Source organism: Haloleucobacter albus (assembly GCF_052492075.1).
This window is the reverse complement of record NZ_JBQWAS010000020.1, coordinates 1-57,438: the sequence shown is the minus strand read 5'-3', so window position 1 is coordinate 57,438 and position 57,438 is coordinate 1. Positions and strand designations below refer to the sequence as shown.

Sequence of the window (57,438 nt, the reverse complement as noted above, 5' to 3'; positions counted from 1 at the left end):
GCGCAGGCAACGATTGTTGCCGTGAGCCGGGAAGGAAAAACCATCGTCCCCACAGCGCTGGAACAGTTGCAGGTTGGCGATATAGCCTACTTCGTCACCCAGGCGGATCAGGTTCAGCGCACGCTCTCCATCTTTGGCTATGATGAATTGCCGAGCCAGCGCATCCTCATCGCCGGGAGTGGCAATATTGGCTATTATGTTGCCAGAGAGCTGGAACGGCGCAATCCGCTCGCGCGTATCAAGCTGATTGAGAAAAACCGTGCGAAGGCGCAAGAGGCGGCAGAGCATCTGAATCGCACCGTGGTGCTGAATGGTGATGCGCTGGATCAGTCCATTCTGGATGAGGCTGGTGTGGGTGAAGCGGACATCATGGTGGCTCTCACCAATGATGACCGCATCAACATTCTCTCTTGTCTTCTGGCACGCCAGCTTGGGGCGCGGCGCATTCTGGCGCTGCTGAACGAGCAGGGCTATGCCGCCTTTGCGCGCGGGCTGGGTATTGATGCTCATGTCAATCCACGCCAGATCACGGTTTCACGCGTGTTGCAGCATGTGCGGCGCGGGCGTATCCGCGGGGTCCATGCGCTGCTGGATGGCTCAGGCGAACTGATTGAAGCTGAGGCGCTGGAAACCTCTCCGCTAGTTGGTAAGCAGTTGCGGGATCTTGATACGCTGGATGGATTGCGTATCGGGGCCATTCTGCGCGATGGCAAGGTGATGCAGCCGCGGGGCGATATGGTGGTGCGCGCCAATGACCGGGTGGTGTTGTTTGCCCTTGCAGAACGTATCAAGCGGGTGGAGCAATTGTTCCGCGTCGCGCTTGAGTTCTTCTGAATCGTACGGCGATGATTAATTCTGCTCGCCCTCTTTCCGGCGCTCTGGCTGCCATTGGTGCAATGGCTATTCTGCCGGCTATTGTTTCTGCGCGCACCGGGCAAGCCCATGCGCCGGTTTTTCTGGCCACGGCCGCTTTCTGTATTTTTCTGGCGGGCGCTTTGCGCTTTACGACAGAAGGCAGCACTTTTCGGTTTCGGCGCGCTGACGGGCTGGTTGGGCTGACGCTTCTGTGGCTGGTGCCCCCGCTGGCCGCAACACCGGCAATTGCCGTTGTTTCCGGTCTTCCGCCCCTCGCCGCATGGCTGGAGGCTGTCTCTGCCTTCACCGCAACGGGTCTGACGGCGGTGGATCGGGCCCCCGCCAGCCTTTATGTGTGGTTTGCCCTGCTGCAATGGGCAGGTGGGCTGCTGACATTGGCTTCCGTCGTCGCTGTTATCGCCCCAACCGGCTTGGGGGGTCTTCCAGATAGAGCCCCTCGTGGTGGCATGGCGCCGGATGTGGTGGATTTGCGCAGCGTGTTGCACGAGATTGTACCGCTTTATGTCGGCGGCACTGTGCTTGCCCTGCTGGCTCTGGTGGTGAGCGGGCAGAGTTTTTATGTCTCTTTCACGCTGGCCTCTGCGGTGTCTTCCGCCGGAGCGCATCTGCCACCGGAAGCCCGGCTCGCCTTGGCAATTGATAGCAGCCCGAAATGGCTTCTCATGCCATTTTTGCTCTGGAGTGCGACCAGCATTCTATGGCACCGGACCTTGTTTTCACGCCGTCTGAACAATTCGCCGGAGCAGAAGGAAAGCCTTGTTTTGCTTCTGTGGTGGGGTGGACTGGGGATACTCATCGGAGCCATTCTTGTTCGCACTCTTGATTTGCCACCATTTCTGGCCGTGCGGGATGGCTTTTTCAGTGCCGCTTCACTCATTGCCACGAGTGGTATCGGGCCGCATGATGGCAGCTATCGCAATCTGCCATTGTTGCTGGTGATCTTTGTGGTGTTGCTCGGCGGCGGTGCGCTTTCCGTTGCGGGCGGGCTGAAGATGATGCGCCTGCGCGCCATGCTGTTGCGTGCCAGGGGTGATCTGTTGCGTCTGGTTTATCCCAATCTGGTGCAGCCGGCAGCGTTGGAGCAAGGTGATATCAGTTCCTCCATGCGTGGAGTGTGGGTAGCGCTGGCAACATTGTTCACTACATTCGGCCTCTGCATCATTGCTCTCAGCCCAGGTCTGCCCAATCTGGATGCAGCCTTGGCTGCGGCTGCGGCTGTGGTTTCAAATACCGGCCCGGTCTATGATGCTGGCGGAGTTGATTGGCCCAGCCTTTCTACTTTGCCGACAGGCTCGGTGATTGTGGCCGGTCTGGCCATGGTGGCCGGGCGTTTGGAACTTGTGGGCTTGTTCGTCACCCTTCATTTCGCCTTCTGGCGCACTTGAAAACAAGAAAAGCTCGAAAGGGCTGAAAGTCTCATGTCGCGCATTGCCTATGTCAATGGCCGTTATGTTCCCCACGGTGCGGCTCAGGTTCATGTGGAAGACCGGGGCTATCAGTTTGCTGATGGCGTGTATGAGGTTTGCGAGGTGCGAAACGGGCACCTGATCGACATGCGCCTTCATCTCGACAGGCTGGATCGTTCGCTTGCAGCCTTGCGCATTCCATCTCCCATGAGCCGGGCCGCGCTTGAACGGGTGCTGAAGGAAACCGCGCGCCGCAACAGGGTGCGCAATGGTCTTGTCTATCTGCAAATCACACGAGGCGTGGCCCCTCGCGACCAGGTCTTTCCTCCGGCAGGCACTCCACCGGGTATTGTGGTGACAGCCCGCGCCCTTAACTCGGCCGCTCGCCAGAAGGCCGCCGCTGAAGGCATACGTGTTATCAGCCTGCCGGATAATCGCTGGGAGAGGGTCGATATCAAGACCGTCGGCCTTCTGCCCAATGTGCTGGCGAAACAGGCCGCCAGGGAGGCTGGCGCCCAGGAAGCCTGGTTAGTGGATGCAAACGGCTTTGTCACTGAAGGCGCTTCCAGTAATGCATGGATCGTGACCCTGGCCGGAACTTTGGTGACCCGACCGGCAGAGCATGGCATCTTGCGGGGCATAACCCGCACCGTGGTTATGGAAGAGGCTGCGGCACTGGGACTGGCTCTGGAAGAGCGCGCCTTTACTCTCAGGGAAGCTCACGAAGCTGCCGAGGCGTTTATTACCGCTGCTACAGCGCTGGTGATGCCCGTGGTTCAACTGGATGGCCGGCCAATAGGGCAGGGCGCGCCCGGTCCTGTTGCCTGTCAACTCAGGCAACAGTTTCATGACTTTGCCGAGATTTGTCCTTAATGTATAGCTTTGCACGCAGGGGAACAGGCTATGCCTTATGGCAAAAGACGGTTGCACTGCTTCTGGGCTGTGTCATTTTAGACCAATAAACTCCCGCAGGCGTGCCCAGCATTTCTGATGCTTCGCAAGCGGGTCTCACGCCGAAACAAATGGATACGAATATGGCGGCGGAACGGACACAGAATCTTCAGGACACGTTTCTCAATCATGTCCGCAAGAGCAAGACACCCCTCACCATCTTTCTGGTCAATGGGGTCAAACTCCAGGGCGTTGTGACCTGGTTCGATAATTTCTGCGTGCTGCTGCGTCGGGATGGGCATTCCCAACTCGTCTACAAGCATGCCATTTCTACCATCATGCCGGGACAGCCGGTTCAACTCTTTGACCCAACAGACGATCATTCCGAGAGGGCCTGAGCCCGTGGAGCCGCGCTCCGATACGCCATATGAAAATACACCGGACAGGGAGGAGCAGAGCGGTACTGCACCCGCTTCTTCCGAACGTGCTGTAGAGCCGCGCGCCGAGGCGCCAGTGCAAGGGGTGGACCATCGTGTTCACCCCACACGTTGTGCGGTCATCACGCCTTATCTGACAAAACGTGCCCGCAATGCAGGCGCTGAACGCCGGGCCCCGGAAGCCCGGCTGGATGAGGCCGTGGGGCTTGCCGCCGCGATTGAATTGCATGTGGTGCATTCTGCACTCGTCTCGCTGCCTGAAATCAAGCCTGCAACCTATCTGGGGGGCGGTAAGGTTGATGAGGTGGCGGAGATCGTGAAGACGGAGGAAATTGATCTCGTCTTCTTTGATGCGGCCCTCACGCCGGTTCAGCAGCGCAATCTTGAAAAGGCATGGTCCACCAAGGTGGTGGACCGGACAGCCTTGATTCTGGAGATCTTCGGCAAACGTGCCCGGACACGTGAAGGTGCGTTGCAAGTCGAGCTTGCCCACCTGAACTACCAACGCTCTCGCCTCGTCCGTTCCTGGACCCATCTGGAACGGCAGCGCGGTGGCTTTGGCTTTCTGGGTGGCCCCGGTGAAACGCAGATTGAGGCTGACCGCCGCATGATCGGCGAGCGCATTGTGCGCATCGAGAAGGATCTGGAGCAGGTCAAACGCACGCGCGGCCTTCATCGGGCCAGTCGCAAAAGAGTACCTTATCCTGTGGTGGCTCTGGTGGGCTACACCAATGCTGGCAAATCCACCCTTTTCAACCGGCTAACCCGTGCAGAGGTGATGGCGCAGGATCTTCTCTTCGCCACGCTGGACCCAACCCTGAGAGCCGTGGATCTGCCGCATGGCACCCGCATTATCCTGTCGGATACGGTGGGCTTCATCTCGGAGTTGCCAACACAGCTTGTTGCGGCTTTCCGGGCCACGCTGGAAGAGGTGCTGGAGGCGGATCTGGTATTGCATGTGCGCGACATTTCCCACCCGGATAGCGAAGCGCAGGCACATGATGTGGCAGATGTGCTGGAGGATCTGGGGGTTGATCCCGCTCCGGGCGGTCGCGTTGTTGAAGTCTGGAACAAGATTGACAGGTTGACGGCGGAACAGCTGGAACAGCTTGAAAATCAACGACAGAGACAGGATGGGGCCGGTGGTCCCGTTGCGGTTTCTGCTTTGACAGGTGAGGGGGCTGGTCAGCTTCTTGATCTGATCGAGCATCACATCACAGCTGGTCGCGCCATGCTGCATGTTGAACTGGATGCAGGAGATGGCGAAGGCTTGGGCTGGTTGTATCGCCATGGTGAGGTTCTGGAGCGCAACATAGATGATGGGGGCACCCTGCATGTTGTTCTGCGCATTTTGCCAGAGCGCGTACCGCTGGTGACACGCCGTTTCGGCACCGGGGCCGTTCGTGTCTCTCCAGAGGCACATAGTCAGACTTGAAAGCATATGAGAAAAGGGCAGGGCTTCCGCCCTGCCCTTTGGAAGACAAGCTCAGCTTTCCTGGCGCTTTGCCTGCTGCCACAGGGCTTCCATTTCTTCCAGAGATGCGACCTCTGGCGCGCGATTCTCGGCTTCAAGCATCTGCTCAATATAACGAAAGCGGCGTGTGAACTTCTCATTGGTGCCACGCAAGGCGCGCTCCGGCTCCACACCTGCGTGACGCGCCAGATTGACGACCGCGAACAGCAGATCTCCAATCTCTTCACGAATGGCCTCAGGCCCACCTTCGCTGAGGGCTTCTTCCACCTCATCCGTTTCTTCGCGGATTTTCGCGAGAACGGCATGAGCATCATTCCAGTCAAACCCCACGCTGCTGGCTTTTTCCTGCAATTTTAAAGCTCGGGTCATGGCCGGCAAGGGCAGGGCGATGCCTCCCAGTACACCCTTTTCTTCCTCTTTCGGAGGCAGGCCAGCAGCCGCGCGTTTATCGGCCTTCAATCGCTTTTCTTCGGCTTTGATGCGCGCCCATATGCCCTTCACCTCATTGGGAGACAGCTGACGCGCCTCTCCAAAGACGTGCGGGTGACGCCGTGTGAGCTTTTCCGAAATGCTACCCACCACATCATCAAATGAGAAATGTCCGACCTCTTCCGCCAGACGAGCATGAAAGACCACCTGAAATAGCAGGTCACCCAGCTCCTCTTGAAGATCCGCCATATCCCCGCGCGAGATGGCGTCAGCAACCTCATACGCCTCTTCCAGCGTATAAGGGGCTATGGTTTCGAAGGATTGCTCCAAATCCCACGGGCAGCCGGTTTGTGGGGTACGCAACGCCTCCATAATGGCAAGCAGATGGGCAATATCATTGGCGGACGCCATGGCTCTATCCCTGATGGCCGAATGTCAGGCGCTTATAGCATTTTAGATGCGCCGGGGTTCACAGTGACACTGTAGATCCGGGGCAGGGCGCGGCAGCAGGATACAGACTGCTGCTCTCCGATTTCCAGCTGTTCTGAAAGCGCGTCACATATCATGGCTCGGGAGCTGAAGGCCATCTGGTTGCTCAAAAGAAATTCGCAGAAGATATATTATGGAACATTCAATGAGGGGCGGGATCAGTTATTAACGAATATGGCAATTGCGGCAACCGGCACAATGTCAGCATTAACCATATGCGTCATGCCAAATAGCCCCACTTTTTCAATGGACTCGAGGCGCGACTTATCAAGCAGCTAAAACTTGAGAGGCGCACCAACAATTGACGCCTCTCAAGTGTAGTTAACGAGATTCCACTTTCATTCCATCATATGCTGGCACTACATGCTCTGGAAGGCGTTGGCTCAGGGCCTGAAAATCAAAATCAGTATGCATATTGGTCAGCACCGCCTGTCGTGGTGCAAACTGAGCAATGTGGTCCAGGCTAGCCTGGAGGCAGAAATGTGAAGGATGAGGACGCTCCCGCAGGGCGTCTACAATCCACACATCAAGCCCCTGCAAGGCATCATGACTCTGCTCCGGCACCGCATTAATATCGCTGGAATAGGCTATCCCTTCGAAGCGGAAACCGAATGAATCAATATCTCCGTGGTGCTGACGAAAAGGCAGCGCCTCTATTATCCCGCCTGCCCCATTCACGATAATGGTCTTACCGGCGCTGAAACGGTGGCTGGTGAGAATGGGCGGATAGGAACTGCCACTCGGCGTTTCGAAGCAATATCCAAAACGCTTCTTTAGGGCACGCAAAGTGCTTTCATCGGCATAAATGTCGATGCGCTTGTCATGCATGAGAGAGAGCGGTCGCAGATCGTCAATACCATGCATATGATCCGCATGGGCGTGGGTGAACAACACTGCATCCAGATTGGAGACATTTGCATCCAGAAGCTGCTCCCGCACATCTGGAGATGTATCAACCAGAACCGTGGTCGTGCCATGAGGCCCCGTCTTCTCGACCAGGATGGAACAGCGCCGCCGTCTATTGCGAGGATCAGCCGGATTGCAAGCCCCCCAGCCCTGCCCGACACGCGGCACACCGCCAGAAGAACCGCAGCCAAGAATGGTGACTGTGAGCGACATGGACACCTCAAAAATGGCATTTGATCATGAGCGCAGCGGGAATCGCGCCTTCTCACTCATCTATGCCGGTTAAGGCCTTCTGTCCAAGCATATGCTTGCCAACAACAAACACAAAAAGACCACCGCGGTGATAATTCGTGGCAGTCTATTCGATGTCTTGTTTTGCCCGACCCTCTGTAAAAGAGGGTGAATGGTCGGAGCGAGAGGATTTGAACCTCCGACCCCTAGTCCCCCAGACTAGTGCGCTAACCGGGCTGCGCTACGCTCCGACTTGATGGGCGAACGTGTAACGCATCATTCTGAAACGCACAAGCCCAGTTTGAGACATTGAAACGCCATCCGCCTGAGAATCTGTGGAAAAATGAAAGCGCATGACGGGATTGTGTCCCAGTCTTGGCAAAGATGGGCAGATTCCCCATATTCACCGCGGTATCGTGACATTGTAAACAAATTCAGCCGTCATTTCGACCGCCTCTTGTAACAACCGGAAGGTCGGGCGAATGAAAAAACCCGTGGTATTGTCTTGTGCTGCTCTGTGCCTTGTCGCGAGCGCTCTCGCAACAGGAACGGCGCGGGCGGACAGCTCCACCGGCATCGCCTCATATTACTGGCAGGGCCAGCGCACTGCGAATGGCGAGCGCTTCAATCCAGAAGCCATGACTGCGGCACATCGCTCACTGCCGTTTGGCACAAAGGTGCGCGTAACAAACAAGCGGAATGGACGCAGTGTTGTGGTACGGATCAATGATCGCGGCCCCTTCATTCGAGGGCGCGTTATTGATGTTTCGCGTGCAGCCGCGCGCCATCTCGGCTTCACTCAACAGGGGCTGACACATGTAACCCTGACTGTCGTGAAGTGAAGGCAGCTGCCACAGAAGTGGGCGGGCCAAGGCGCAATCTCAAGGTCCGCCTGCTATTATTTCACGTTTTTTTCTCTTCCAGAATATCCGCCATCAATCTCTGGCATTCGCTCAACTCATAGAGCGCAGCCTGAAGACGGTGGATGTCATCTCGAGATAAGACTGGCAGCACCCCCTGCCCGCTCATGCGCATATCCGTTCTGGGCGGTTGCAGAGAGTGAGCATAAGCATGGCTCTCTGCCTGAACTGTATCCAGGGGGTCTACACCGTAGCGCATGTGAGGTTGCGTAGGACGCGGCATAAGCTCCGGGCGCGCTTCCGCATCCCAATAGCCTCCTTGCCGAGGTGCCGGCCGGGGAGGCGAATCCTCACCCCAGCCCAGTGGACGCGCAGATCCCCGAACTTCAGCCAAACGAGCACTATCGAGAGAAGGAAGATCATACTCTTCCACAACCGGCTCAGTGAAGGGGCCAAAGCGGCGCGGCCGTGCAGACGTGTCCATATCCGGTCCCTCCTGCGGTTCAGATGATCGTTCAAAATGTGGGGGGCTCATGCCTTCTTGTGAAGGGTCAGAAGCGATATTGCTGTTGTAGTTTGCGGGCGCACTCTCAACTGCGCTCGGGCTCGTAAAATCAGACGGTGCCATGGCGGGAGACGTATCTTGTTCTCCAGTCATTTCATTATCTTCCTGCCGATCTCCATTCCAGATATCAGCAGGAGGCGTGTTCTCAAAAAGATGGCTTTGCTCTTCCAGAGAGCCGTCCTGCTTCGCCTCATGAACCGGAGAGACCGGCGCGTCTACCGGCCGCACGATAGCTGGAAAATCATCAGGCTCCATATCGCCGGAAGCAACACCGGTTGTTGAGCTCTCCTCGTGCGGAACATGCCGATAACGAAGAGGTACATATTCGTTCGGAGGGCCCGGCTCATTCGAACTCCCCGTCGCCTGATCCTGCGCTTTCAGCCGTCGAATCCGCTCTTCGAGAGATTCGGAAAACTCGTCTTCCGGCCCAGCCTCTTCCATGAAAGGCAACATGGGGTCTGACAATTCGGGATAAGGAACTGATGAAATATGCGCAGCGGGCCCGCGACTCGGCCGCTGGAGAGAAACATCAGAGCGTACAGGGCGCTTGAGCTCATCCCCCTGCTCTGCCCGCCCCTCATGCACCGTCGGCGCGAAAGAAGGATCTTTAAGACTCGGGGAAATGCTGTCTGAATGATGCTCTAGCTGAGAGTGATCCACTTCATTCTGCGGCACATTGGGAGCAGGCTTGTTTGGCGCAACACGATCATCGCCCACATTTTTCAGGGCCTTCAAATCCCCCTCAAAACGATGCTCCTCATAGATACGCTCTTCATACCGGCCATCCTCGAAACGGCGTTCCTCCACGCGCTGAGCCATTGCGCGTCCACGCATGGGCTCATTTCCGACATGCCCCTGGGATGAGGGAGGAGGGCTGCTGAGTTCTGGAAAAGGCAGGTGCGGCTCGTCTCCGGCAGAATCTGCTTCAAAGGAAGGTTCTGTATGGAGAGGGCTTGAGTCTTCGGCTTCTTTTGAGCGCCGACGGGGCAGCAAGCCACCCAACAAACCACTGAAACCAGATTCGTCTTGTTCTGGCGTAATATCCGCCACGTCATCAGCGCTGCGCATGGCGGCTGCATCCGCCTCCATGCCAAGATCCTGAACATGGCGAATGCCCTGCTCTTTCAGAACCTTCTGCGCACCCTTGATGGTGTAGCCTTCTTCATAGAGAAGGTAGCGAATACCACGCAGGAGATCGACATCCTCCGGCCTGTAAAAGCGCCGCCCCCCGCCGCGCTTGACCGGGCGGATCTGATGGAAACGGCTCTCCCAGAAGCGCAGAACATGCTGCGGCAATGAGAGGTCTTCAGCCACTTCACTGATCGTTCGAAAGGCGTCGGGATCCTTTTCGGTCTCGCGCACGTCAGTCACCTGTCTACATTTTCGAGTTTCGTGCGGGCCGCTCAACCCGGTCACTGCGACGACTCGCCGCGCAGCGATACAATCACAAGACTGTATCGCCTTTCACAAGACAGGTGAAGATCTTGCTCTAATACCCTGAAAACACACCTGAAACGGTAGCGACTTCAATCGGCGTCAGTCTCATCAGACTTGATGCCATTGATGCGGTTTTTCAGAATACTGGAAGGCTTGAAGACCATGACGCGCCTCGGTTCAATCGGCACTTCCTCACCCGTTTTGGGATTGCGGCCAATGCGTCGCCCCTTGTCGCGAACAACAAAAGACCCAAAGGATGAGAGCTTCACCGTCTCACCCTGAACCAGACAATCAGCGATCTCTTTCAGAACGAGTTCGACCAAGGCCGCAGATTCTGTCCGGGACAGGCCGACCTGCTGATAGACGGCCTCACACAAATCCGCGCGCGTCACTGTCCGACCAGCCATGTGCCCCCAACCCCTCAGAAATCTTGTTGCCGGCTTGAAGTGTTTTGATACTTCAAGCCCTGCAACTCTCTTCTTCCTGTGTGAGCGAAAACACCACCGTGGGCAAGAGTTTCCTCTGACCGATTACGATGGACCCCACCCACCAAGTTGCCATCAGACTATCCAAGGGCGGCAAGCCGGGTCAATGTTCTTCGCACGTCACCAGCGTAACAGAGCGGACCCCCAGGTAAAACCGCCGCCCATAGCCTCAATCAGAACCAGGTCACCTTTGCGCAAACGCCCGTCTTTATGGGCAACATCAAGCGCCAGAGGAATAGAGGCCGCAGAGGTGTTGCCGTGCTTGTCGACGGTGACCACCACCTTCTCAGGGGCGATTCCAAGTTTTTGAGCACTGGCATCAATGATGCGACGGTTCGCCTGATGGGGCACGAACCAGTCAATCGTCTCAGCGCTTTCGCCGGTGGCGGCAAAAGCGTCTTCAATCACGTCGGTAATCATGCCAACAGCATGCTTGAAGACCTCTCGGCCTTCCATCCGCAAATGCCCTGCCGTACCTGTGGTTGAAGGCCCACCATCGACATAAAGCTTGTGGCGGTGGCGTCCATCTGTGCGCAAGTGGGAGGTGAGAACCCCTGCCCCATTGGCTTCGCTCTCTGGAATGGCCTCCAAAACCATAGCGCCGGCTCCGTCGCCGAAGAGCACACAGGTGCCGCGGTCTTTCCAGTCAAGAATGCGGGAAAATGTTTCCGCACCAATCACCAGAGCGCGACGGAAGGCCCCCGTGCGCAAATGAGCATCCGCTGTGGTCAGGGCGAACACAAAACCGGAGCATACAGCCTGCACATCAAAGGCAGCGCCTTGCGTGATCCCCAACTCGGCCTGAATGGTGGCCGATGTGGCGGGAAAGGTCTGGTCCGGCGTGGACGTGGCCAGAATGATGAGATCAATATCTTGCGCGTCCATGCCGGCATCTTCAAGCGCCCTACGCGCTGCGACCAGCCCGAGATGAGAGGTGTACTCTCCCTCAGCCGCAATATGGCGCTGGCAGATGCCCGTACGCTGAACGATCCATTCATCAGACGTGTCGATACGTTCGGACAACGCTGCGTTTGTCAGAATGTGTTCCGGAAGATAAGACCCGATACCCCGGGTAACAGACCTGATACCGCTCACGATTGTCCTTCCGCACCGGCTGGCTGGAGCGCGTTCGCCACCTGTTCCGGCGGGCGACGGCTGACAAGACTGGCTTCGATGCGCGCAAGCAACTGATGGCGCACCATGTCATAGGCGAGATCCACGGCGGCTGCAAAACTCTCAGCATCCGCCCCACCGTGGCTTTTAATAACAATACCGTTAAGACCAAGGAAAACACCGCCATTGGAACGGCGGGGGTCCATTTTCTCTTTCAATATCCTGAACGCATCCCGCGCGAACAGATAGCCAATGCGTGAACGCATGGTGCGCCCCATGGCGGCACGCAGATAGGACGCGAGCTGTTTGGCTGTTCCCTCTGCGGTTTTCAGGGCGATATTCCCGGAGAAGCCCTCCGTCACCACCACATCGACAGTGCCGGCGCCGATATCATTGCCTTCCACAAAGCCATGATAATTCACGGGCAAGTGCTCTTCGCGCAAAATCCTGCCGGCTTCGCGCACTTCCTCCACACCCTTGATCTCCTCCACGCCGATATTCAGCAGGCCGACGGTCGGCGCTTCAATATCGAAGACCACATGCGCCATGGCCGAGCCCATGATCGCCATTTCGACCAGACTCTTGGAGGTGTAGCCAATGGATGCGCCCACATCCAGAACCACACTTTCCCCCCGCAGGGTGGGCCAGATGGCTGCAATTGCCGGCCGACTGATGCCCGCCATGGTGCGCAGGTTGAAATTTGCCATAGCCATGAGAGCGCCGGTATTACCGGCGGATACGGTCGCATCAGCCTTTTTGTGCTTCACAGCATCAATGCTGCACCACATGGAAGACTTATATCGCCCGCGGCGCAGAGCCTGGCTGGGCTTGTCATCCATACCCACCACAACATCGGTATGCACAACCGTAGAAACAGCCGCGAGTTTGGGATGAGCCGTCAGCACCTCGGCCAAACGCTCAGAATCGCCATACAGAAGGAATGACAGGTCAGGGTGCTGCCCAAGCGCAATTTCCGCTCCGGCAAGAACCGTCTCAGGGCCATGGTCTCCCCCCATGGCGTCGAGAGCGATACGGACGGATGCAGTCATTTGGGGCAGGCTTTCTTGTTCAGTAACACGATGAAATCATAAAAATATCGCCCGTGCGGAGAAAGCGCGTCCCCAGACGGGCGGAAGCTGGTGCGCAGGGCTGCAAAACTTTTACGGCCACGAAACGCATAGCCGCACAGCTGACGTATCGCACAGCTAGCCTTAAGGCAAAACTTCGCCGTTCCCTCATCGGTGGGCGGACAATAACGCCTCTCCGGCACATCGCAACCATAACCATCACGATCCGGCGCGGAGTTCAGGATGGGTCTTTCAGACGGGACAGGGCCGCAAAGGGCGAAAGCCCAGTTGCATCCATGTCAGGCTGCTGGAAAACAGCCCCCGGCTTGCGAGGGTAGGGCTCGATTCCCAAGGCCAGAAATTCCGTGGCGAGCGCGCCGACATCAATCTGGCCATTCAGAATTTCATCTGGCGGATCATATGTTTCATCGTCTTCCGATTCGGGAGGCCGAGGCGTGCCTTCGGGGACGAAATGCACATCAATTTCTTCCAGCAACGGGGCATCAAACTCATCCAGAGTGACGCCACAGGTTTGCCGAACGGTTGCCTTGATTTCACCCGTCACATGGAAACCGGCCTTGCCTTCGGGCTCCAGATGAATCTGGGCGAGAAAGGACGGGACAGCGAGCACATTCACATAGCGCGCCAGTTCGGCGCGCACAGCCTCGTCCGGCACCAAGCGAATGTTGAGGCCCGTAGGGCCAATATCGGTGATCGCAACCGGCTTGGACAGCGGCAGCGGAGCTTCATCCTGCGCCGGCTGTTCTGTGGGGTGTTCGGTTTCCGTCATGGCTCACCCTTGAAACTGATCCGGCGCAGGCCAGGGCAAATCCCCTTGCGCCAAGGTGGAAAAGGACGTTTCACGCAGCTTCATCGCAGCAGCGCGCACATAAACCGCCAGAGCTTCAACAGGCGCGCTGTCTTCACTATCCAGCATATTACGAGCCAAGGCCTGGGCCAAAATGGTATTATCCTGCGCCGCCAACCCGGCATCATAGGCCGCGGCACGTCCATAAAAGGCCGCACCAATTTTCTTCATCCGCTTGGGAACGGAAAGGTCTCCGACCCCCATCTCCCGCAAGGTGCGATCCATATCATCAGCAAATGCGTCGAAAATATCCTGAGACATGGATTTTTCGAGCTTGTCTCCACCCTTCAGGCGATGACAGAGGAGAACCGTGTGGAGAACCACCAACTCGAAACGCCCTTCGCGCGTATCGGGGATGGAGAATTCCGTATAGAATACGGGCTGTCGCGATTGTGCCACGATCGCGCCGTAGAGGCGCTCGATAATCGCGCGGTTTTTGGCTGAGCTGAAAAATTTAAACATCGCGCTTAAGAATCGGGCAGGGCTTATCCCCATATGAGGGCTTGCTCTGCGGGGTAGCGCCGCGGAAGCGGACTGGCAAGGCTTTTGGCGTCATCACGGTTGAAATGTTCGGCCTGTTGCGGACAAATGCGCCGGTTCGGCCAAAGGAAGAATGAGGAACGGCGTGGGTACACAGCACTTCGAGACATCGCGGCAGCCCGGCGGCAACCACGCTTCTGCTTGTGAATCTGTGGAAGGAAAACACCGCGTTTCCAGAACATGGCCCCTACTGGCTCTTGCGCTTCTGGCAACCTCCTCCACCCTTTCGGCCTGCGCAAACATCGAAAACAGCATCAATGGCTCAGGCACCAGCCTTTCCGGCGTAACGCGCACTTATCAGCGCGGCTATGTGCTGAGTGAAGGCGCTCTGGAACAGTTGCCGGTCGGCTCCAGCCAGGAAAAGGTTCTGCTCGTTCTGGGCACGCCCTCCACCGTCGCCACCGTGAATGGCGAGGTTTTCTATTATATTTCTCAGACAGAGAAGCGAGTCGCCTTCCTGAAGCCGGAAATCACCAAGCAGCGGGTCATCGCCGTTTATTTTGACAAGAACCGCAAGGTGGCCCGCGTCGCTGAATATGGTGAGAAGGACGGCAAGGTGTTCGATTTCGTATCGCAGACTACGCCCACCAGCGGCGAGGAGCTGAGCCTTGTGCAGCAGATGATCGGCCTCATCACTTTTTAAGGCTGAAACGGCTTGCTTTCATTATCAATGGGCGCGGCAGAAACCTGTCGCGCCCATTTTATTTGATGCAGGATTTCGGCATGTTTCCCATGCAAAAGGGCGCTTCCGATCATCACGGGAGCGCCCTTACTGATTCTTCTGAACCCGGCCAATTCTATGCCCGGTCGCTCAAACTCACAGAGCCGCGTGGGCAATGCCGAGGAAATCCTCAGCCTTCAGACTTGCGCCGCCCACCAATGCTCCATCAACATTGGCCACGGCCAGCAGCGTCTTTGCATTTTCCGGCTTCACCGAGCCGCCATAAAGAATGCGAATCTTTTCGCCCTCTTCGCCAAAGCGCTCATTCAGAACGTGGCGGATGCTGGCATGGACCTGCGCCACATCTTCCGGCGTCGGCGTCCGGCCCGTGCCGATGGCCCAGATCGGCTCATAAGCCACGACAAGATTCTCACCCGTCGCGCCTTCAGGAATAGACTGACGCACCTGCCTCGCCACTACGGCCGCAGCTTCATCAGCATCACGCTGTTCCAGCGTTTCACCCACGCATACAATGGGGAGCAGGCCAGCGCGCCAGGCGGCTTTTACCTTGGCATGGACAATTGCATCACCCTCGCCATGATCCGCACGACGCTCCGAGTGGCCGAGAATGACAGAATCAGCCCCGGATTCCTTGAGCATTTCCGCCGAAATATCGCCGGTATGAGCACCGCTGGCATTATGGTGACAATCCTGCCCGCCAAAGCGGATGGGGCTGACAGCCCCCCCCGCCAGCTCGGCCAGAAGAATGGCCGGCGGGCACACCATGATATCAGCCACGCTGGAAAAGGCCGGGTTCAGCCCTTTCACCATGGCTTCCAGCTCCTGCTTTGATTGGCGGGAGCCGTTCATCTTCCAGTTTCCAACAATCAGAACGCGGCGCGGCGCTGCCATGGCTATTCTTCTCCCAAAATAATGGGTGCCCTGAACGTGCAGGGCGAAACCCGCCTGAAATTCAGGCCCGGCCGGGATGTTCCGGCCTCTTTATGTGGGCCACCCAAGCCTTGGGATAGCCTTGATCGGGCTCTAGCAGAGGTGGCAGCGGGCTGCAAATGGAGACGGGAAAACATTGGCTGGCATCTGTGAGTCCCTGCCCCGCTCTGCCGGAAAGGGTTAATCGCCCCGTTGCCTGCCTAGCGCCCCCTCCCTATGATGCGCCGCTTCCGCACCGGCTTTGCGCCCGCAATATCAGACGACTGGACGATGGCACTTCAAAAACTCCGCAAGGGCACCTCCGGCTGGATCGCCAAGATCTTCCTCGTACTCCTCACCTTCAGCTTTCTGGTCTGGGGTATTGCCGACGTTTTTCGAGGCATGAGCGCGACAGATGTGGCCAGTGTCGGCAATACAGACATTTCTACCGCAGAATTCCGCCAGCGCTATCTGGATCAGGTACAGCAGCTGGGGCAGAGCATGGGCCGGGCGGTCACGCCCGATGAAGCGCGCGCTTTCGGGCTGGATCGGCGAGTGCTGAACCAGATGATCGCCGACGCCACACTGAATGAGCAGGCTGCCCGTATGGGGCTGGTCATTGGCGATGAACAGATTGCCGAAGAGGTTCGGAACAATCCCGGCTATCGCCCGCCGGGAGCGGAGGCTTTCGACCCGGACTATTTTGCCCGCCTGCTGCGTGCCAATGGCATGACCGAACAACGTTTCATCGCGGCCGAAAAACAGCGTGTGATGCGCCAGCAGCTCGTGCAATCCTTTGCCGAGGGTCTGAAGGCCCCCAAGGTGATGGTGGATGCCGTTGAGCGCTATGAGGGAGAGGCTCGCAATGTGTCCTACATCCTCATCTCGCCCAAAGCCGTGAAAGAACCGCCGGCACCGACGGATGAGCAGCTGAAGGCTTATTTCGAAGCCAACAAGATGACCTTCCGCGCGCCGGAATATCGCAAGATTGCCGTACTGGCTCTCACGCCTGAGGCCATCCTTGGCAATATCTCAATCAGCGATGATGAACTTCGCGCTGCTTATGAGGCAGACAAAACCCGCTTCGGACAGCCCGAGCGACGGGAAGTCCACCAGATCGTTTTCACCAAGCCTGAAGACGCCACAGCCGCAGCGCAGAAATTGGAGAACGGTGCGTCCTTCGCCGATATCGCGCAGGAGCAGGGACTTTCAGCAGCAGATACCAATTTGGGGTTGGTTGAGCGCTCAGCCATTCTTGACCCCAAGGTGGCGGAAACAGCCTTTTCTCTGGAGAAGGGCGGCGTGAGCGCGCCGGTGAAAGGCCGCTTTGGTTCGGTTCTGGTGCAGGTGACGCAGATTCAGCCGGAAAGCGTGCGCCCGTTTGAACAGGTTCGCGCACAGCTTGAACATGAAATTGCGATGCGTCAGGCTCAGGCACGCCTGCTTGATGAACATGATGCCGTAGAAGATGAGCGCGCTTCTGGTTCCACCCTCGCGGAGACCGCTCAGAAGCTGGGATTGAAGCTTCAAACATTTGCTGAAGTGGATCGCTCCGGGCGCACAGCCACCGGGGCTCCGGCCGATATTCCCGGCGGCAAGCAGGTGGTGGACACTGCCTTTGACACAGATCCCAATATCGAAGCGGAGACAGTGCAACTTCCCGACCAGGAAGGATTTGTCTGGCTCGAAACGCTTGAAATAACTCCGGCTCGGGACCGCACCTTCGAGGAAGCGAAAGCCGCAGTCATGGCGCGCTGGCAAGCTTCTGAAACAGCCAAGGCCGTGGAAGTACGTGCACAGGAGTTGCTGGCCCGCGCCCAGGCTGGAACACCTCTGGCCCAGGTAGCTGCGGAAGCCGACCTGCCTTTGCAAATTGCGGATGGTTTGATGCGTGGTCGTGCCAATGGCGCATTCACGGTTGATGCTCTTCAGCAAGTCTTCGATGCTCAGGATGGCGGGCTCAGTGAAGCTGCCGCTGCTACTGCGCCGGATCGAGTGGTTTTCCAGATCACCAAAATCATGTCGCCTCAGCTGTCCGCCGCTCAGGAAAGCCATATTGCGCAGCAAATCTCCCAACAGATGGAAAATGATATTCTGCTGCAATATCTTGCCACTGTGCAGGAACAGATCGGCGTGAAGATCAACCCTCAGGCGCTGGCACAGGCTGTCGGTTCCGGTGACGCGAATTAAGGTGGACTGACAGTGACGCAGTCTTTTGATTTCGAAGCCTTTGCCCGCGCGTATGAGGCGGGCAAAGTTCAGGTGGTCACAACCAGCCTGGTGGCGGATCTTGAAACGCCTGTTTCCGCCTTTTTGAAAATTGCCGGCAATACGCCCAACAGTTTCCTGTTGGAATCCGTCGAAGGCGGAGAGGCACGCGGGCGCTATTCCATGATCGGTCTTGCGCCGGATCTCATCTTTCGCGCTTCCGGCAATCTGGCTGAGGTGAACCGTATCCCGGATCAGGACAAGAACGCTTTTGAGCCTTGTGCAGAACCGCCCCTCAAGGCTTTGCGCAACCTGTTGGCAGAATCCGCGATTGATCTCCCGGAAGGCGCGCCCCCAATGGCTGCTGGGGTGTTTGGCTATCTGGGGTATGACATGGTGCGGCAGATGGAGCGGCTGGCTCCCGCCAAGCCCGACCCTATCAGTGTGCCGGAAGCCTTGCTGCTGCGCCCCACCATCATGGTTGTATTTGATGCCGTGAAGGATGAGCTGACGGTCGTAACGCCAGTGCGTCCGCATCAGGGCGTGAGCGCACGTGCCGCCTATGAGACAGCTCAGGAGCGACTTGAGCAGATTGTCACTTCTCTCGAAGGCGCCTTCGCCCACCCTGCCCCACAGCCTTTCCATGGGGATGTGGAAGCCGTTTCCAATACGAGCCCAGCCGAATATCGGGCGATGGTGGAAAAGGCGAAGGACTATATTCGCGCGGGCGATATTTTTCAGGTCGTGCTGTCACAACGGTTTGAAAGCCCGTTTTCACTGCCGCCCTTTTCTCTGTATCGGGCCCTGCGACGGGTGAACCCGGCTCCGTTCCTCGTTTATCTCAATTTTGAGGGCTTCTCGGTGGTGTGTTCCAGCCCCGAGATTCTGGTGCGTCTGCGCAATGGAACTGTCACCATCCGCCCCATTGCCGGCACCCGCAAGCGTGGCGCCACTCCGGCCGAGGATGAAGCGCTCGCTACAGAACTTCTGGCAGACCCGAAGGAGCGCGCTGAACATCTCATGCTGCTTGATCTGGGGCGAAATGATACCGGCCGCGTCTCTCAGATCGGCAGTGTGAAGGTGACCGACAGCTTCTTCATCGAGCGCTACAGTCAGGTGATGCACATCGTTTCCAATGTTGAGGGCCGGCTCGCCGAGGGTTGTGACGCTCTTGATGTGCTTTCGGCGGGCTTTCCGGCGGGCACGGTTTCCGGCTCTCCAAAAGTGCGCGCCATGGAAATCATTGATGAGCTGGAGAAAGACAAGCGCGGCATTTATGCTGGGGCAATTGGCTATTTTGGCGCTAATGGCGAAATGGATACCTGCATCGTTCTGCGCACAGCCGTGGTGAAAGACGGGCGCATGTATGTGCAGGCCGGTGCCGGCATTGTTTACGATTCCGTGCCCGAAAGTGAGCAGCAGGAATGTATCAATAAAGCCAGCGCACTCTTCCGGGCGGGTGAGGAAGCCGTGCGCTTCGCAGCCAAAGCCCGGAATGGACAGTGAGAGCATTTTTGATGCACCTATTCTGCAAACAGGCACTCTCATGAAGAGCCATGCGCCACTCACCCCTCACCACCGGGGCATCAGCTCATCCGGGCATGCGCCTCAGGGCGTGGTGAGGCCGCTGGCTGGCGTCGGGTTTATTGTTGGCGCGGTATTGGGATATAGTGCGGCTAAAGCCTATGCGCCTGGAGCCGAATTGATTGCCCTGTGCTATACGGGCCTTATCATGGCCCTTGCGACAACAGCTTTATGGTCCCTACTGGCACGCATGCCGGGCAAAGGCGGGAATTATCTCATCCTCAATGGCGCGTTGGCCATGGCATTTTCTGTTCCCATCGCCACCTTTTTCGGCACAATCGCGGTCATCTCCACTCTTGATCCCAACAGCCTCTACAATAGATTTGGGGCAATTGTGGAACTGGCGGGCTTCATGGTGAAATTCATAGTGTTGCACGCCGGGTTTATCTCATTGCCTACAGCTGCCGTCGCAGGAGCCGCCACCGTGCGATGGCGCACATATGCCCGCCCTTCTTGACCCCGCCCGAGGGTCTGCGCTTAAAAATACATGAATGACCCGCGAAGTCGGGGCTGGAGCACCAATGACCACCGTCACGCTGATCGATAATTACGACAGCTTCACCTACAATCTCGTGCACTATCTCGGTGAGTTGGGTGCGCGTGTGACAGTGCATCGCAATGATGCCCTGAGCGTAGATGAAGTACTGGCAGAAAAACCCGAAGCCATCGTGCTGTCACCCGGCCCATGCACGCCAAATGAGGCTGGAATCTGCTGTGATCTGATCGCCCGTGCCGGTGACAAGGTGCCAATCTTTGGGGTTTGTCTTGGCCACCAGTCCATTGGGCAGGTTTTCGGTGGGGAAGTGGTGCGCGCACCGGAACCCATGCATGGCAAGATGTCTGAAATCCTGCATCAGGGCAAAAGTGTCTTCCGGGGCATTAATGGCAGTTTTCAGGCCACGCGATATCACTCACTTATCGTGAAGCGGGAGACCTTCCCGGACTCTCTGGAAATTACAGCTGAAACAAGTGATGGCATTATTATGGGGCTTGCCCATAAAACCCTGCCTATCCACGGTGTTCAGTTCCATCCTGAAAGCATTGCTTCCGAGCACGGGCATACATTGCTGCGCAATTTTCTTGAGATTGCGGATTCTTTCAACGCCGCGCGGGCAAAGGCATAGACGCAGCATTCGCCTCAAAGGGCAGGCAGCCTGGACAGGGCAGAAATGACAGTCTGCGCACTAAATATCCTGCGCAAACGGAGTTTCCGCTCTAACCTCCCTCCCCGCCCCTTTGCCCAAGATCTGCCGAGGACGACATATGAGCGATAATTTCAAGCCGCTTCTTGCAAAAGTGGCAACCGGAGCAAGCCTTACCCGCGAAGAATCAGCTCTTGTCTTCAACAGGATGATGTCGGGCGAAGCTACCCCCTCGCAGATGGGCGCTTTGCTGATGGGGCTGCGCGTGCGCGGCGAAACGGTTGAGGAAATCGCTGGCGCTGTTTCTGTTATGCGCGCCAAGATGCTGCCGGTGAAAGCTCCGGCAGATGCCGTGGATATTGTGGGCACGGGCGGGGATGCATCCGGTTCTTATAATATTTCCACCTGTGCCTCTTTCATCACGGCCGGCGCCGGTGTGCCTGTGGCCAAGCATGGCAACCGGGCCTTGTCATCCCGCTCAGGTGCGGCAGATGTACTGGCCGCGCTGGGGGTGCATCTGGACCTTGGTCCCGAAGCTATTTCCCGCTGCATTGAGGAAGCGGGAATTGGCTTCATGTTTGCCCCTTCGCATCATAGCGCCATGAAGCATGTCGGGCCGACTCGCGTGGAAATGGGTACCCGCACGATCTTCAATCTACTGGGGCCGCTCTCAAACCCGGCAGGCGTCAAGCGGCAGCTGGTGGGGGTTTTTGCCAAGACCTGGATCGTTCCTCTGGCTGAAGTGCTGAAGACACTGGGAACCGAACGCGCCTATATCGTGCACGGTTCTGACGGATTGGATGAAATCACCATCACTGGCAGCACGGATGTGGCCATGCTGGATAATGGCCGCATTCGCACATTTGAAATTTCTCCTGAAGATGTGGGGCTGACCCGCGCGCCGGCAGAAGCCGTGAAGGGCGGGGACGCTGCCCATAATGCCCGCGCCCTGCGCGCCGTGCTGGAAGGGGAAAAGAACGCATATCGTGATGTCGCCGTATTCAATGCTGCGGCGGCGCTGGTGGTGGCCGCAAAGGCCGAAGATCTTCGGGAAGGCGTTCTCCTCGCCCAGGCTAGTCTGGATGATGGGGCTGCGCTGGCGAAGCTTGAAAAACTGGTCGAGGTCTCCACCAAATATTCCCCGGAGGCAGGGCAATGAGCAACATTCTCACACGGATCGAAGCCTATAAGCGCGAGGAAATCGCCGCAGCCAAGATTGCTCATCCGTGGGCCGAGATTGATGCTGCCGTTAAGGCTGCGCCGCGGGTGCGCCCCTTTGCCGGAGCCATTGAGAAAACTCTCAAGGATGGGCACACGGCCCTGATTGCCGAGATCAAGAAGGCCAGCCCCTCAAAAGGACTGATCCGTGAGGATTTCGACCCTCCAAGCCTGGCTCGGGCCTATCAGCGCGGCGGAGCGACCTGCCTTTCGATCCTGACTGATACCCCCTCCTTTCAGGGCTCCCCCGAATATCTGCGCGCCGCCCGCGCGGCTGTGAACCTGCCTGTTCTGCGCAAGGATTTCATGTACGATACCTATCAGGTCGCCGAAGCCCGGTCCTGGGGGGCAGATTGCATTCTCATCATCATGGCTGGTGTAGATGACGCACTGGCGCTTGATCTCGCGCAGGCGGCAGCCGCCCATGAGATGGATGCAATTGTCGAGGTCCATGATGAAGCTGAACTGGATCGCGCGCTTGCCCTACCCTGCCGTTTGATTGGCATAAACAATCGTGATTTGCGAACATTCCATACGGATCTGGCCAATAGTGAGCGCCTCGCTCCGCGTGTGCCGGAAGATCGCATCGTGATTGGTGAGAGCGGTATTTTCACCGCACAGGATGTGCAAAGGCTGGCAAAGGTTGGAATCGGCACCATTCTGGTGGGAGAAAGCCTGATGCGTCAGGAAGATGTGGCTTCTGCGACATCCCAGCTTCTGGCCGCCTGATCTTTCTCACCACTCTGGCAGAAATATGCTGCCTTAAGCTTCCTCTTTTCATTCGGTCTTCAATCCATGGTCGAGCTGACACATCTTGATGCGCAGGGTGCGGCACATATGGTGGATGTCTCTGAGAAGGCAGTCACCTCCCGCGAAGCCGTAGCTGAAGGGTGCGTGATTATGGCACCGGAGACATTGGCCCTTATTCGCAGTGGGAATGCCAAAAAGGGCGATGTGTTGGGGGTGGCGCGCATTGCGGGCATCATGGGAGCCAAGCGCACACATGAGCTTATCCCGCTTTGCCATCCCCTCATGCTCTCCAGAATTGACCTGGATTTAACGGAAGATGACAGCCTGCCAGGGCTTGTGGTGACAGCATGCGTCAAGACTTCAGGTCAGACCGGCGTGGAAATGGAAGCCCTTACGGCTGTTTCCATTGCCTGCCTGACCATCTACGACATGGCCAAGGCTGCCGACCGGGCCATGAGAATCGAAGGCATTCGGTTACTCGAAAAAACCGGCGGCAAAAGCGGCGATTGGCAGGCAGAACGCCCCTGAACCCATCTCCAACAATAAGGGAGGCTTCACCGTGGCATTGATGAGCGTCGAGGACGCCCTGAAGCTGATCCTGTCTTCCGCTCGGCTCTTGGAAGCCGAGCAAGTACCCGTTGGTTTGGCTGCGGGGCGTGTTCTGGCCGAAGACCTTCCTGCGCGCCGTTCGCAACCCCCTGCGGACATGTCTGCCATGGATGGCTATGCAGTCCGTGCGGAAGACGTCTCTCTTTCCCCCGTGGATTTGCAGATTATTGGCGAATCTGCTGCCGGGCGCCCTTTTGAAGGTATTCTGAAGACTGGAGAAGCTGTCCGCATTTTCACCGGAGGCGTCATGCCTGCCGGGGCGGACAGTGTCGTCATTCAGGAAGATACCCATCGGATTGATCGTTGCGTCACAATCAATAGCTTTCGCCAAAGCGGCCAGAATGTGCGCAAGATGGGGGCTGACTTTCAAGCCGGCATGCCGGGTTTAAGGGCCGGACGCAGATTGACCGCGCGGGATATCATGCTCGCCGCAGCGATGGACCATGCCACGGTCCCGGTCACGCGACGCCCCCGGGTCGCCCTGTTGCAGACAGGTGATGAATTGGTTTTGCCCGGAAAAGGGCGCGGCTCAGATGCCGAAATTGTTGTATCCAATGCTTTCGGCTTGGCCGCGCTCGCACATAAACTCGGGGCGGATGTCACCGATCTCGGCATCGTGCCTGATGATATGGAGCAGATTCGAGCGGCCGTTTCTCACGGTACAGGGGGAGGTTTCGATCTTTTCATCTCTTCCGGCGGCGCATCTGTTGGAGAGCATGATCTTGTCGCCCCGGCCATGCGTGCGGAAGGCGTGGAACTGCATCTGCACAAACTGGCTTTGAAACCCGGAAAGCCCCTGATGTTTGGTAGCCGCGGCCAAGTCTTGTGCCTGGGTTTGCCCGGCAACCCGGTCTCCTCTCATGTCTGCTCCATCTTGTTCATGGCGCCACTTCTGAGGGCCATGCAGGGCGAAGAGACAACAGGACCAGAAACCACTGTTGCCCGCCTTGCCGTAGACATGCCGCCCAATGGCCCGCGCCGCGATTTCATGCGTGCCACTTTCAGGGCCGATGCGGATGGCGCCCTCCAGGTCACACCGGCCAGCACGCAAGACAGCGCCATGCTAAGCCTTCTGGCCACATCAAACTGTCTTCTGGTGCGACCGCCCCATGCTTGCGCGGCACAGGCTGGTGATAGCTGCGAGATTCTCCCTTTCAGCGATTAGGTGCCTTTAACCCCATCTTCACCCTTGCGAAACAAATCTGGAACAGATAAGTCTTGTTCCCGATTTGTTTCGCTAACTCATGGCTGGAGATTCATATGATCAGCATATGTTCATGCTCCAGCCACTAGAGCGGGGGCCGAAGATGCTGACACGCAAGCAGTATGAATTGCTGCGCTTCATACATGAACGCGTGACGGAAACAGGTGTGCCACCTTCTTTTGATGAAATGAAGGATGCGCTGGATCTGCGCTCCAAATCCGGCATTCACCGTCTCATTACGGCTTTGGAAGAGAGAGGTTTCATTCGCCGCCTGCCCAACCGTGCGCGCGCACTTGAGGTTGTTCGGCTGCCGGAAACTGTGACGCCGAGCCTCGCAGGGCGCTCGCCGGCACGCGGCTTCTCCCCTTCTGTCATTGAGGGCAATCTTGGCCGTGTCCGCCCACCATCAGAGAATGCTGAAGAGGCATCTCCTGAAGGCGTTGCCGTGCCGCTTATGGGGCGGATTGCTGCCGGCACCCCAATTTCTGCAATCCAGAACCGTAGCAACACCCTCCATGTCCCGCCTGAAATGCTGGGCTCTGGTGAGCATTATGCTCTGGAAGTGCGCGGTGACAGCATGATTGAGGCTGGCATTCTGGATGGAGATACGGTTCTGATCCGCAAATGCCAGACGGCGGATACCGGAGATATTATCGTCGCACTGATTGATGATGAGGAAGCGACTCTGAAGCGTTTGCGCAAGAAAGGGGCCTCAATTGCTCTTGAGGCTGCAAATCCGGCTTATGAAACCCGTATCTTCGGACCAGACCGCGTACAGATACAAGGACGACTTGTCGGCTTGATGCGACGTTATTGATGATGAGCCCCCTCATCATTTCTATGGCACCCAAAGCTCTGCACTTAAAATATCCACTTCACTTTCCACGAAGGGAAGAACAGTGGTGGGTGGCAATGCATGGTAGGGTTGCCATGGGCGGCTTTGTGACATGGAACGACTGGCCCGCTCACGCCACCCTGTCTCAGCATCATGATACAGAGCGAGTGTACCTGTCTGTTCCAGATTCTGCGCAGTGATAACCCGCGCAGGGCAATCCCCTGGAGGCATGTGCTCCGTCACCACAATAGAGGCGAGCAGGCAGTCGGCTTCCAAGCTGACTGGATTGTGTGAAACAGCCAATACACCTCTATCTTTTAGTGTGGCGACGCAACCAAGGTGATCGCAAGAAAATGACGAGGCCAGTGCCGGATCATCAAGAGCGCGTCTGTCACCCTCACGGTTCAGCCATTGCTCTGCAAACATGCGAGCGCGCGGCGCATTCAGAATGGAAAGTTTTCCATCTTCTCCTCGCACCGCAATCGTGTGTGTATTCGGGGCAATCAGGATGTCCGGGTGCTCTGGTGAGGTTGTAGCAAATACAGCTACACACAAAAACGGCAAAGCACACAACTTCAGCAGCCCCTGAGGTATTGAGAGCAGCAGAAGAGCCAGTGTTATCAGCAACAAATTGGCTGTATTGATCCATGTAACAGGGATATCTGCTCCCGGCAAATTCGCGCACCACTCAGAAACGGCAATCATAACTTCGATGCCAAACCCCATGACGGGCCAGGCGATAGAATCCCAGCCAAAAGGAATGAGCAGCACGCCAATCAATCCGAAGGGCATGACCAACAGAGAAACAGCGGGCATCGCAGCCAGATTGGAGAGCAGACCATAAGTCGATGCGCGCTGAAAATGGAAGGCCCCATAAGGAGCTGTCGCCACCCCTGCAAGAATGGATGTGATTGCAAGGCCGCCCATAAAGGCCAGCATGAACCAGATGATCTGCGCCCCCCACCCTTCCGGGCGAGGATATGAGAGATAGGGACGCAGCCACTGATAACCGGCCACCAAGGCTAAAGTGGCTGAAAAGGACATTTGCGTGCCGGGTTCAAGCAAGGCTTCCGGCGTCAGCACCAATACACAGAAAAAGGCAACCGCAACGGTTCGTAATGTCAGCGCCTGTCGTCCAGCGATCACGCCGATCAAGACAAGCCCCGTCATGATGAAGGACCGCTGTGCCGGCACCTCATTTCCCGACAATGCCAGGTAGAAGGCCCCACCCGCAAGCGCCACGAGTGCCGCAACGGACTTGATCGGCCAGCCTAATGCCAGACTTGGGAACAACGCCAAACCGCCTCGTACCAGAGCAAACAATGTGCCGGCGACCATGGCCATGTGCAGGCCTGAGATGGAAAGTATATGTGTGAGACCTGATATTCTCATGCTTTCCTCAATCTGCGGAGGAATAGCGGCCCTGTCCCCGGTTACAAGCGCCACAGCAATTGCGGCAGGCGTTCCGTTCAAGCTTCCCTGAATCCGATCAGCCAGAGCAATCCGAACAGATTGAATAGCGGCGGCCACGTGCACAGAAAAAGGCGCACGCTCAGCGGAACCCCCGCTCATGATGACCGGAGAGCCCAACCCATAGCCGATACCCCCAATCCCATCGAACCAAAGTCCTCGGCCAAAATCTTGGGCACCTGGCATGGCAGGCTGCAAAGGAGGCATGAGCCGCACGAGCTGTTCAATATGAGCGCCGACAGGAGGGGCTACGCCCTTGCGCAAAGTCAGGCGCACACGTTCGGGCACCTTATGCAAACCTGGTACTGTGCGGGATGTGAGGCGCAGTACGATGCGATCACTCTTTGTGCGCCTCTCCAATTTTTCGACAAAACCTTGCAGGCGCAAGGGGAAATCTGGAGGCTGGGACATGGCGTAGTGGCTTACCCAGGCGGTCCGGCTTGTCGCCAGCGCAAAGCCGGATGCCACACAGGAGCAGAGCAGCAAAATGGCAAAAGCAACAGGATTTCTGCGTGCAAAAAATGAGGCCAGCCCCAGTCCCCCAGCCAACAAGCAGACTGCCGCCAGAGAAGGCTCATGCGCAGCGCCAAAGTAGAGCAGAATGCCAAGCGCCAGAAAAACAGGGAGCCAGAGAATGAGACGCCCGGAATCCACCTCTGAGCGCAGATCCAGATGGATTCGCTCAACCAATATTTTGATAATATTTGCTATTTTCTGATGCAGCACGTTATGGCCAGAATGGCGAGCAGCCTTTTCGCACTCCTGTTTCACGGAAGCAGAAGTCAAGAGCAAACCCAATAAAGCCATACATCAGGGCTCACGCCCTTCTGTGCACCCCTCATTTCATATGCCCCTACTGCTCCCACCTGCCCGCCTTCCGGTTTCTTGTGCCTGCTGCCTATGCTACACGGGCGCACATGATGTGCCAGTCGCGTTTGCGCCACGTTTCAAACCGAATGGCACACTTCGCCTAATTGCCCTTTCCGCCTCGCGCAAGCCAGGCTTCGTTTGAGTTCTCCATGTCTGAGATCATCACCCGCTTTGCCCCCTCCCCCACAGGCTTCCTTCACATTGGCGGCGCTCGCACGGCCCTTTTCAACTGGCTTTATGCCAAGGCCAAAGGCGGGCGAATGCTGCTCCGTATTGAAGATACGGATCGCCAGCGTTCCACCAAGGAAGCTATCGACGCCATTCTGGAAGGGTTGAGCTGGCTCGGCATCGATTGGGATGGTGACCCGATCTACCAGTTTGCGCGTGCAGACCGGCACCGCGCCGTGGTGGAAGATATGCTGGCGAGAGGTGTGGCCTATCGCTGCTACGCCTCACCGGAAGAGCTGGAGGAGATGCGTGATCTGGCCCGCAAGGAAGGCCGTCCGCCGCGCTATGATGGCCGCTGGCGCGACCGCGACCCTTCCGAGGCCCCCAAGGATCGCAACCCTGTCATCCGTCTGAAGACGCCGCGTGAGGGCGAGACGGTGATTGAAGATATGGTGCAGGGGAATGTCACTATTCCCAACAAGGATCTGGACGATCTGATTCTGCTGCGCTCTGATGGAACGCCAACTTACATGCTCGCTGTCGTGGTTGATGACCATGATATGGGGGTGACGCATATCATTCGCGGCGACGATCACCTCACCAATGCGGCCCGGCAAATTCAAATCTACAAGGCGATGGAATGGAATGTGCCCAATATGGCGCATATTCCGCTGATTCACGGGCCGGATGGCGCAAAGCTCTCCAAGCGTCACGGGGCCTTGGGTGTCGATGCCTATCGGGATATGGGGTACCTGCCAGCGGCGCTTCGCAATTATCTCGTGCGTCTGGGCTGGAGCCATGGCGATCAGGAAGTCTTTTCAACGGAAGAGATGGTTTCCTATTTCGATCTCGACAAGGTGGGGCGCTCTGCGGCCCGTTTCGATTTCCAGAAGCTGGAAAATCTCAATGGACAATATATTCGCGCCAGTCTCGATGATGCTCTACTTGCAGATGTAGAAGCGCTGTTGCCGCATTTGCCAGATGCGGAAAAACGCGTCGCCAGCCTGACACCCGCGCGCCGCACCCAGCTTCATGCGGCCATGCCCGGCCTGAAAGAACGTGCCAAAACTCTTCTTGAGCTTCTGGACAATGCCGCGTTCATTTTTGTGGAACGCCCGCTCCAATTGGAAGAGAAGGCGCAAAAGCTGCTTTCCCCGGAAGCCAAGTCCCACCTGTCCAGCTTGCTATCCAGGCTTGAGACTGTGGAGTGGAAGGCTGCGGCAATTGAAGAGATGGTTCGCACCTATGCCGCTGAGGCACAGATCAAGCTGGGCGCCGTGGCGCAACCCTTGCGCGCTGCTACCACCGGCAAAACCACCTCTCCGCCTATTTTTGACGTTCTTGAGATTCTCGGACGAGAAGAAAGTCTTGAGCGAATCAAGGATCAGGCAGTGTGACAGTGGACCAAAAGCAGCGCGGACCTTCTGTGGCGCTGGATTTGATGGGCTTGAAATGCCCCCTTCCGGCTCTTCACACCCGCAAGGCCCTTACCAGCTTGCCGGCTGGAGGGCGCCTTATCGTGACCTGCACAGACCCCATGGCGGTGATTGATATTCCCCATGTGGCACAGGAGGCGGGCGCTCTGCTCGAGGACAGAGAAATTTCTGAGGGCCTTCTGACCTTCATTCTGCTGAAACAGGACTGAAATGTGAGGCGGAAGCATGATCGTGCCGCCGCCTCTCCTTCAGCACGTCATGAAAAGGTATCCAAAGCTTTTTTAGCCAATGAAGGAGCTTCTTTCCCTCCTGACCTTGACCGCAAACATTCAAGCGCTTACTGACGCACATGAGTGAGCCCGTAGCTCAGTTGGTAGAGCACGTGACTTTTAATCATGGGGTCTTGGGTTCGAATCCCAACGGGCTCACCAAGGTTTATCAAGAACTTAGGTGAGCATCACAATCTGCAGTCTTCCCAGAAAATGAAATTGGGAAGAACATGGGAAGATCCGAGCCCTATGTCGGATCCTTTGGGTCTCCCGACTTTTTCCCATGATTTGGTGTGCCTTACTTTCCGCGGTAACTGCGTTATATGATCGGGGCATTCCATCTCGCCGCCTAAAGGCGTTTCCTCATCCCCGCGTCCTGCGCTGCACAAAGTCTCCGGTGTGACGAGACAGGTGGCATGCGCAAATGCCGCCGATCTGTCCTGCCAGGACGTCGGCGGGCCGTATTCAATCGTCTTCGTCGTCCTTGATGACCTTCAGCTCGTGCGTCGGAACTGGGCGGATGCTGGTGCCCTGGACCGCCATGATGAGCGCCCGCATGGGGTTGTCCTCCTGACCGCCATGGTTCAGGGCGACCTTGTCGCCGTAGCGGTGCGGTGCCAGCTTTGAGAGGATCCACTTGCGGGTATCGACACACAGGCGTGAGCGCTGGATATTCTCAGGGCAGAAGCGCCCTTCCTCGTCATGGTCCCCAGAGGCGTCGTCCGCGATATCGAGAAGCTCTTCGGCCAGAGCATGTACGCTCTCGGCCTTCGCGCGCGCGTACTGGTCCCGAAAGTCTTCATGCTCCCGCAGCCAGCGGAATACGGTTTCGCGTCCAGGCATGTCGGGAGAGGCGCAGATGGTTCGCACAGACTTGCCCATGGCCAGCTCCGAGCAAATCCGATCAGCGATCTTTTCATTATAGGTCGACGGGCGGCCCGTCTTCTTCGGCACAGCCATGTCAGTCTCCATTGTGATTGTGAGCGGATGCTGTCCGCCAGCATGAAACATGGAAGGTGTCGCCAACACCGGTCCGCAACGTCACCAGCCAGTCGGCCTTGCCGCAGATGGTACAGGCGGCCGGCTGCGTGGGCAGGCCGGGCCCATCGCCAAGATGAAGCACCACATTTTCTGATGCCGTCTGCGTCCTCGTCTTGTTCGGGTGTTTGGGGCTGTCCCTGCAAAAACAGGCGTCCTGCATGTCCCCGTGTCCCGGATCTTTTATCTCATTGTTTTTGCTCTTGTTATTTCCAGTCGAGCAGGACGCGCAGGCTTCATCCAGTGTGTCCCCGGTTGTGCTCTGCCTGTGTCCCCGGCCGGTTTCATACGGCCTGGGTGCAACAAAACCGGCCTGAACGGCCTGAGAGACCAGATGGGAGAGGCCATCAATCATGGTCGTTTCCATCGGGATCATCCTGCGGGACAAGGATGTAGCAGCGCTTGCGCCCAAGGCCTTACGGCAGGCGGACACGCTGCTGGGGCACGGGCTTGCCATGGCGCAGGACCGGTGCCCCATCCCGTCCGGTCTCAGATTGGAGGATGCCAGCCTCCATTCCGACCTCGATCATCAGTGCAGATGGCAGGTCGCCGCACAGTTCCGGCCATTGCGCGGCCGGAACGATATATTCGATGCGCCTGTTCTCGATGCGACGGAAACCCAGACGTCCGCCATAGGACTTCTCGGACGACAGGATCGTTCCGGAGCCATATTCGCGCTCGTCAGGCCACTCTCCCATGCGCTGGAAACGGTTGGTGCCGGAACCAGAGAGGATTTCATCGAACCGCTCGCGTGCCCGCATCTGTTCCAGAGATCCGGAGCCCCCACGCGCACCAAGCCAGGCTTCGAAGCACCTTGCTGTTGCGCTGATCGCCTCGCCATTCGGCCAGGGCAGGATGCCCAGCCTGATAGCCAGTTCACCGGCTGCTGCAGCAAGGCCGAAGCGCTTGGCCACACGGGTGACCTGACCGTCAGCATCCGCAGGGCAAGTCCGGGCAATGAAGTCATCCCGGATAAGGATCATCTGGCGGGCCAGATCGTCCCGGTTCATGCGGGTGATGGCATCCAGCAGCAATGCAGAGGCATGGCCATGGTGGGTCGCAAAGATGCGGTCGAGCGTCTCGGACAGTTCACCTCCATGGGAGCAGCCATGGAGATAGCCATAAACTCCGTGGGGGCCAACGATGGCGGTAATATCGGCGATGCGCACTTCCTGTCCTGCCGCCGCCTTGCGCCCCCGTCCATCAGCGCGCATCACATCCGCCAGACTGTGCTCACCTGAGGACAGGAAAGTGGATCGCCACCGCACCACGGCACGGGCCGATGCGGTGCGGGTGGCGCGCCGCTTTCCCTGTCCGTTCGCCAGTTCATAGGCGATACTACCCACGTCACGGCCCGCCTGACCGATCTCGTCCAGAATGAGCAACACGTCATTGTAAAGAGAGGATGCAACCTCAAGTCCACTGGCTGTGGTGTTCCAGCTTCCAACGAAAGATGGGCCGCCATAGACCGAGGCAGCTGCGCGCAGCAGGGTGGACTTGCCCTTTGAGGACTGGCCGCGCAGGTGGAAGCCGCCCCCATCACCGCCGACAACATGAGCGAGCGGGGCAGACAGGGCGACGCACAGGACAAAGGCGAGACGAGAATTGCCGATGGCAAGCTTTGCCCCTTCCTGCCAGCCATCCATCGTGCCGGACAGGGCAAAGGCATGGGCCTCATCGCCATTCCAGATGATGGTATCAGAGCCGGAACCGAACACACGGTGCGGCAGGATGAACTGGTCACGATCCCAGCCGACGCGGCAAGCCAGCAGACGTCGCTCCTTCGGCAATACCACGGACAGGTAGCGCAAGATCGCCTCGCGAACCTTGCGGCTGCTGACATCGTAGCGCAGCCCATGGTGCCGCAGGGTTTTGAGCACCTCAGACCCGTCACCGGCCAGCGCCGATGACGACACGACAATCTCATGGCGACGGAAGTCCGCATCGATGAGGCACAGCAATGTGCCATGGTTCTGGCCATCGGGCCCGCGAACCAATGCCACAATCTCCAGAGGTGAAGAAGTCCATATGCTGGAGACGTGGCCATCCCGATCCTGAACCGTGCGATAGAGCCCGTCCTGCTTGGAGAGGAACTCACCGGCCTGCAGCTTGACGTCCTGATCCAGATCAAAGGGGCGCAAGGCAGCATTGATCTCCGTGCGATGACGGGCAATGATCTCTGCGGTCCATCCTTCAGATGCTGCATCCCCCAGATCCCAGCCAACAGGGATCGGCCCGGTCCGCTCGACGCGCTGACCTTCCTTGACCACGTGCCGTCCAAGAGTTTCGGGCGGCAGGATGAGGATTTCCGCCGCTCCGGCCTCCTTGCACAGGCCACATACCTTGAGAGCAAAATCAGCGGATGCCCCGTCACGATCGGGGGCAATGATCACACGGCGTCCGCGCACCGGTGACCAGTCCGTCTGATGAGCACGACTTGCCCCACCCAGAGGTGACACCACCACCAGGTCAGGAAACAGTACCTGCCCTGCCTGAGCCTTTTTCTCACCCTCAACGACAAGGATGTTAGCATCTGGACGGGACAGAAGCTCCGGCAAGCGATAAAGCGGGAAAGGTGCGGACCAGCCCTTCAGCCGCCATTGGTGCCGTGAACCAACACGGCACCACGACAGCGGGCGGACAAGTTTTTCCGGATGCGCCTCGGTTCGTTCCCAGCGACCGACATAGCCGACAATGCGGCCCTCAGCATCGATATAGGGAAACAGCAGGTCAGGAGGTGTGCGGCGTTCATGGTGGAGATAGGAAAAGGGATCGCAGGTCTCCGGGGGAACCGGAGAAACAGCGACCACTTCTTTTCCGCCGATACCGCGCCCCAACATGCGGGCACGGGCGGCCTCGATCTCGGCAGTCATGGGGGAGGTTTGAAGCTCAACGAGCATGGCTGTTCTCCCCAGTATCCAGCAGCTGTGCAATATCGCGGGCGGCATCTATCTGGGATCGGCCCGTCAGATAGGCGTGCAGCGAGATCAAATCTCCGCCGCGATCATCCGTGGCAAAGTCCGCCCATACACCGGTGTGAAGGTTGATGCGGAAAGAGCCAGGGTGACGGTCTGCACGGGTCGGATTGCGGATGACATATTCCAATCCAACCACCCTGCCGCCGGGCAGCCAACGCTCCAGCAGCCACGGCAAGGCATAAAGAGACATGCGCCGGATGCGGGCGAAATCCACATTCCCAGCCTGCGCCCGGGAAAAATCATGAACGTGCAGCGGGCCGGGCAGCATGACCGCCATGGCGCTGATCCAAGGGAGAACGGGCAAATGCACCGAAGACGGCGAGTCGCTCAGCGCCTGCACGACCATCTCTCCAGCGAGAAGGGTCAGAAAGCCCAGAAGCAGGAGAATCTCGAATGCTGCGGCAGGAACAGCAAAACCAATCCCCGCGATACAGCGGGGATCGGCAGTTTTGAAAATCTTGTGAGGCGCGGAGCGTTTCATTGCACACCCCCATTGTCAAAGAAGGCAGCGCGCTCTGCGATGTAGCGATCAAGCTTATCAGAGTCCCACATCACCTTGCGCAAACCCAGACGAATGGGAGCCGGCAGGACACCAGCGCGCGCAAGAACGCGGAAGCGGGACTCTGAATAGCCAGCCCGAGCGGCTGCCTGACGGGCATTGAGCAACCGGCGGGGCGGCTTGATCTTCTCCGTTGAAAAGGAAGGCTGACCCATGTGATCCCCCTTGCGGCGCGGGATGCGCCATAGGGGGCCAGAAGAAGTTATTCGGTACGAACTGACACGTGAGCGAAGGTACACGCCCTCCCGCACCTTCAGTCACGCAAAGCGCAGGACTTTTCAAAAGAACCGGGTAGTTGTGAGTATTCAGAGGTTTCACCGAACCTGAGCAGACGGTTCATCCCCGCATGCGCGGGGAACAGGCTCAAGCATCATGTAGGAGCCGCGCCCGCCGCGGTTCATCCCCGCATGCGCGGGGAACAGTGCTGGCTCCGATCTGTATCTGCTCAGCACCGAGGTTCATCCCCGCATGCGCGGGGAACAGAAAAAACAGTCCGAAAATAGATCTAAGCCAAATGGTTCATCCCCGCATGCGCGGGGAACAGAGATCGTGGAGCGCGTCGATTATCAGCCGAGCCGGTTCATCCCCGCATGCGCGGGGAACAGTCGTGCGCGGCTGGTCACCCGCCGCCCTCGATCAGTTCATCCCCGCATGCGCGGGGAACAGTGCGTGCTGGTATCCCCCAGCGTGGCAACAGGCGGTTCATCCCCGCATGCGCGGGGAACAGACTTGCGCGCGGCGGTGTGACACTTGTTCACGCGGTTCATCCCCGCATGCGCGGGGAACAGGCCCACAGGCCGTCAGGGCGGGCGGAAAGCTCCGGTTCATCCCCGCATGCGCGGGGAACAGGCTTGGTGGCCTCGATGCGCTCGCGTACATGGCGGTTCATCCCCGCATGCGCGGGGAACAGAGCGCAGCCGCTGTTTTCCGGGCGTTCAGCACCGGTTCATCCCCGCATGCGCGGGGAACAGGCCCTCCAATACCTTCATCTGTTCCGCTGTACCGGTTCATCCCCGCATGCGCGGGGAACAGATGGACGGCGCATCGCGCGATTAGGCGATCTGCGGTTCATCCCCGCATGCGCGGGGAACAGCATGCGCGGGCTGCTGATGATCGGGTGCGGTCCGGTTCATCCCCGCATGCGCGGGGAACAGGGAGATTATGTCTTCGTGGACACGCGCCACCGAGGTTCATCCCCGCATGCGCGGGGAACAGTTTCCCCGTTCTCTCCACACCAGTGCCCTCACCGGTTCATCCCCGCATGCGCGGGGAACAGCTTTCGTGATGGCCGATGGCGTCAAATACGCTCGGTTCATCCCCGCATGCGCGGGGAACAGTCGGCATGCCGGATTACGACGCCTACCACATCCGGTTCATCCCCGCATGCGCGGGGAACAGGGCAGGGCCACGCCATCCAGAGTGTATGTCGTCGGTTCATCCCCGCATGCGCGGGGAACAGTTGCGGGTCTGCGGGCCGACAATCCCGTCCGCCGGTTCATCCCCGCATGCGCGGGGAACAGGTCGGTGGTTTCAGTGCCGAGGGCGAAATTGACGGTTCATCCCCGCATGCGCGGGGAACAGTTTGGAACCGACGCCATGAGAACGGCTATCGGCGGTTCATCCCCGCATGCGCGGGGAACAGTTACCCCTATGATCTCGCCGTAACGCGCCCCCCGGTTCATCCCCGCATGCGCGGGGAACAGTCACGCAGCGCTCTTCATGTCGCGGATGGCGGCGGTTCATCCCCGCATGCGCGGGGAACAGAGCCCCGGCGCGTTCGGGTCACGCGTTATCAGCGGTTCATCCCCGCATGCGCGGGGAACAGGCTCTTATAGAGCGCGTATCCGACGGCGACAGCGGTTCATCCCCGCATGCGCGGGGAACAGGCTCTTATAGAGCGCGTATCCGACGGCGACAGCGGTTCATCCCCGCATGCGCGGGGAACAGGGTTATTCCTCGATTGAGATTGAAGGCATCACCGGTTCATCCCCGCATGCGCGGGGAACAGTCTGAAATCATGGTGCTGCACCGCCGCCGCAACGGTTCATCCCCGCATGCGCGGGGAACAGTCGCCTCAAAATTTGAATTTTGAATTATCGTTCGGTTCATCCCCGCATGCGCGGGGAACAGAAAACGATCGCACCATCGGCTCCTGTGCGCGCCGGTTCATCCCCGCATGCGCGGGGAACAGATGGGGACGAGAGACAATGAGTGGTGGCCGCCCGGTTCATCCCCGCATGCGCGGGGAACAGTCGGACAACGGCTCGCCATAGACCGGATCGGGCGGTTCATCCCCGCATGCGCGGGGAACAGCGAGGCATATCTGCGCATCAGTCGAGCGCAGGCGGTTCATCCCCGCATGCGCGGGGAACAGTTTATGTAGTGGTGATCCCCGACCCGGATGCCCGGTTCATCCCCGCATGCGCGGGGAACAGATGTTCGTCGGTGGCGGGCACATCAGGGGCGGCGGTTCATCCCCGCATGCGCGGGGAACAGCCTATCGCCGTCTTGCTGTCCTCAACATCCCCCGGTTCATCCCCGCATGCGCGGGGAACAGGGCCAGTATTGCGTGATCCGGCATCAGGGTTGCGGTTCATCCCCGCATGCGCGGGGAACAGGGCACCTGGTTGGTCACCAGAACTGGGATACCCGGTTCATCCCCGCATGCGCGGGGAACAGGAGCCCCGTCACTCCCGCCATCTTATCAAAGACGGTTCATCCCCGCATGCGCGGGGAACAGTCATCGGCTCGCGCCACACGGCTGCGCTCAACCGGTTCATCCCCGCATGCGCGGGGAACAGCCCCAGATCCTCAAAGTCATCTACCGATAGTTCGGTTCATCCCCGCATGCGCGGGGAACAGAATGTCTCATCCCAGATGGACCCGCGCCCGGCCGGTTCATCCCCGCATGCGCGGGGAACAGGTGATAAAGACTTTCGCAGTTCCGGCGGAGATCGGTTCATCCCCGCATGCGCGGGGAACAGCCGTTTTGGCTGGTGCGGGACGCCTCTTCCAGCGGTTCATCCCCGCATGCGCGGGGAACAGGGTCCATGTGGGACTGGCCGGAAGACCCGGACCGGTTCATCCCCGCATGCGCGGGGAACAGACTTCTTGTACATGATTGATCTATCAGCGTATTTCACTTTTCAAAAAGCGCACCAATTTTTGGAAGGCTAATCACCTCGAACGGGTGGGAAAAAGCTGACAAGTTTCAGGCCATCAAAATCAACCGGCATACGACGGTTGCGGCCCGCAGTCAGAAACTCATAACCTTGGTCTGTCGGTGCTTTCCAGACGATGACAGCGTCGCCCTCATCTATCCCGGCCAAAACCTGCTCCCAGATCATCTCACGCGTGCGGGTCGAATAATCGCCCACATAAACACCAGCTCTCACTTCCACCAACCATGCCGCCAGGCGGCCTCTCAGCCGCATGGGAGCATTGTTCACCACCACAACCATCATCCGCGATGCCCTCCATCACCCGTGGAGGGGGCATCAGGAAAGGCAGGCGGCAAAGCTTCGGGCGCGGGTTCAGGAGGTGCAAGCTCTCCTGCCGCCAGAACGTCCTCAATGGCCGGAATAATCCGGCCCAGCAATCCCGTGCGTCGAAAAGAATCCCGGCACGCCAGACGCACAGCCCTGTCCGGGGACATGTCCAGATGCCCTTTCTGAGCCTTCCCGGCAATGCGGAAGGCTTCTGGTACAACGGTTTCCAGCTTGAACAGGTCTGCGATATCATAAACGAAGGATAAGGGCTTTCCGCTATGCAGAAAGCCGATGGCCGGCGCATAGCCCGCTGCGAGAACGGCGGCCTCTGTCAATCCATGCAAACAGGCCGTAGCAGCAGAAAGGCAGCGATTGGGCACATCACCAGCCTCCCAATCCGCAGGATCATAGCGCCGCCTGCTCCAGTTCACGCCATGGCTCTGCGCCAGAAGGGCATAACTCTCGCGCACACGCGCGCCTTCAATGCCCCGCAACTGGTTGATGGAGCGGCGCAAAGGCGCATCCTCACCAAAGCGCATGGCATACATCCGGCGCACCACGCGCAAGCGTGCCGCAGGGTCCAACGCAATGGCGGCTTGCCAGAGCAGCCGGTCTGCCCGCGCACCACCCGGTTGACCAGCCGAATACAGGCGCACCCCCGCCTCGCCCACCCATGTGATCAAGGTGCCAACCCGCGCCGCCAAAGCCACGGCGGCATGGCTTATTCTGGCCCCCGGCTCCAACAAAATGCAGGCCAGACCGCCAACGGGAATCTGCGTGCGTGTTCCATCGGCATTGACAGCAACAAAAGCCCCATCCGCCACATCCAGTTGCGCCCGTTCAACAAAGATCATGGAGGCCCTGTCTTTCAGCGCAATAGGCTTTGGTGGAGCAAGCCCCGGCAGCCCGGAACTGCTACTACCGCTCATCTGGCACGCCGGATCAGCATGAGGCCACAGCCGAACGCACGGGCACGACCAAACCCCTGCGCGAGATACTCAAGAAACAGGGCTGGCTCTTTCACCTCCAGCTCACCGGAAAACTCCAGAATGCCGAACTGTCGCTGCCCGCGCCGCCCACCAGATTGCCCCGGCAGCGCCCGCACGCCATAATTTTCCACGCACACCGCAACGGGCTGGAAACCGGCCTGTGCGCCTTGTCTCTCCAGCCAGGCAGCGCCTTCGCGCTGGGCCATATCCATCCGTGCCGCAGCACGCTCGCCTGCTGGCAAGGCATGCAGTGCATCCATCACCACATCCACCCGGCCAATGCCCTGCCGCTGACGCGTTGCATTTGCCCGCAGCATGAATTCCAGCCGGTCCCCTGCCGTCAGTACCGGGGCAAAGGGCTTGGTCTCGGGCGGCTCGAAAAGATCATGCGGTACCGGTTCCCGGGCAGAGAGTACATAAAAACGCCCCGCACCCTCAGCGCGCCAGAGAAAGTCCCGTCGCCTGTCCGGCCCATCACCAAAAAGCACCCACATCAGGCGATGATGGGCATCCATGGCCGCAGCCGCATGATCGGGGTCGAGCACAGCTTTAAGAGCAACATTTCCGGCTGAACGGTTCAATGTGAGACGAGAGAAGAAAAGCGTCATCCCGGTCCTCCGGTATGGATGACCCGCCGCGAACGGAAGCCCCATACGGAGCGATCGACCGGATCATCCCAGCGCAGGCTTTCCACTCCGCTCATGCCTTCGAAGACATCGCTGGCCACGGAGCCAATAGAGGCGTTGCGCGCCCAATGCGGGCGCGTGGCCGCAGCCAGTGCCTGAACCGGTGTTTCGGCATCAATCAGGCGCGGCACCACAGGCATGGTCAGCGGGCAGGATTTACGCCCCAGATAGAGCACAAAATGCGGTGCCTCCAATGCCGCGACCAATGGCGCACGCGCGCCACCCCACACGGCCACGGCAAAAGCACAATCGGTGACATAATCGCGCTGGGTCAGCACCGGGTTATCACCGCGCGCAAGGGCGGCAAGGGCAGCGCGACGGGAATTGGGCCTGCGAATGCGCGCGGTGGGTACAGTCTGCGCTGTGTGAAAATCGCGCAGCATGGCACCTGTCAACATGGTGCCCACCGCCACTTTCCATGCACCCAGTGCCTGCTGGCCGGGGTCATCATCGCGCTCCACCCCCAGCGCTGCTCCCATCAGCCCCAATATGGCCGAGCGCGCGGGCCACAGCAGGGAGCCGCGCCGCTCATGGCCGGCAAGGTCACCAAAGGCGCCCATCGCACCGGCAAGGGTGAACACGACGAATTCAGCCATTGGCAAAAGCCCGGCGCACAAAGGTCAGCACATCAGCCAGCGTACCGGTGCCATCCGGCACATTCATGGCTGCGCTCTCCCAGTTCTGACCATAGGCACGGTCAAGCGAAGCGGCCTCTGCCTCCAGCGCAGAGATGGATGCTGCCAGCAGATCCCCGCCTGTCACAGGGCGGAAAAAGGCACAGGCCAGACTGCGCGGCTGCTGGCGTCCGAACTCTGCCCGCACATAGCCTGCGCGGGGGCGATGCGCGAAGCTATTCTGCTTGCCGGAGGGAGATGTGGTCGCCAGAGCCTCAACCAGTGCCTCAAGGCCCGCCACGGCAAGCGGATTGTCTCCTGCAAGGTTTTTCTCCAGCAGGTCACAATTCACGCAGACATAAAGATAGAACACGCCAGAGCCAAAGCCGGCATCACCCACAAAGCCCGCTCCTGCATCCTCGGCGGCTGTCTTCAGATCATCAACAGCTGTGTAGAAGTCATCCTCCACCAGCGCGCGATGGGTGGTGATGGCATGCGCGACCTGCACCGCAGCCTCGCGATTGAAATCAGGATCATCGGCTAGCATACGGCCAAACATGGCAACATCTACAGCGCCATCAGCCGTGCGCAGAAGATCTTGTGCAGGAATGGCATAAGCACCGCTTCCCGCCCCCTCCCCCGTCTTTTCGGCTTTCTTGCCACCCTTCTTGGCCGCTCCAGCCTTGGCCCGGTAGAGTTCCGGGTCTGCCAGCATGGCTTCAGCCAGTTCCAGGGCGCGCTCCCGCTCCGCCGGTGAAATGAAGGCCAGTTGCTCGGTCAGCAGGGAGGGGGCAGGCTTCATCTTACCAAAGGCATCGGCAATGGCGCGGGAAATCTCGCTCAGGCGTGGCTCTTCCGCCTTCAGTTCTCGCAAGTGCCCGGCCACCACCTCACCAACACGCTGGGTGCGCGCGCCCATATGCCCGGCAAGGCGTGTTTCCAGCAGTTCGGATGTCCGCACCGCCCGTTTCAGAGACTGACTGGAAATGCGCAGCCGGTCGACACCACCAAAGCGTGCGGTTTTCGGGCGGCCCTGATCATCCCGGTTGGGATTGGAGGGCGGATAGATGGTCAGATAATGCAGCTGCAAGAACCGGCTCATGCTTCAGTTTCTCCGGTTGGCTCTGGCGCGGTGGAACCTGCGCCATAATAGGAAAAGCACCATTGATTGCGGACCTGATCTGACCAGTAGAACAAGTCTGCCGCCAGTTTTCCGACATGCGCCCTGCCCTCAATCTGGATGAGGGCGCGGCGCAGGGGAAGGATCAGTTCACCCGGCCGCTCAATCCGCACAAGCCGCTGGAAGCGGAGCGGGGAAAGGGCACCGCCCATCTGCTCAGCTGCCGCTCTAGCACTGGTTTCGCGGATATTGGCCAATGCGGAGGCGATCAGTGCCAATGTCTCTGCCCGCGATATCAACGCCCCGCCAAGAGAGGCGTTCAAATCATGCGTTGCGGTTATGCTGACGATTTCGGCCGCAGAAGAGGCCCGGCGCAACTGCGCCCGCGCAGCACGCCCCGGACCCGTATCACCCAGTGCATCCTTCCACCAAGCAAAGGCGATCTTGCCCACCTCCAGCGCGCTCATAGCTTCTTCCTCTCCGGGCGCTCCAGCCCGAGCAGATCGTGGATGATATTGCCGGAAAAGGTGCGCAGCAGGTTTTGCCGAGCCTGTACCAGCGTCTTCATTGTCGGCCGGCGGCTGAAAGGGGTGATGTCGGGAGCAGTCGCGTCATAATCGACCGGGCGCGCCATGACATCAAACTGGGTGAGAGCCTGATGGCGCAGCAGGGCCAACCAGTTGCGCGCGATCCTGTCCTGATCCTGCCCATTCACGATGGCGCGCAGGGCATCACGAAAGGCACTTTCCGTTTCCAGAAAGAAACGCTCCCGCTGTGGCTCAATGGGTGTGCCCTCACTGCCAGACAAGCCCAGCGCCGTGGTCGCGGCCTTCATCAAGGCACGCGCGGCCACATCCGCCGCCGCCACCAGATCAGCCGCTTGCCCAGCCTCCGGTGATTCCGGTCCAAAGGGAAAAAGCGGCTGCTCCGACCACAGAAAATCCTGCGGGCTCATGTTCGACATTGCCCACCCCCCAGCAATGACGGATGCGTATGCATCATCAGAGCGGCGGATATGGTTTTCTAGAGCGGATGCCCGCCAGCGCAAGCTATCCTTGCCCAAACCCTGCGCCGCCAGCGAAATGCCCAGCCAGTGGCGATAGCTTTGCGGCCCGGGTTTAGGATGCACGGGCAAACGATCTGCCCCTGCCTTCATGGCATAATAGGGGGTCAACGGATGCTGCCAAAGGCCGTAATTCGTGCCATACGGGCGCTGGATAACGCCCGTCACCCGCCCTTCTTCCGCCACCAGACGCAAGCGGCGTGGCATGCCGAAGAATACCTCCGCCGCTGGGAACTCTCCCTCCGGCTGGTGCACAAGCTGTCCTGCTTCCGATGTCTGTGTCGCGCGCATCCATGGCAATGCGATGAGGTCTGTGAGTGGACGTCCGCATGGCACATTCGCCCAGATCAGGGACCAAAGCGGGGCCTCCCCCGGCGCGGATGGTTTGACCAGCGTCACCAAGGGTCCGCCGCCGCGCATGGATGTGCGATTACCAGCCCCGCCCGAAGGCGCAAAAGCCTGAAGCGTATACAAAGCCATGGCCGCCAGAGGGAAATCCAGCGCGGGGTAGCGCTTCCGCTTCACCATCAGATCCGCATTCTTGCTAGCCGTACTCTCGCCAGCAGAGTCAATGAAGAGCATGTCCGGCGTAGAAGGGTCCCCCTCGAGGCGGGCCTTGTCCTGCAAAAAGCGCGGGCCCTCTCCCAGCAGTTCAAAAGCGGGAGCGAGTGGGGCAAGGGCAGCGCGTAGCGCTTCTGGGTCCGGCTTGCGAGCCTGCCATGCGCTGGCCGATTCCGGCGGTGCTGCGAGATAGACCAGACCGATCAGCAGCTCCAGACATGCCAGATTGAAATCCGGCCGCGGCCAGTCGAGCGCGATGAGACCCGTTTCGGCAATCTGATCGGGCCGGATGGTAACCGACCTGTCACCACGCCGCACCGGAATCCACGGATCCAGTATGAGGTTCAGCCCCATGCAGCCCCTCCCGTCACATATGCCGCGCCGCCTTCGGGCATGCCTCCCGGATATGCGACCACACCGGCAACTGATTCACATGGAAGAGTAGATCAGCAAAACCTGAGGTTGTGCGCGTTACTTCACCATACCCACAACTTTAAGACGCACTCCATAGATCAGGCGAGGGCAAGGCCGCGAACCGGGTCATAATGCAGCCCGCCGACAATGCCCCCATCCTCATCCACGACCGCAATCTTGCGCACGTCCCGCTCCCAATCCTGCCATGAGGCGCGCAGCCGGGCGATATCCGACGCGGTCTGAGCCTCTTCAAGGCCTGTACGCGCATAAAGCCGGCGCGACATCTGGACTTCTGAAAGCGCGCTGGCGCGGGCCTCCGTATCTGCCGAAGCCCAAAAGTCGAGTTTGCCATCCACCCGCCGCATCAGCACCAGCACAAGCTGGTCCTGCCCCAGTCGCGTCGGGAACCTGCGATCATCGAAATAGTGAGAAGCCTGCCCATAGCCCTCCGCAGGCTTGAGAACATTAAACCGGGCCTGCGCTGCCTGTGCCTGATCCTTCCCGATATGTTCAAGCTCGGCCCGCTCCAGCACCTCCGGCACGGGAAGATGCCCCTCATAAACCTCTGCAATGAGGGCGCGCAGCTTGGTAGGGGCAAGAATGGCACCTTCCCGCAGAAGCGCGCGGGCCGTGCGCCAGAGCACATCCGAAGGATAAATCCAGCCCCCGGAAGGCTGGAGGTCAAAAATCCAGCGCTCATCCCGCACCACATCCGGGTCGGGCGTCAGCAGATGCAGACGCGGCCCCGGAACCGGCCTTACCGCGCGCTCATGACGCCACAAGCGGCCGGCACGCTGGATGAGGTCTCCCATAGGGGCCAGATCAGAGACCATGAGATCAAAATCGAGATCAAGGGAGGCCTGAACCACCTGTGTGGCCACCAGCACCGCTCCTGAGCGGCCTTGTCCGTTTTTCCCGAAACGGGCCATCATCTGTTCTTCAATGCGCTGTCGATCAGCCATGGCAAAACGGGCGTGCAGCAATTGAGCTGGAATACCGGCAGAGTGCAGGGCCTCGACCGCAGCATGGGCATCATCCACTGCATTTCGCACCCACACACAGGCTGCACCCGCTTTCACGCCCTCTGCCAACACCTGAAGGGCCGCATCAATCTGGCCCAGGCGCACAATTTCGACCCGGCGGCATGTCTGTGGCACAGGATCGACCGCTCGCGCTGCTCCCGTCTGCCCCATTACCGTCAGAGCCGGGTAAGAGGAAGGCAATGCGACCTCCGTTACGCAGGGCGCACCTGCACGCTTCCGGCCTTCTTGCCATGCTGCAACATAGCTAGCCCGCATGTCTTGAGGCAGGGTTGCTGTCATCAAAATGGCAGAGCCACCAAAAGCGCCGTGAAACTCCAGAAGCGCCCGCAGTTCCCTCTCCATATAGGGGTCGTAATCATGCGCTTCATCCACAATCAGTACCTGCCCGGAGAGGGCGGCCTGTCGTAACGTGTTAAAGCGTGTTGGCAGTATGGCCATCAATGCCTGATCAATCGTGCCAACGCCGATTTCCGCCAGCAATGACAACCGACGATCATCCGCGAGCCATGGTGCACAGGAATCTTCTGATATCACCTCTTCGCCGGAGCTGTTCCAGTTGCCGCGCACTTCAGAAAAGGCGGTACTCAGACCGCGCCGCCCATGCGACAAGGACAGAGAGGGGCGACCTTCAAACAGTCGCGACATTTGCGGGCGCATCCGCATGAACATGGCTTCAGAGCTGGCCATGGATGGCAGGGCGAAATAGACTCCCCGCGCTTTCCCAGCCTGCATCAGGCGGCTAGACAGTATCAGGGCAGCTTCTGTTTTACCGGCCCCCGTCGCATCCTCGATGAGCGCAAGTATCGGCCCTTCCGGCAAGGCAATATCAGCTACAACCTGCTGCATGGGACGCAGGCTGCCACCTGTAAGATCTTCCGCACGCAGGATCGCCGGACGGGAGAGACCCAAACCCGCCTGCTGCACAGCAAAAGCAGCCTGACTGCGCGCAACTTTCCAGTAACCGATAAGATCATCAACAGATGGTGAGAAAGGAAACCAGATGGCATTAGAACCGATCCAGTCGGCTTCAACAGTCAGGCCCGACAACAACCATGACAGTCTCCTGGCTGCATCTTCCGTCAGCCCTTCAAGTGACAGAGGCGCAAAATGGGTGGCCAGCGCCTCAATAATCCAGATGGCAGCAGCCTGCCCCTCTGCCCCAATACCCTTCCCCTGCCGCCGTAGGGCATCACCACCAAGCACTGCAACGGGGCTGCCATGGTGACCTGACACTGCGCCATAGAGCAGGGTACGGACCGTCTGGCTCCCTCCGCAAAGTTGAGCAAGGAGCGCATCTTGATCCCGAAGATGCCGATATGTCAGCTGCCAATGCCGTCCGTTCTCCGGGGGCACACGACCAGTCTCAATCTGAAGCCTGAAAGTGCGGGACACTTTACCAAGATCATGCAATGCAATCAGAAGCAGCAGCGCATTGCGAACATGCTGCGGCTGGTCTCTTAGCGGGCTATATGGCCACAGCTCAAATGCCACGGCCGCGACATCAAGCATATGCCACAGGGCAGGATGGCGCACGCCATTACTATCCGATTTACCCGGCCAATCATTAAGGATCTTTGATTGCAAGAGATGCCTCTGATTTTATCGATACGTATTTATGTATTACATTACCCACCCAACCCCTAAAGAGAGAGCAATATATTTAAAATATCAGAGACACAATCTTAATCGCAAAAGGAAACACGCTCAATTATTGAGATTAACCCCTATATATTATGGAAATCTTGATGTATTTATTCGATTGAAACGATATCGACACATTGTTGATTCACTCAACTGCGATCATTCATCGCCATCCCGCCCATTGCGAATGATACGCAATACAGCCTTGGCGAGAGAAGCTCTGGTATCATAGCGCTGAAACTCTTTCGGCAGGGTTGCCTCAATGGCCATGATGGCATCAATGAACGGCACAGGATCGCCGTCACCGATCTTGTGATTATCGATGGCTACTGGCAGTCCATGTTTTCGGGCTACCTCATGGAGCCCTTGGATCATGACCTCCCAGGCATCCCATTTCCTGAATGGGCGCACGTCAAGGAATTCCGTATCGGCATTGCTGTCTGGCGTGGTGCCATCCTCATTCAGGTGGGCCAATGCCATGTCAGCAGCATGGATGAGGTCACGAAGATCGCGGGGCACTCGTTCCAGATGCGGCTCATCCCCTGCGTCCGCCACCAGACGGGTTGTCAGCCTGGAACGTGCCTCCTGCGACCCCTCACCCTGACTGAAGGCCGCAAGGGCTGTCGCAAAGGTTGCCGTAGCTTTGCGCAATCGATTGATCCGTTCGGCAATGTCGCGCTGGAAATGGACATTCCGCGCAATGCTCTCCCGCCTGATATAGGCATTCACGACCTGCTCAATCTCTTGCCGGGCAGTATCTGATATCGTTCCTCCATCAGGAAGCCATGCTCTCTCAACCGGCTCCCATTGTGCTGCCCAGACAGGTAATGCGTCAGGATTGAAGACCGCCACATCCACGCGCTCCCGCCTGTCCGTGCGCGGTGTCAGCGGGGCATCTGGAGCACGTCGAACCATCTTCACTCTCCCGGCAGACCATGGGCAAAGAGGCCCGGATCAAGGGCATGGTGTCCCAAAAGGCCACAATGGGACACGTATATCTATGTGTTTGTGTCCCATACTCATAGATGTAAACCCTTGTTCCAGTGGCCTTCTGTTCATCCGGGACACTGGGACAGTCGGGACACCGTATTTCAGCCGCTCTCCAGAAATCAGGCGAATGACCCGAATGGGATGGCTGAAATCTTCAGGACATGATCTGCCCACAGCTCCAGCGCCTCGGCCTTTTCCTTCCGGTATGTGGCGCGATTATAAATACCGGCCACACCCGCCTTCGAGCCGCTGATGTGGTTGAGGACCGCCTCCACCACATGAGGCTGAATGCCGAGCTCACCCATGCTGGTCGCCATGGTGCGGCGCAGGTCATGAATGCGCCAAGGCGCAACATGTGGTCCCTTTCCAGCCCTGGCCATATCCGCCAGCTTTTGATCCAGATGTGCCTTGGCCTTGCTCCAGCCGGAAAACCCACCCTGTCCGCGACCGAACACATGCTCACGCGGAACCAGACTGCCATTGCCATCCTCGATCCAGCCACGCATCTCAAGGGCTTCCATGACAAGATCAAATGCTGGAGGCGACAGCGGGACCTCATGCGGAAGCTTGTTCTTGGTGCGTGAGCCGGGAAGAAGTAAAGTTGGCCGGTTGGTTCCGCTCCGCTCTGCCGGGACCAGTTCAGAGGCCGACATGGATGCAATCTCATCCCTTCGCTGGCCGGTCAGGATCAGCAGGCGAACGATGCGGCCATAATCCCCAACCGGCTTTCCGTGCTCATCCCCACAGGCCAGCCAGACTGCAACCAGTTCTTCAGGGGTGAGGACACGGTCTCGCCGGGTTTCCTCCGTGGCCTTGTTGGTGCCAACAACAGGATTATTGTCGGCCAGCCCTTCCCCGATGGCCCATGAATACAATGCGGACAGGGCCGCACGCGCCCGGTTGGAAGCCGTCAGTCCACCCTTGTTCCTGCCGTCACTGTCCTGTCCCAGACCCGTAGCGATCTCACGCAGGCGCGACGACACCGTCTCACGGGCGATCCTGCTGATCTGGATCTCGCCCAATGGCCTGAAGCCAACCAGAAGGTGCCGCTCCACCTCAGCAATATATCTTGGCGAACGACCTTTTGCCCTCAGATGTGAAAGATAGTCGGGCACAATCGCAGCCAGAGTCCTGCCGGCCTGGCTGCGGGTTTCGACTTTTTCACCCTGGGGATCATGGCCCAGATGGACACTGGCCAATATGTCCTTGGCTGTTTTGCGTGCCGTGACCAGATTGAGGCTGCCATGCTTTCCGTTCCTGCCAGCCAGATCGACGGTGCCCAGGGTCATGCGGCGTTGTTTGCCGCCCTGCTTGTACTGGACAATCCATGTCCGCTTGCCGCCGCTGCGGATGCGCAGGCCGAACCCCGGCAGATCATCATCGAACCAGATCCTGTCTGCAACGCCATCGGGCAGAGCAAGCTGGGCAAGTGCTTTTTCCGTGAGCTTCATGGGGTCTCTGCCTGGGAAACTGGGAAGATCATGGGAAGCCAAAAGCTGATGCCTTCTGATGCCTTCCGACCAAAACAGACAGAGGGTGTATATAATTATGTGTTGTTATTCAATATGAAATAGGCGCCTTTCGCAGCTTCCCAATTACGAAAAATTGCCTGAAAATCATATTATCTCGTGTCTTTTAATCATAGGGTCTTGGGTTCGAATCCCAACGGGCTCACCAATAATCCCAATGACTTAGAAGAAAAGATGCTTCCTAGAATTTCCATCTAGGAAGCATATAGGAAGCAGCAGAGGCCCGCTTAGAGGCTATCTATCCAGTTGTAGCGCGCAAAATCGAATGTCAGCGCGCGCCAGATCAAATGTCAGTCAGCTCGCTGCGGCATGGGTCACTTAAATACTATATCTAATCATGCGGTATCCGTGAGCGCATTGGCGTTGTTGCCGAGGCGCGCCAGCCGCTGCTCAATGGCGCGGGCCGTGGCCTCCGGATTGCTGCCGGTGATGTGGAAGGTGTTGTTCTGGGCGAAGGTGCGGCTGCCCCCCAGGCTGGCCTTTTTTTGGGGTGCCGGGCGCGGGGGGGAGCCGTTTTGAGCAGGCGCGGGTTTATAGGCCGGAGGCATTGGAGATCCATCTGTTGCTCGCGGCCATTGCGGAACACTCGGTGCCGAAAAGACCGGCGAGATCACGGGCTGCGCGGTGAATGAGAGCGCGGCCCTGATCTGGTTGGCGATGCCCTGCGCCTCATGGACCGCTTTCGCCCCCTCAACGGTCAAGGTGTTATTGCAACCGGTCATCGCTGCGCGCAGCGCTTCCTCAGCACCCGGCAGCCTCATGGCGTCTTCAACGGCTTTGGCGGCCTGTACAGCTTCTTCCTTGGCGAGGCGCAGCGCATGCTTGCTGCCCGGCCCGCCCCGCGCGGCAGAGGTTTCTGCGGCAGCCAGATTGTCCTGTGCCGTCTTGTTCTTGCGAGCGGCATCGACAACGGGGTGCTCTGCGGGCTTATCTCCGCCTGTCAAAGCCCGGTACTGGTCTTTCATCCAGTAAATGGCGTCATTGAAGTCCTTAATATCCCGCGCGGTCATTTCAGCAAATGCATCAATCCCAGCCGTGATAGCAGGGCCGATATTGGCCCCGAGTTCTCCGAATGCATTGTTCATCTTCTTCACACTGGAAGATGTTTTGTCGTCATCAACCTTGAATGCCTTATCAACAGAGCCTGCGCGCTTCTCAGGGTCTGAAATATTGCCCAGCGACGCTTTGTAATCTTCCTGGGAAGCTGCCAGACTGCCGAGGGTATCGGCATGCTCCTGCCCGGCGAGCCCCAGTTGAACCTTCGTTCTTTTTTGCGGGTCCAGCTTGTCGATGCGCTCCAGAACATCCAGAAGCGCCTGCAATGGGTTGTCACGGATGTTCTTTTCCAACTGCGCGGCGTTGAGACCTATTTCCTTCAGGGCGGCCTTGAACTTTTTGCCTTGAGAGGTTGCTGTGTGGAAACTGCCCAGCAGATATTTGACGCCGGTCGCGGCCACGCTAGGCGGCTTTCCAAGGGCCAGAAGGGTTGCACCGAGTGCCGCCGCTTCATGTTTGGCCAGCCCGAATGTTTTAGGGATATCGCCAATATCCGTCAGGAACGAGATGATGTCCCGCTCCTTGGCCGCGCCTGTATCTGCCAGAACATTGATGGAATCACCAAAGTCCTCAATGCCTTCCTGATTGAGCTTCCAGACATTGGCCAACTTGGCCAGCGAATCGCCCGCCTCTTCCGCCCCCATCCCGAAGGCGACCGCCGCCTTGGCACCATAGACAGCAAACCGTGCAAGGTCCTCGGTTGGGCGGCCCGCAAACCCTGCCTGAGCGACAAGTGCGGCAAGTTCTTCCTTGGCGAGAGGCACAGTGCGGGTGAGCTTGAGGATATCCCGCCCCAGCTTGTCGATTTGCTCCGGGGAGCCATCCACGGCCTTGCGGACATCCGCCATTGCATCTTCAAAGGACATGGCATGTGAGGCTGCCCCCTTGAGAGCGAGCCCCACGGCCAGAATGCCACCTGCGGCAAGCCCTCCCGCCATCGTCATGCCGGGAATAGCCGGTGCGCCCAAGCCAATCGCAACATCACGGGCCGTGTCCATTTTGGTATTGCTGCCGGAAATACCACCCGCAGAACCTGCCCCATGCGCGCCCGGTCGAACTGCGCCAACTGCTGCCGCTGCCTTGTTGAGGTCACCCACCAGTTTGCCGGTGCCTGTTCCATTGAGGGCACGAACGGCATTGGTCAGTTCACGCACCTCTTTCTCGGCCCGGTCAGCCGCAGGTACGATCTTCTGGATTTCAGCGGTAGCCTTGCCAACACCAGCGGCCCCACCAGCGCCAGCCTTGCCGATGGCGCGCTCCAGTTCACGCGCCTCTTTCTCGGCCCGGTCAGCCGCAGGTACGATCTTCTGGATTTCAGCGGTAGCCTTGCCAACACCAGCGGCCCCACCAGCGCCAGCCTTGCCGATGGCGCGCTCCAGTTCACGCACCTCTTTCTCGGCACGATTGGCCGCAGGTGCGATTTTGCCAAGATCGCCAGCCAGCTTTCCGGCACCACCCGTGCCAACTCCCAGCGCTTTTGCTGCGCCGGAGAGTTCCTGCAAATCCTTCTGTGCAGTTTTGGCGGGGCCGGACAACTGATTGACCAGCGTCAGGCGCATCGCGACATCAAGGGCGCTCATTCATCCGACTCCGCTTGTTTCAGAACCTGACCCAGACGCCCTTTGCATCCACGTCATCCACGATGCCGGCTGGTGAGCGGGTGGCCTCGCCATCCGTCTTGGCCACCGTGCAATCATCCACCACAAAACAGGTCTGGCCGATGTGAGCCCGCGTGATGGCGTCATCACCAGTGGAATTGTTGAAGGCAAAGATGCCCCGGTCATAGTCCACCAGAACTTCACCGGCTGTCTCTGTGCTGACAGCCTGCCGGGTGACTCGGCCAATGCCCCGCAGCCCGGTTGCCGTTGAGCCCGGTGTGCCCAGACCATTGGCATTCACGCACAGCAGGGCACCGGCATAGAATTTTTTCGAGGCCACAGCCGGGATGCAATACAGAACCCCGACGCGCGAATGGGTATCTCGATCTGACTTCAGGGCAGACATTTTCCTGTCCTTTCGAAGCGGGGTGAAAAACTCAGCGCAGCCGGTCGGGGTTCACACCCAACACCCGGCCAACTGAGGCGGCAGCATCAGATAAGGCCTCAGTCCCGAACCGGGAGGCATGCATCCGGGCTTCCATGTCCGGCGTGATCGCCGGGGCGAACAGGTGCGCCAGAGGTGTGCCGATCTTCGAGACAAAGTGATCGAAGGATTCCTCATTGGTCGAGCACAGCTCCAGTGCCCATTCCCGCATGGCTGGCGGAAACACACCCTGTTTCAGGCAGTCCTCAACCTTCATTTCCACCTGAGACTGGCGCATCTCATTACGCTGGGCATTGAGCTGGGTCACCGTGCTGGCAAGGCCCGACATGGCCGTTTCATGCTTGGCCATAAGCCTTGCGACCGCTGCCAGAACCGCGCTTTCATCAGCCATGGCCTGATCCAGACCCAGTGCGCCTGCCAGTTGCCCCATAAATTGTGAGGGCACAGCCGGTGAAGCATCCGCAACGGCAGGCATGGAAAGAGCCGGAGCCGTAACCAGAGCGACAGAATGCAGCCATGTGGCTGCCCCGCCCGGATCATGCTTGAAGGTGGGAGAGATATAGCGGTGCGTGCGCGCTGCCAGCACGGCCTTGCCACCCTCAAGCCAGTCCACCTGGGCATAGATGCCGTCTGCCTTGGCATGAAGGTTCTTGACCCAGCCCACGGCATCAGCCCGCTCACCCATGGCAGCGCGGCGCGATGTGGCATGATCCAGATCAACCGGCAGGTCGATCCCATCCGCCTGAAAACGCGAGACCAGCAATGCCGGATCGAACTGGTAGGAGCGTCCGTCCCGCGTGGTGACCCGGCCAGCCGGGGCAACCTTGATGGTGGCCGGAATGTCTCCGCTGGAATTGAGGCCAGCCACTTCACTGGCAATCACACCCATGCCAAAGGCAACATTTTCCATCTTCATCACCTCCTCACGCGACATGGGGCGTTACAATCAGCTCGGCTGATTTGGCCCAGATATTGGACGTGCCACTGTGGTTCTCGCCCAACAGCAGCGTTCGCGCATCCTCCTCAAGGCTGGGCGGGGCAATCAGATGGGTTGGGGTGATGCCAAGGATATGGCCCTGATCGCCAGTGAGGGCACACATGGCCGCGCGGGCGGAGGCATAGTTGGCGGCAGTCAGGGGCTTCTTGGAGCCAAAGGCCAGTTGCCAGAGACCAAACCCGCAATTTACACGGGCACGGATACCGTAGAGGAAGGTATCCGTCATGAAGACACGCTTATCGGTCAGGTCATTGAGGGACTGGAACTCATATCCCTCACGCTCCTGCCACACCAGCGGCTTCACCCCGCGCGAGGCATCCAGCAGGAACCATGCCGGGCCTTCCCCTTCCTGAACATTGCTGAATTGCTGAACCGCGCCATCAATCTCGGTCGAACGCGTGTCAAAGAAAGGCTGGCCATCATAGCACGATGTGGTGAAACCGCTTTTCAGGAGAGAGAAGGCAATCTTGTCCGGATGAAGCTTGGTTGTGCGCCCCATCTCTGAAAACATGGGCTTGTAAATACCGTACTTGTCATCCGCCACATCATCGCGCTGAACAGATACGGTGCTTTCAAACTTCTTGTTCTTGATCGTAAAGCCATGGGCGTGCAGGTTTTTTACCACACGGTCACCCACCCACTCCCGCAACTCCGGGAACTGGCCAAGCCAAGCGTAGTTCTCTTCCGCTGCGGTCGATGTCACATTCATGGCAATGGTGCCAATATGTGAGGGCGTGGCTTCAAAAGCGCCACTGAAAACCTCTTGGAAACCTTTGGAGACAAGGTCAAGGTTACTGCTATTGACCAGCATGACGACCTCATTGTCGTTTAACGGTTATGATTTGACTGCTTTTTCTGCCGAAGACGCTGGAGCGTGCGATATCCGGTGCGGCGCGTCAGACCGCTGATGCGCGCGGCCTCATCTGCGGATTTCCCGGCGGCAAGCGCTTCTTCCATTTTGCGGCGAGCAGACTGCAATGATGGGATGACAGTCGCGGCCACGACGCCAGTGGGCCCGCGTGGCAAATCAAGAACGAACCCGCGTTCGCGCCCTGCTGACGACAGTTGTTGGAAATAACCGCACAGCGCATCAGCGCTCTCGCGGCCCAGAAGTTCCACCATCCAATGCCCGTCCGGAGCATGTGCGGGAATAAAGACACGCCCGCCGCCCCGCGCCTCAAACAGCTTCAGGGCTGCGTCAGTCCCAATGACCTCGGCGATTTCATCCCACAAGGGACAAGGCGATTCATTCATGCTTACCCACCAACGTCTCTGGAAATTCAAAATCGAATGGAAAGGGCGTGAGCGGCCTTCCGTCCCGGTTTGGCACTCGGATAGCTCGCGCCTTCCCGGTGCCCGCAGGCGGCTTTCAATGCCCCTTTAATTTTCGGAATGCGCACGGAGGGGCCGAGCACAAACGGCAGACCCGTCTTCAATGCGGCAGCCCAAGCACCCGCATATTCACTTTGCGCGGGCGAGGCTTGGAGCGGCTCTTTGTGGATGGAACGGTGGTATTGGCGCGAAACAGCGTCAGTTCTGTCGCCAAACCAAAGGCTGCGTCATCTCTTGCAGACACCCAATCCTCACAGGCCGTGCGAACCCGGTCACAGCTCTCCAGCAGTGTGCCCAGCAAAGTATTGGCCCATTGCACAACGGCGTCCTGCGCATCCTCCGGCAGCCCCTCAAGGCTCTCGCAATCCTTGGATGCCTTGCTGAAGGCTGCCATCAGGTCCGCATGGGTATGGCAAACCAATTGGATCGCATCTTTGCTGCTTTCGGCATTCTTCTGACCAGACTGAAGCAGCAGTCGCAGCATTTCGCGCAGCTTTGGCGCATCCAGCCCATCAATATCAATGTCATTGTTTTGAACAGACATGCTCAGCCCCGCATCATTCATACTGAAAGGACGCACTGGCCTAGGGGGCAGGCACATTTCAGTCAGTGAATACAGGGTGCCTCAAGTCACCATAAAACAGACATGGTGAAACAAGTCACCACGATGCCTGTTTCAGTGAAATATTCAGGGCAGTTTCTAAGCGCGCATTTGACAGGCAGCGCGTATGCCGGGTAACGAAAACAGGTGGCGGAGAGACATTGCCTCGGCAACCGTCCCCCCAGTATCGGCCTGCGCGAGGGGTTACGGCCTCGCCTCCGCCACATCTTCAGAGCGCCATGAGCGCCCGCAACAGAGCGCCAGTGAGCGCCTACTTCTCGTCCTTGGGGGCAGGAAGCGCCAACGGCGGCTCTTTATGCGAGGCTGTCTCAGATGCCGCAGACGCCAAGCCAAGCTCGATCAAGCGACGTGCGGCTTCTGCACGATTGGGAACGTCACTTTGGCGACGACGCCAGTCATCAATGCCATCGCCAAGTTCAGTGGGCAGTCTGATTTCAAAGCGGGTGGGTTTCCGTTCCATATCGGATGGATACGTTGATTACGGATGATCCGTCAATTCCTCTTGACGTCATTACGTATGATACGTATCAATATACATCAGCCGAACGCGGTGTTTGCACCACCACGTTCGGCCTAACTACCAGCAAGGATAGACCCCATGCCGGAAGCTGTTTTCATCAGTAGTCAGAACCCGCGCGCCCGTTGAAGGCCAGACCCGCCCCACTGTGCAGGGCTATGCCCTGCACACCCCGGTAGGTCATCCAACCCGGCTCGCCACCGTGCGCCCCCAGCCCGTCACGGGCACTCGCCCCTTCGCCCGCGCTTTCCGCGCCCTCGGCCTCATGCAGGAGGGCATGTGATGAATATCCTGCCCAACTACGCCAAAGACGACCCTATGGAGGCTCTCTGCATCCTGAAAGACGTCGCCGATGCACTGGGTGCCGTTTTAGGCAGCGCGGACAGGGACCTTCTGGACCCGCCTGATGTGCGCGCGGGCTTCAGTCACATCGCATATGCGATGAGAGATTCGCTTGAGAGCGTGTCCCATCTCGTCAGGTCGCGCACCCAAAACGCAAGAGAACTGGAGAAGGAGCGCGATCAGGCAAAAGCTGCCGCACTGACAGCAGAACGAAGATACGAGTGCCTGAAGTTCGTTGTAGAGTACAATGATGCAGAACGCGCCAGAGAGGAAGCCGGGGCACAGGTTCCCGACCTGACAGAGTCGGTGCCCATCACCGATGGCGACATAGCCGCTGCGGGCTGAGCCCCGATGATGAAGCAAGGCGGGGCGTGGCCCCGCCTTTTTCGTTTCCTCTCAGGACGAGGGCATCATGGACGATGCATTCCCCCTTACAGTGACCATCGCAGCAGACGAATGGTCCGGTTTGAAAATGCGTTTGCGATATCTCGAAGCGGCGCTCATTCAGGCATACCGGCATGAGCGCCAGCTCAAGGAATGGTTCTCAGTCAGTGACCTTCTGGCGCTGGAATTGCCCGGTCTGCCCTGTACGCGGCAGGGCCTTCTGCGCCGTGCGCGTACCGATGACTGGACAGTTCGTCATGGCCTGGGACGAGGTGGTGAGCAGTACGAGTTCCACTTCTCCAGTTTACCAGGACGCGCATTTGACGCTCTGATTGCCCGCATCATCGCGCCTCCAGGGCAGGCAGTCCAGCGGCGGACCATCGACACGCCCGACCGCAAGCTACCAGACAATACAGCGCCGCCGTGGCTGTTGCCTCTGATGCGGATTGTCCGGTTTGACAAGGAAGTCGGCCTGAATGATGCGATGTATCAGTTGCGTGAAATCATACCACCGGGCGTATCTCTGCCGGAACTTGATGAATTGGCTCAAGCCCTCCAAAGATTCGGAAACCGACATTGAGCAAATATCATGACAAGGAATGGTGGTCGGCTGCGGAACTCGCAGCCGCCTGCCTCCCCGATATCCCCACCACACGCGAAAACTGCTCCCGTCTGATCCGAAGAATAGGGCATGAAAAACCGGAATCAGTGCGAGCGCGCACTGGACGTGGGGGCGGCGTTGAATGCCATATATCTGCCCTACCGGAAGCAGCGCGGGATAAGCTGGTTCAAGGCTCCCATTGTGAGCGCGCCCACTTTGCCCTTCCAGAGCTGCCAGCCGGTACGTTTCCGCTATATTTCAAAAAGAGAATGGAGGCATGTGAAGTTGGCGGGCCAAGAGAAAGCGCCCTGCTATTTAAACTTCTGATCGCTGAACTCGTGGTGCGCTATGCACAATGGAAAGCCGTTCCCGTTGGCCATATGACGCGCCACTTCGCCGGATGTATGTCAGCAGGGCAGAACCCCTTCTCCGAAGAAGACCTCCTTCAGCAGATCGCTCCTCCTTCCGGTTGCAATGGGCATATCACCCGCTTTCTGGCGCATCATACTTGGATGAAAGAACAGCAGAAGGCACGCTTCATCCAATGGTACGTTTTCCGGCGCATTGTAGCTGGCACCCGATGGAGACCATACCGGAAGCCTGTCGATGGAATTTCACGCAACATTCGATCACAAATATTCAGAATAAATTAGATTGCAGGTGTATATTAAAATATAAATTTCTGAATAATTATTTCATAAAATAAAATATGATTTATTTGCGGAAAAATAAATTTATATACTGCTTATTTTATTAGAAAATAACTTCTTGATATGAATTTTCTAAAAAAGTCCAAGTTCGCACTTTGTGCATGCTGGCAGGTGCTTTTCATGACCACATTCCCGAGTAAGCGTCACAGTTTGATGCATGTAGGGCATTGATTGGAAATGAGATTTCATAAAGTTCGCAGAATAAGAGCGCTAATATGGAACTGCGCGCAACCTCGCGTCAAAATGGTCCGAAAACTCCGGAAACTGTGACGATGGCAAATTGCCTCCTCTGGGGCATTCTGCGGCCTTATGCCATTGACGGTGAAGTGAGACTGCCTCTAGGCACCATGCCATATGATTTTGCGCGCAGGCCGTCACAGTTCGGAAAATTGGCTAATCACTGACAAATGATCTGTCGTTTGCGCATTGAGGGTTTGCGACCATATGTGGCCGTGAATATCCCGCGCAAACAAACTGTTATCCCGCTCACTCCCGCCAATTCCCGCTTATTCCCAGTTATCACGACACTGACATATGATCTTGCGGGTTACACTATAACCGGGTGGCCGCCTTTGCGCGGCGATGGCGGAGCGAGCTTCAGTATGAACAGCAGACCAGCGGGCGCGGGACGTTCGTGCCTTTGGTTTTCCAGCCTGGCGAGGCCTTCCAGTTCGACTGGAGCGAGGATTATGC

52 protein-coding genes, 2 tRNA genes, 1 pseudogene and 1 CRISPR repeat array (1 of these 56 only partly in view) are annotated in these 57,438 nt (G+C 58.3%); of the genes and pseudogenes, 22 read left to right on the top strand and 33 right to left on the bottom strand.

Features of this window, described 5'->3' with window-relative positions:
* From trkA to hflX, 5 genes are all read left to right on the top strand, one after another.
* Positions 1-834, top strand: partial view of a Trk system potassium transporter TrkA gene (trkA, locus tag ACT6QH_RS04325; protein ID WP_444973582.1) — the 3' portion only. It extends 543 nt beyond the left edge of the window; only the last 834 of its 1,377 coding nucleotides appear in the window; the start codon falls outside the window, past its left edge; its stop codon occupies positions 832-834.
* A gap of 11 nt (positions 835-845) precedes the next feature.
* Positions 846-2,261, top strand: a complete 1,416-nt coding sequence (locus ACT6QH_RS04320; RefSeq protein WP_444973581.1) for a hypothetical protein — start codon at positions 846-848, stop codon at positions 2,259-2,261.
* Positions 2,262-2,294: 33 nt separating this feature from the next.
* On the top strand, positions 2,295-3,155 hold the full coding sequence (locus tag ACT6QH_RS04315) for a D-amino-acid transaminase (protein ID WP_444973580.1): 861 nt from the start codon (positions 2,295-2,297) through the stop codon (positions 3,153-3,155).
* 161 nt (positions 3,156-3,316) lie between these two features.
* Positions 3,317-3,571: an RNA chaperone Hfq gene (gene hfq, locus ACT6QH_RS04310; protein ID WP_444973579.1), complete on the top strand. Its 255-nt coding sequence runs from the start codon at positions 3,317-3,319 to the stop codon at positions 3,569-3,571.
* A gap of 115 nt (positions 3,572-3,686) precedes the next feature.
* Positions 3,687-5,045, top strand: a complete 1,359-nt coding sequence (hflX, locus tag ACT6QH_RS04305; RefSeq protein WP_444973629.1) for a GTPase HflX — start codon at positions 3,687-3,689, stop codon at positions 5,043-5,045.
* Between the two features lie 51 nt (positions 5,046-5,096).
* Here the strand turns inward: hflX and mazG are convergent, their stop codons facing one another.
* The 3 genes from mazG to ACT6QH_RS04290 all read right to left on the bottom strand — a co-directional run bounded on the left by mazG (position 5,097) and on the right by ACT6QH_RS04290 (position 7,390).
* Positions 5,097-5,924, bottom strand: coding sequence for a nucleoside triphosphate pyrophosphohydrolase (mazG, locus tag ACT6QH_RS04300; protein WP_444973578.1), 828 nt, complete (start codon positions 5,922-5,924; stop codon positions 5,097-5,099).
* Between the two features lie 399 nt (positions 5,925-6,323).
* A complete protein-coding gene (locus ACT6QH_RS04295; protein ID WP_444973577.1) occupies positions 6,324-7,121 on the bottom strand; it encodes an MBL fold metallo-hydrolase in 798 nt (265 codons plus the stop codon).
* 191 nt (positions 7,122-7,312) lie between these two features.
* Positions 7,313-7,390, bottom strand: a tRNA-Pro gene (locus ACT6QH_RS04290).
* A 231-nt stretch (positions 7,391-7,621) separates the two neighbouring features.
* Between ACT6QH_RS04290 and ACT6QH_RS04285 the strand changes: the two genes are divergently transcribed.
* The gene (locus ACT6QH_RS04285; protein WP_444973576.1) at positions 7,622-7,981 is read left to right on the top strand and encodes a septal ring lytic transglycosylase RlpA family protein; all 360 of its coding nucleotides are present in this window, start codon (positions 7,622-7,624) and stop codon (positions 7,979-7,981) included.
* Between the two features lie 61 nt (positions 7,982-8,042).
* Here ACT6QH_RS04285 and ACT6QH_RS04280 read toward each other — a convergent pair whose 3' ends face one another.
* From ACT6QH_RS04280 to ACT6QH_RS04250, 7 genes and pseudogenes are all read right to left on the bottom strand, one after another.
* Positions 8,043-9,632, bottom strand: coding sequence for a hypothetical protein (locus ACT6QH_RS04280; protein ID WP_444973631.1), 1,590 nt, complete (start codon positions 9,630-9,632; stop codon positions 8,043-8,045).
* A 24-nt stretch (positions 9,633-9,656) separates the two neighbouring features.
* Positions 9,657-9,926, bottom strand: a pseudogene (locus ACT6QH_RS04275) (MerR family transcriptional regulator); the annotation flags it as partial.
* Positions 9,927-10,090: 164 nt separating this feature from the next.
* Positions 10,091-10,408, bottom strand: a complete 318-nt coding sequence (locus ACT6QH_RS04270) for an integration host factor subunit alpha (RefSeq protein ID WP_444973575.1) — start codon at positions 10,406-10,408, stop codon at positions 10,091-10,093.
* A 198-nt stretch (positions 10,409-10,606) separates the two neighbouring features.
* Positions 10,607-11,581 (bottom strand): beta-ketoacyl-ACP synthase III, encoded by a 975-nt coding sequence (locus tag ACT6QH_RS04265; protein WP_444973574.1) that lies wholly within the window; start codon positions 11,579-11,581, stop codon positions 10,607-10,609.
* Positions 11,578-12,648 (bottom strand): phosphate acyltransferase PlsX, encoded by a 1,071-nt coding sequence (gene plsX / locus ACT6QH_RS04260; protein ID WP_444973573.1) that lies wholly within the window; start codon positions 12,646-12,648, stop codon positions 11,578-11,580. Before plsX ends, ACT6QH_RS04265 begins: the two co-directional genes overlap by 4 nt.
* Positions 12,649-12,904: 256 nt before the next feature.
* The gene (locus tag ACT6QH_RS04255) at positions 12,905-13,456 is read right to left on the bottom strand and encodes a YceD family protein (RefSeq protein WP_444973572.1); all 552 of its coding nucleotides are present in this window, start codon (positions 13,454-13,456) and stop codon (positions 12,905-12,907) included.
* A gap of 3 nt (positions 13,457-13,459) precedes the next feature.
* Positions 13,460-14,029, bottom strand: coding sequence for a ubiquinol-cytochrome C chaperone family protein (locus ACT6QH_RS04250; protein WP_444973571.1), 570 nt, complete (start codon positions 14,027-14,029; stop codon positions 13,460-13,462).
* Between the two features lie 250 nt (positions 14,030-14,279).
* Here ACT6QH_RS04250 and ACT6QH_RS04245 point away from each other — a divergent pair, with 250 nt between their 5' ends.
* A complete protein-coding gene (locus ACT6QH_RS04245; RefSeq protein ID WP_444973628.1) occupies positions 14,280-14,717 on the top strand; it encodes an outer membrane protein assembly factor BamE in 438 nt (145 codons plus the stop codon).
* Positions 14,718-14,891: 174 nt separating this feature from the next.
* Here ACT6QH_RS04245 and tpiA read toward each other — a convergent pair whose 3' ends face one another.
* Complete coding sequence (gene tpiA / locus ACT6QH_RS04240; protein ID WP_444973570.1) at positions 14,892-15,647, bottom strand: triose-phosphate isomerase; 756 nt, start codon at positions 15,645-15,647, stop codon at positions 14,892-14,894.
* Positions 15,648-15,956: 309 nt separating this feature from the next.
* Between tpiA and ACT6QH_RS04235 the strand changes: the two genes are divergently transcribed.
* The 9 genes from ACT6QH_RS04235 to lexA all read left to right on the top strand — a co-directional run bounded on the left by ACT6QH_RS04235 (position 15,957) and on the right by lexA (position 25,197).
* Positions 15,957-17,855, top strand: a complete 1,899-nt coding sequence (locus tag ACT6QH_RS04235; RefSeq protein ID WP_444973569.1) for a SurA N-terminal domain-containing protein — start codon at positions 15,957-15,959, stop codon at positions 17,853-17,855.
* Between the two features lie 12 nt (positions 17,856-17,867).
* Positions 17,868-19,379, top strand: coding sequence for an anthranilate synthase component I (gene trpE / locus ACT6QH_RS04230; RefSeq protein WP_444973568.1), 1,512 nt, complete (start codon positions 17,868-17,870; stop codon positions 19,377-19,379).
* Positions 19,369-19,914 (top strand): hypothetical protein, encoded by a 546-nt coding sequence (locus ACT6QH_RS04225; protein ID WP_444973567.1) that lies wholly within the window; start codon positions 19,369-19,371, stop codon positions 19,912-19,914. The genes trpE and ACT6QH_RS04225 overlap by 11 nt, the downstream gene beginning before the upstream one ends.
* Before the next feature lie 64 nt (positions 19,915-19,978).
* A complete protein-coding gene (locus ACT6QH_RS04220; protein WP_444973566.1) occupies positions 19,979-20,581 on the top strand; it encodes an anthranilate synthase component II in 603 nt (200 codons plus the stop codon).
* Positions 20,582-20,720: 139 nt separating this feature from the next.
* Complete coding sequence (gene trpD / locus ACT6QH_RS04215; RefSeq protein ID WP_444973565.1) at positions 20,721-21,758, top strand: anthranilate phosphoribosyltransferase; 1,038 nt, start codon at positions 20,721-20,723, stop codon at positions 21,756-21,758.
* Positions 21,755-22,546, top strand: coding sequence for an indole-3-glycerol phosphate synthase TrpC (gene trpC / locus ACT6QH_RS04210; RefSeq protein WP_444973564.1), 792 nt, complete (start codon positions 21,755-21,757; stop codon positions 22,544-22,546). The genes trpD and trpC overlap by 4 nt, the downstream gene beginning before the upstream one ends.
* A 66-nt stretch (positions 22,547-22,612) precedes the next feature.
* Entirely contained in the window at positions 22,613-23,095 is a 483-nt protein-coding gene (moaC, locus tag ACT6QH_RS04205) for a cyclic pyranopterin monophosphate synthase MoaC (protein ID WP_444973563.1), read from the top strand.
* Positions 23,096-23,135: 40 nt separating this feature from the next.
* A complete protein-coding gene (locus ACT6QH_RS04200) occupies positions 23,136-24,341 on the top strand; it encodes a molybdopterin molybdotransferase MoeA (protein ID WP_444973627.1) in 1,206 nt (401 codons plus the stop codon).
* A gap of 142 nt (positions 24,342-24,483) precedes the next feature.
* Positions 24,484-25,197, top strand: a complete 714-nt coding sequence (lexA, locus tag ACT6QH_RS04195) for a transcriptional repressor LexA (protein WP_444973626.1) — start codon at positions 24,484-24,486, stop codon at positions 25,195-25,197.
* 21 nt (positions 25,198-25,218) lie between these two features.
* On the opposite strand, the gene ACT6QH_RS04190 is transcribed toward lexA, so the two are convergent.
* Positions 25,219-27,492: a ComEC/Rec2 family competence protein gene (locus ACT6QH_RS04190; RefSeq protein WP_444973562.1), complete on the bottom strand. Its 2,274-nt coding sequence runs from the start codon at positions 27,490-27,492 to the stop codon at positions 25,219-25,221.
* A 212-nt stretch (positions 27,493-27,704) separates the two neighbouring features.
* Here ACT6QH_RS04190 and gltX point away from each other — a divergent pair, with 212 nt between their 5' ends.
* From gltX to ACT6QH_RS04175, 3 genes are all read left to right on the top strand, one after another.
* Positions 27,705-29,120: a glutamate--tRNA ligase gene (gene gltX / locus ACT6QH_RS04185; RefSeq protein WP_444973561.1), complete on the top strand. Its 1,416-nt coding sequence runs from the start codon at positions 27,705-27,707 to the stop codon at positions 29,118-29,120.
* A gap of 44 nt (positions 29,121-29,164) precedes the next feature.
* Positions 29,165-29,368 (top strand): sulfurtransferase TusA family protein, encoded by a 204-nt coding sequence (locus tag ACT6QH_RS04180; protein WP_444973625.1) that lies wholly within the window; start codon positions 29,165-29,167, stop codon positions 29,366-29,368.
* Between the two features lie 146 nt (positions 29,369-29,514).
* Positions 29,515-29,590, top strand: a tRNA-Lys gene (locus ACT6QH_RS04175).
* Positions 29,591-29,893: 303 nt separating this feature from the next.
* Here ACT6QH_RS04175 and ACT6QH_RS04170 read toward each other — a convergent pair.
* The 21 genes from ACT6QH_RS04170 to ACT6QH_RS04070 all read right to left on the bottom strand — a co-directional run bounded on the left by ACT6QH_RS04170 (position 29,894) and on the right by ACT6QH_RS04070 (position 54,113).
* Positions 29,894-30,388 carry a terminase small subunit-like protein gene (locus tag ACT6QH_RS04170; protein WP_444973560.1) on the bottom strand — a complete coding sequence of 165 codons (495 nt, stop codon included), beginning with the start codon at positions 30,386-30,388 and terminating at the stop codon, positions 29,894-29,896.
* A 1-nt stretch (position 30,389) separates the two neighbouring features.
* Entirely contained in the window at positions 30,390-30,833 is a 444-nt protein-coding gene (locus ACT6QH_RS04165) for a hypothetical protein (RefSeq protein WP_444973559.1), read from the bottom strand.
* 49 nt (positions 30,834-30,882) lie between these two features.
* Positions 30,883-33,366, bottom strand: coding sequence for a DUF927 domain-containing protein (locus tag ACT6QH_RS04160; RefSeq protein ID WP_444973558.1), 2,484 nt, complete (start codon positions 33,364-33,366; stop codon positions 30,883-30,885).
* A complete protein-coding gene (locus ACT6QH_RS04155) occupies positions 33,356-33,925 on the bottom strand; it encodes a hypothetical protein (RefSeq protein ID WP_444973557.1) in 570 nt (189 codons plus the stop codon). Before ACT6QH_RS04155 ends, ACT6QH_RS04160 begins: the two co-directional genes overlap by 11 nt.
* A complete protein-coding gene (locus ACT6QH_RS04150; RefSeq protein ID WP_444973556.1) occupies positions 33,922-34,158 on the bottom strand; it encodes a helix-turn-helix transcriptional regulator in 237 nt (78 codons plus the stop codon). Before ACT6QH_RS04150 ends, ACT6QH_RS04155 begins: the two co-directional genes overlap by 4 nt.
* A gap of 177 nt (positions 34,159-34,335) precedes the next feature.
* A CRISPR array of direct repeats spans positions 34,336-37,109; the repeat unit is 29 nt; unit sequence CGGTTCATCCCCGCATGCGCGGGGAACAG.
* A 67-nt stretch (positions 37,110-37,176) separates the two neighbouring features.
* Complete coding sequence (cas2e, locus tag ACT6QH_RS04145) at positions 37,177-37,467, bottom strand: type I-E CRISPR-associated endoribonuclease Cas2e (protein WP_444973555.1); 291 nt, start codon at positions 37,465-37,467, stop codon at positions 37,177-37,179.
* On the bottom strand, positions 37,464-38,420 hold the full coding sequence (gene cas1e, locus ACT6QH_RS04140) for a type I-E CRISPR-associated endonuclease Cas1e (protein ID WP_444973554.1): 957 nt from the start codon (positions 38,418-38,420) through the stop codon (positions 37,464-37,466). Before cas1e ends, cas2e begins: the two co-directional genes overlap by 4 nt.
* Positions 38,417-39,088, bottom strand: a complete 672-nt coding sequence (cas6e, locus tag ACT6QH_RS04135; protein WP_444973553.1) for a type I-E CRISPR-associated protein Cas6/Cse3/CasE — start codon at positions 39,086-39,088, stop codon at positions 38,417-38,419. The genes cas1e and cas6e overlap by 4 nt, the downstream gene beginning before the upstream one ends.
* Entirely contained in the window at positions 39,085-39,762 is a 678-nt protein-coding gene (gene cas5e, locus ACT6QH_RS04130; RefSeq protein WP_444973552.1) for a type I-E CRISPR-associated protein Cas5/CasD, read from the bottom strand. The genes cas6e and cas5e overlap by 4 nt, the downstream gene beginning before the upstream one ends.
* Positions 39,755-40,882: a type I-E CRISPR-associated protein Cas7/Cse4/CasC gene (cas7e, locus tag ACT6QH_RS04125; RefSeq protein WP_444973551.1), complete on the bottom strand. Its 1,128-nt coding sequence runs from the start codon at positions 40,880-40,882 to the stop codon at positions 39,755-39,757. Before cas7e ends, cas5e begins: the two co-directional genes overlap by 8 nt.
* Positions 40,879-41,367, bottom strand: a complete 489-nt coding sequence (casB, locus tag ACT6QH_RS04120; protein ID WP_444973550.1) for a type I-E CRISPR-associated protein Cse2/CasB — start codon at positions 41,365-41,367, stop codon at positions 40,879-40,881. Before casB ends, cas7e begins: the two co-directional genes overlap by 4 nt.
* Positions 41,364-42,878, bottom strand: a complete 1,515-nt coding sequence (casA, locus tag ACT6QH_RS04115; protein WP_444973549.1) for a type I-E CRISPR-associated protein Cse1/CasA — start codon at positions 42,876-42,878, stop codon at positions 41,364-41,366. Before casA ends, casB begins: the two co-directional genes overlap by 4 nt.
* A 158-nt stretch (positions 42,879-43,036) precedes the next feature.
* Positions 43,037-45,565 carry a CRISPR-associated helicase Cas3' gene (cas3, locus tag ACT6QH_RS04110; protein WP_444973548.1) on the bottom strand — a complete coding sequence of 843 codons (2,529 nt, stop codon included), beginning with the start codon at positions 45,563-45,565 and terminating at the stop codon, positions 43,037-43,039.
* Positions 45,566-45,781: 216 nt separating this feature from the next.
* On the bottom strand, positions 45,782-46,480 hold the full coding sequence (locus ACT6QH_RS04105) for a hypothetical protein (protein ID WP_444973547.1): 699 nt from the start codon (positions 46,478-46,480) through the stop codon (positions 45,782-45,784).
* Between the two features lie 251 nt (positions 46,481-46,731).
* Entirely contained in the window at positions 46,732-48,063 is a 1,332-nt protein-coding gene (locus ACT6QH_RS04100) for a tyrosine-type recombinase/integrase (RefSeq protein ID WP_444973546.1), read from the bottom strand.
* 413 nt (positions 48,064-48,476) lie between these two features.
* Positions 48,477-50,777 (bottom strand): phage tail tape measure protein, encoded by a 2,301-nt coding sequence (locus tag ACT6QH_RS04095; RefSeq protein ID WP_444973545.1) that lies wholly within the window; start codon positions 50,775-50,777, stop codon positions 48,477-48,479.
* A gap of 19 nt (positions 50,778-50,796) precedes the next feature.
* Positions 50,797-51,201 carry a hypothetical protein gene (locus ACT6QH_RS04090; protein ID WP_444973544.1) on the bottom strand — a complete coding sequence of 135 codons (405 nt, stop codon included), beginning with the start codon at positions 51,199-51,201 and terminating at the stop codon, positions 50,797-50,799.
* 31 nt (positions 51,202-51,232) lie between these two features.
* Positions 51,233-52,150 carry a phage protease gene (locus tag ACT6QH_RS04085; protein WP_444973543.1) on the bottom strand — a complete coding sequence of 306 codons (918 nt, stop codon included), beginning with the start codon at positions 52,148-52,150 and terminating at the stop codon, positions 51,233-51,235.
* Between the two features lie 13 nt (positions 52,151-52,163).
* The gene (locus ACT6QH_RS04080) at positions 52,164-53,048 is read right to left on the bottom strand and encodes a Mu-like prophage major head subunit gpT family protein (RefSeq protein WP_444973542.1); all 885 of its coding nucleotides are present in this window, start codon (positions 53,046-53,048) and stop codon (positions 52,164-52,166) included.
* Positions 53,049-53,065: 17 nt separating this feature from the next.
* A complete protein-coding gene (locus ACT6QH_RS04075; RefSeq protein WP_444973541.1) occupies positions 53,066-53,470 on the bottom strand; it encodes a hypothetical protein in 405 nt (134 codons plus the stop codon).
* Positions 53,471-53,669: 199 nt separating this feature from the next.
* The gene (locus tag ACT6QH_RS04070; protein WP_444973540.1) at positions 53,670-54,113 is read right to left on the bottom strand and encodes a hypothetical protein; all 444 of its coding nucleotides are present in this window, start codon (positions 54,111-54,113) and stop codon (positions 53,670-53,672) included.
* Between the two features lie 877 nt (positions 54,114-54,990).
* On the opposite strand from ACT6QH_RS04070, the gene ACT6QH_RS04065 reads away from it, so the two are divergent.
* From ACT6QH_RS04065 to ACT6QH_RS04055, 3 genes are all read left to right on the top strand, one after another.
* On the top strand, positions 54,991-55,395 hold the full coding sequence (locus ACT6QH_RS04065; protein ID WP_444973539.1) for a hypothetical protein: 405 nt from the start codon (positions 54,991-54,993) through the stop codon (positions 55,393-55,395).
* 67 nt (positions 55,396-55,462) lie between these two features.
* A complete protein-coding gene (locus tag ACT6QH_RS04060) occupies positions 55,463-56,014 on the top strand; it encodes a DNA-binding protein (RefSeq protein WP_444973538.1) in 552 nt (183 codons plus the stop codon).
* Positions 56,011-56,688 (top strand): MerR family transcriptional regulator, encoded by a 678-nt coding sequence (locus tag ACT6QH_RS04055; protein WP_444973537.1) that lies wholly within the window; start codon positions 56,011-56,013, stop codon positions 56,686-56,688. Before ACT6QH_RS04060 ends, ACT6QH_RS04055 begins: the two co-directional genes overlap by 4 nt.
* Positions 56,689-57,438 lie beyond the last annotated feature (750 nt).

Bases quoted from the DNA above. Each gene is read 5' to 3' on its own strand.
- ACT6QH_RS04200 (WP_444973627.1), top strand. From the start codon at position 23,136: ATGAGCGTCGAGGACGCCCTGAAGCTGATCCTGTCTTCCGCTCGGCTC.
- trpD (WP_444973565.1), top strand. From the start codon at position 20,721: ATGAGCGATAATTTCAAGCCGCTTCTTGCAAAAGTGGCAACCGGAGCA.
- ACT6QH_RS04320 (WP_444973581.1), top strand. From the start codon at position 846: ATGATTAATTCTGCTCGCCCTCTTTCCGGCGCTCTGGCTGCCATTGGT.
- casB (WP_444973550.1), bottom strand. From the start codon at position 41,367: ATGAGCGCGCTGGAGGTGGGCAAGATCGCCTTTGCTTGGTGGAAGGAT.
- ACT6QH_RS04100 (WP_444973546.1), bottom strand. From the start codon at position 48,063: ATGAAGCTCACGGAAAAAGCACTTGCCCAGCTTGCTCTGCCCGATGGC.
- ACT6QH_RS04070 (WP_444973540.1), bottom strand. From the start codon at position 54,113: ATGTCTGTTCAAAACAATGACATTGATATTGATGGGCTGGATGCGCCA.
- ACT6QH_RS04220 (WP_444973566.1), top strand. From the start codon at position 19,979: ATGACCACCGTCACGCTGATCGATAATTACGACAGCTTCACCTACAAT.
- ACT6QH_RS04085 (WP_444973543.1), bottom strand. From the start codon at position 52,150: ATGGAAAATGTTGCCTTTGGCATGGGTGTGATTGCCAGTGAAGTGGCT.
- ACT6QH_RS04295 (WP_444973577.1), bottom strand. From the start codon at position 7,121: ATGTCGCTCACAGTCACCATTCTTGGCTGCGGTTCTTCTGGCGGTGTG.
- ACT6QH_RS04180 (WP_444973625.1), top strand. From the start codon at position 29,165: ATGGGCTTGAAATGCCCCCTTCCGGCTCTTCACACCCGCAAGGCCCTT.
- ACT6QH_RS04285 (WP_444973576.1), top strand. From the start codon at position 7,622: ATGAAAAAACCCGTGGTATTGTCTTGTGCTGCTCTGTGCCTTGTCGCG.
- casA (WP_444973549.1), bottom strand. From the start codon at position 42,878: ATGGGGCTGAACCTCATACTGGATCCGTGGATTCCGGTGCGGCGTGGT.
- ACT6QH_RS04150 (WP_444973556.1), bottom strand. From the start codon at position 34,158: ATGGGTCAGCCTTCCTTTTCAACGGAGAAGATCAAGCCGCCCCGCCGG.
- ACT6QH_RS04080 (WP_444973542.1), bottom strand. From the start codon at position 53,048: ATGCTGGTCAATAGCAGTAACCTTGACCTTGTCTCCAAAGGTTTCCAA.
- ACT6QH_RS04090 (WP_444973544.1), bottom strand. From the start codon at position 51,201: ATGTCTGCCCTGAAGTCAGATCGAGATACCCATTCGCGCGTCGGGGTT.
- ACT6QH_RS04250 (WP_444973571.1), bottom strand. From the start codon at position 14,029: ATGGGGATAAGCCCTGCCCGATTCTTAAGCGCGATGTTTAAATTTTTC.
- hfq (WP_444973579.1), top strand. From the start codon at position 3,317: ATGGCGGCGGAACGGACACAGAATCTTCAGGACACGTTTCTCAATCAT.
- cas5e (WP_444973552.1), bottom strand. From the start codon at position 39,762: ATGGCTGAATTCGTCGTGTTCACCCTTGCCGGTGCGATGGGCGCCTTT.
- ACT6QH_RS04315 (WP_444973580.1), top strand. From the start codon at position 2,295: ATGTCGCGCATTGCCTATGTCAATGGCCGTTATGTTCCCCACGGTGCG.
- cas1e (WP_444973554.1), bottom strand. From the start codon at position 38,420: ATGAGCGGTAGTAGCAGTTCCGGGCTGCCGGGGCTTGCTCCACCAAAG.
- ACT6QH_RS04270 (WP_444973575.1), bottom strand. From the start codon at position 10,408: ATGGCTGGTCGGACAGTGACGCGCGCGGATTTGTGTGAGGCCGTCTAT.
- ACT6QH_RS04225 (WP_444973567.1), top strand. From the start codon at position 19,369: ATGGACAGTGAGAGCATTTTTGATGCACCTATTCTGCAAACAGGCACT.
- ACT6QH_RS04060 (WP_444973538.1), top strand. From the start codon at position 55,463: ATGGACGATGCATTCCCCCTTACAGTGACCATCGCAGCAGACGAATGG.
- cas6e (WP_444973553.1), bottom strand. From the start codon at position 39,088: ATGACGCTTTTCTTCTCTCGTCTCACATTGAACCGTTCAGCCGGAAAT.
- ACT6QH_RS04095 (WP_444973545.1), bottom strand. From the start codon at position 50,777: ATGAGCGCCCTTGATGTCGCGATGCGCCTGACGCTGGTCAATCAGTTG.
- ACT6QH_RS04170 (WP_444973560.1), bottom strand. From the start codon at position 30,388: ATGGCTGTGCCGAAGAAGACGGGCCGCCCGTCGACCTATAATGAAAAG.
- ACT6QH_RS04155 (WP_444973557.1), bottom strand. From the start codon at position 33,925: ATGAAACGCTCCGCGCCTCACAAGATTTTCAAAACTGCCGATCCCCGC.
- ACT6QH_RS04165 (WP_444973559.1), bottom strand. From the start codon at position 30,833: ATGGAAACGACCATGATTGATGGCCTCTCCCATCTGGTCTCTCAGGCC.
- plsX (WP_444973573.1), bottom strand. From the start codon at position 12,648: ATGACTGCATCCGTCCGTATCGCTCTCGACGCCATGGGGGGAGACCAT.
- gltX (WP_444973561.1), top strand. From the start codon at position 27,705: ATGTCTGAGATCATCACCCGCTTTGCCCCCTCCCCCACAGGCTTCCTT.
- cas7e (WP_444973551.1), bottom strand. From the start codon at position 40,882: ATGAGCCGGTTCTTGCAGCTGCATTATCTGACCATCTATCCGCCCTCC.
- lexA (WP_444973626.1), top strand. From the start codon at position 24,484: ATGCTGACACGCAAGCAGTATGAATTGCTGCGCTTCATACATGAACGC.
- cas2e (WP_444973555.1), bottom strand. From the start codon at position 37,467: ATGATGGTTGTGGTGGTGAACAATGCTCCCATGCGGCTGAGAGGCCGC.
- moaC (WP_444973563.1), top strand. From the start codon at position 22,613: ATGGTCGAGCTGACACATCTTGATGCGCAGGGTGCGGCACATATGGTG.
- trpC (WP_444973564.1), top strand. From the start codon at position 21,755: ATGAGCAACATTCTCACACGGATCGAAGCCTATAAGCGCGAGGAAATC.
- ACT6QH_RS04255 (WP_444973572.1), bottom strand. From the start codon at position 13,456: ATGACGGAAACCGAACACCCCACAGAACAGCCGGCGCAGGATGAAGCT.
- mazG (WP_444973578.1), bottom strand. From the start codon at position 5,924: ATGGCGTCCGCCAATGATATTGCCCATCTGCTTGCCATTATGGAGGCG.
- ACT6QH_RS04190 (WP_444973562.1), bottom strand. From the start codon at position 27,492: ATGGCTTTATTGGGTTTGCTCTTGACTTCTGCTTCCGTGAAACAGGAG.
- ACT6QH_RS04280 (WP_444973631.1), bottom strand. From the start codon at position 9,632: ATGCGCAGCGCTGATGACGTGGCGGATATTACGCCAGAACAAGACGAA.
- ACT6QH_RS04160 (WP_444973558.1), bottom strand. From the start codon at position 33,366: ATGCTCGTTGAGCTTCAAACCTCCCCCATGACTGCCGAGATCGAGGCC.
- ACT6QH_RS04235 (WP_444973569.1), top strand. From the start codon at position 15,957: ATGGCACTTCAAAAACTCCGCAAGGGCACCTCCGGCTGGATCGCCAAG.
- ACT6QH_RS04065 (WP_444973539.1), top strand. From the start codon at position 54,991: ATGAATATCCTGCCCAACTACGCCAAAGACGACCCTATGGAGGCTCTC.
- tpiA (WP_444973570.1), bottom strand. From the start codon at position 15,647: ATGGCAGCGCCGCGCCGCGTTCTGATTGTTGGAAACTGGAAGATGAAC.